The sequence below is a fragment of the Streptomyces sp. R302 genome (genome assembly GCF_012927245.1).
Classification (GTDB): Bacteria; Actinomycetota; Actinomycetes; order Streptomycetales; family Streptomycetaceae; genus Streptomyces.
The window spans coordinates 288358-344328 of sequence record NZ_JABBGE010000004.1 but is presented as its reverse complement, the minus strand read 5'-3'; the positions used below and the strand labels follow the sequence as shown (position 1 = coordinate 344328).

The 55971-nt window shown below is 74.0% G+C and carries 51 protein-coding genes and 1 pseudogene (2 of these 52 cut by a window edge); 24 read left to right on the top strand and 28 right to left on the bottom strand.

Annotation, left to right across the window (positions count from 1 at the left end; translation table 11 throughout):
* From HHL19_RS14510 to HHL19_RS14500, 3 genes are all read left to right on the top strand, one after another.
* Positions 1-732 carry the 3' portion of a hypothetical protein gene (locus HHL19_RS14510; protein ID WP_169089483.1) on the top strand. 189 nt of this gene lie to the left of the window's left edge, so only the last 732 of its 921 coding nucleotides appear in the window; its start codon lies off the left edge, out of view; the stop codon is at positions 730-732.
* Positions 733-825: 93 nt separating this feature from the next.
* On the top strand, positions 826-1596 hold the full coding sequence (locus HHL19_RS14505) for a TIGR04222 domain-containing membrane protein (protein WP_169089481.1): 771 nt from the start codon (positions 826-828) through the stop codon (positions 1594-1596).
* 19 nt (positions 1597-1615) lie between these two features.
* Positions 1616-2146 carry a GNAT family N-acetyltransferase gene (locus HHL19_RS14500; protein WP_169089479.1) on the top strand — a complete coding sequence of 177 codons (531 nt, stop codon included), beginning with the start codon at positions 1616-1618 and terminating at the stop codon, positions 2144-2146.
* Positions 2147-2173: 27 nt separating this feature from the next.
* Here HHL19_RS14500 and HHL19_RS14495 read toward each other — a convergent pair whose 3' ends face one another.
* The 4 genes and pseudogenes from HHL19_RS14495 to HHL19_RS14480 form a co-directional block, all read right to left on the bottom strand.
* A complete protein-coding gene (locus HHL19_RS14495) occupies positions 2174-3769 on the bottom strand; it encodes an AMP-binding protein (RefSeq protein WP_169089477.1) in 1596 nt (531 codons plus the stop codon).
* A gap of 192 nt (positions 3770-3961) precedes the next feature.
* Positions 3962-5503, bottom strand: a complete 1542-nt coding sequence (locus HHL19_RS14490; RefSeq protein WP_169089475.1) for an AMP-binding protein — start codon at positions 5501-5503, stop codon at positions 3962-3964.
* 73 nt (positions 5504-5576) lie between these two features.
* Positions 5577-6062: a hypothetical protein gene (locus tag HHL19_RS38500; protein WP_169089473.1), complete on the bottom strand. Its 486-nt coding sequence runs from the start codon at positions 6060-6062 to the stop codon at positions 5577-5579.
* 92 nt (positions 6063-6154) lie between these two features.
* Positions 6155-6361, bottom strand: a pseudogene (locus tag HHL19_RS14480) (AMP-dependent synthetase); the annotation flags it as partial.
* 96 nt (positions 6362-6457) lie between these two features.
* Between HHL19_RS14480 and HHL19_RS14475 the strand changes: the two are divergent.
* Positions 6458-7297, top strand: a complete 840-nt coding sequence (locus HHL19_RS14475) for a helix-turn-helix transcriptional regulator (protein WP_169089471.1) — start codon at positions 6458-6460, stop codon at positions 7295-7297.
* Positions 7298-8049: 752 nt separating this feature from the next.
* On the opposite strand, the gene HHL19_RS14470 is transcribed toward HHL19_RS14475, so the two are convergent.
* Entirely contained in the window at positions 8050-9153 is a 1104-nt protein-coding gene (locus HHL19_RS14470; RefSeq protein ID WP_169089469.1) for a winged helix DNA-binding domain-containing protein, read from the bottom strand.
* A 198-nt stretch (positions 9154-9351) separates the two neighbouring features.
* On the opposite strand from HHL19_RS14470, the gene HHL19_RS14465 reads away from it, so the two are divergent.
* The 4 genes from HHL19_RS14465 (at position 9352) to HHL19_RS14450 (ending at position 13046) form a co-directional block, all read left to right on the top strand.
* Positions 9352-10458, top strand: a complete 1107-nt coding sequence (locus tag HHL19_RS14465; protein WP_169090054.1) for a magnesium and cobalt transport protein CorA — start codon at positions 9352-9354, stop codon at positions 10456-10458.
* An 82-nt stretch (positions 10459-10540) separates the two neighbouring features.
* Complete coding sequence (locus HHL19_RS14460) at positions 10541-10729, top strand: hypothetical protein (RefSeq protein WP_169089467.1); 189 nt, start codon at positions 10541-10543, stop codon at positions 10727-10729.
* A 132-nt stretch (positions 10730-10861) separates the two neighbouring features.
* Entirely contained in the window at positions 10862-11686 is an 825-nt protein-coding gene (locus HHL19_RS14455; RefSeq protein WP_169089465.1) for a hypothetical protein, read from the top strand.
* A 100-nt stretch (positions 11687-11786) separates the two neighbouring features.
* Positions 11787-13046 carry an MFS transporter gene (locus tag HHL19_RS14450; protein ID WP_169089463.1) on the top strand — a complete coding sequence of 420 codons (1260 nt, stop codon included), beginning with the start codon at positions 11787-11789 and terminating at the stop codon, positions 13044-13046.
* 193 nt (positions 13047-13239) lie between these two features.
* On the opposite strand, the gene HHL19_RS14445 is transcribed toward HHL19_RS14450, so the two are convergent.
* Together HHL19_RS14445 and HHL19_RS38105 are read right to left on the bottom strand one after the other, a co-directional pair.
* Positions 13240-14610 (bottom strand): NAD(P)/FAD-dependent oxidoreductase, encoded by a 1371-nt coding sequence (locus HHL19_RS14445; protein WP_169089461.1) that lies wholly within the window; start codon positions 14608-14610, stop codon positions 13240-13242.
* Between the two features lie 119 nt (positions 14611-14729).
* Complete coding sequence (locus HHL19_RS38105) at positions 14730-16946, bottom strand: RICIN domain-containing protein (protein WP_346768341.1); 2217 nt, start codon at positions 16944-16946, stop codon at positions 14730-14732.
* Positions 16947-17196: 250 nt separating this feature from the next.
* On the opposite strand from HHL19_RS38105, the gene HHL19_RS14435 reads away from it, so the two are divergent.
* Positions 17197-18186 carry a LacI family DNA-binding transcriptional regulator gene (locus tag HHL19_RS14435; protein ID WP_169089456.1) on the top strand — a complete coding sequence of 330 codons (990 nt, stop codon included), beginning with the start codon at positions 17197-17199 and terminating at the stop codon, positions 18184-18186.
* Between the two features lie 12 nt (positions 18187-18198).
* Here HHL19_RS14435 and HHL19_RS14430 read toward each other — a convergent pair whose 3' ends face one another.
* From HHL19_RS14430 to HHL19_RS14420, 3 genes are all read right to left on the bottom strand, one after another.
* Complete coding sequence (locus tag HHL19_RS14430) at positions 18199-19050, bottom strand: YhjD/YihY/BrkB family envelope integrity protein (protein WP_169089454.1); 852 nt, start codon at positions 19048-19050, stop codon at positions 18199-18201.
* The gene (locus HHL19_RS14425; protein ID WP_169089452.1) at positions 19038-19598 is read right to left on the bottom strand and encodes a hypothetical protein; all 561 of its coding nucleotides are present in this window, start codon (positions 19596-19598) and stop codon (positions 19038-19040) included. The genes HHL19_RS14430 and HHL19_RS14425 overlap by 13 nt, the downstream gene beginning before the upstream one ends.
* Before the next feature lie 140 nt (positions 19599-19738).
* On the bottom strand, positions 19739-20611 hold the full coding sequence (locus HHL19_RS14420) for an alpha/beta hydrolase (RefSeq protein WP_169089451.1): 873 nt from the start codon (positions 20609-20611) through the stop codon (positions 19739-19741).
* 298 nt (positions 20612-20909) lie between these two features.
* Between HHL19_RS14420 and HHL19_RS14415 the strand changes: the two genes are divergently transcribed.
* Positions 20910-21365 (top strand): TerB family tellurite resistance protein, encoded by a 456-nt coding sequence (locus HHL19_RS14415; RefSeq protein ID WP_169089449.1) that lies wholly within the window; start codon positions 20910-20912, stop codon positions 21363-21365.
* A 61-nt stretch (positions 21366-21426) separates the two neighbouring features.
* On the opposite strand, the gene HHL19_RS14410 is transcribed toward HHL19_RS14415, so the two are convergent.
* The gene (locus tag HHL19_RS14410; protein WP_169089447.1) at positions 21427-22368 is read right to left on the bottom strand and encodes a M56 family metallopeptidase; all 942 of its coding nucleotides are present in this window, start codon (positions 22366-22368) and stop codon (positions 21427-21429) included.
* 4 nt (positions 22369-22372) lie between these two features.
* A complete protein-coding gene (locus tag HHL19_RS14405) occupies positions 22373-22834 on the bottom strand; it encodes a BlaI/MecI/CopY family transcriptional regulator (RefSeq protein ID WP_169089445.1) in 462 nt (153 codons plus the stop codon).
* Positions 22835-22985: 151 nt separating this feature from the next.
* On the opposite strand from HHL19_RS14405, the gene HHL19_RS14400 reads away from it, so the two are divergent.
* Entirely contained in the window at positions 22986-23195 is a 210-nt protein-coding gene (locus HHL19_RS14400) for a twin-arginine translocase TatA/TatE family subunit (protein ID WP_169089443.1), read from the top strand.
* 9 nt (positions 23196-23204) lie between these two features.
* On the opposite strand, the gene HHL19_RS14395 is transcribed toward HHL19_RS14400, so the two are convergent.
* Positions 23205-23810, bottom strand: coding sequence for a TetR/AcrR family transcriptional regulator (locus tag HHL19_RS14395; protein WP_169089441.1), 606 nt, complete (start codon positions 23808-23810; stop codon positions 23205-23207).
* A 91-nt stretch (positions 23811-23901) separates the two neighbouring features.
* The gene (locus HHL19_RS14390) at positions 23902-25146 is read right to left on the bottom strand and encodes an amino acid deaminase/aldolase (protein ID WP_169089439.1); all 1245 of its coding nucleotides are present in this window, start codon (positions 25144-25146) and stop codon (positions 23902-23904) included.
* Positions 25147-25524: 378 nt separating this feature from the next.
* On the opposite strand from HHL19_RS14390, the gene HHL19_RS14385 reads away from it, so the two are divergent.
* The 3 genes from HHL19_RS14385 to HHL19_RS14375 all read left to right on the top strand — a co-directional run bounded on the left by HHL19_RS14385 (position 25525) and on the right by HHL19_RS14375 (position 29444).
* The gene (locus HHL19_RS14385; protein WP_169089437.1) at positions 25525-26856 is read left to right on the top strand and encodes a D-arabinono-1,4-lactone oxidase; all 1332 of its coding nucleotides are present in this window, start codon (positions 25525-25527) and stop codon (positions 26854-26856) included.
* A gap of 52 nt (positions 26857-26908) precedes the next feature.
* Positions 26909-28000, top strand: coding sequence for a magnesium and cobalt transport protein CorA (locus tag HHL19_RS14380; RefSeq protein ID WP_346768340.1), 1092 nt, complete (start codon positions 26909-26911; stop codon positions 27998-28000).
* A 226-nt stretch (positions 28001-28226) separates the two neighbouring features.
* Positions 28227-29444, top strand: coding sequence for a sensor histidine kinase (locus HHL19_RS14375; protein WP_169089434.1), 1218 nt, complete (start codon positions 28227-28229; stop codon positions 29442-29444).
* A 9-nt stretch (positions 29445-29453) separates the two neighbouring features.
* Here the strand turns inward: HHL19_RS14375 and HHL19_RS14370 are convergent, their stop codons facing one another.
* Genes HHL19_RS14370 through HHL19_RS14360 form a run of 3 tightly spaced genes read right to left on the bottom strand, consistent with a single transcriptional unit; the run spans position 29454 to position 32075 of the window.
* On the bottom strand, positions 29454-30059 hold the full coding sequence (locus HHL19_RS14370; protein WP_169089432.1) for a TetR/AcrR family transcriptional regulator: 606 nt from the start codon (positions 30057-30059) through the stop codon (positions 29454-29456).
* A gap of 45 nt (positions 30060-30104) precedes the next feature.
* The gene (locus HHL19_RS14365; RefSeq protein ID WP_169089430.1) at positions 30105-31082 is read right to left on the bottom strand and encodes an NAD-dependent epimerase/dehydratase family protein; all 978 of its coding nucleotides are present in this window, start codon (positions 31080-31082) and stop codon (positions 30105-30107) included.
* Positions 31083-31121: 39 nt separating this feature from the next.
* Positions 31122-32075, bottom strand: a complete 954-nt coding sequence (locus tag HHL19_RS14360; RefSeq protein WP_169089428.1) for a ScbA/BarX family gamma-butyrolactone biosynthesis protein — start codon at positions 32073-32075, stop codon at positions 31122-31124.
* Between the two features lie 128 nt (positions 32076-32203).
* On the opposite strand from HHL19_RS14360, the gene HHL19_RS14355 reads away from it, so the two are divergent.
* The 4 genes from HHL19_RS14355 (at position 32204) to HHL19_RS14340 (ending at position 35984) form a co-directional block, all read left to right on the top strand.
* The gene (locus HHL19_RS14355; RefSeq protein ID WP_169089426.1) at positions 32204-32881 is read left to right on the top strand and encodes a ScbR family autoregulator-binding transcription factor; all 678 of its coding nucleotides are present in this window, start codon (positions 32204-32206) and stop codon (positions 32879-32881) included.
* A gap of 144 nt (positions 32882-33025) precedes the next feature.
* A complete protein-coding gene (locus HHL19_RS14350; RefSeq protein WP_169089424.1) occupies positions 33026-34177 on the top strand; it encodes an acyl-CoA dehydrogenase family protein in 1152 nt (383 codons plus the stop codon).
* 28 nt (positions 34178-34205) lie between these two features.
* Positions 34206-34994 (top strand): electron transfer flavoprotein subunit beta/FixA family protein, encoded by a 789-nt coding sequence (locus tag HHL19_RS14345; RefSeq protein WP_169089422.1) that lies wholly within the window; start codon positions 34206-34208, stop codon positions 34992-34994.
* Positions 34995-35027: 33 nt separating this feature from the next.
* On the top strand, positions 35028-35984 hold the full coding sequence (locus HHL19_RS14340) for an electron transfer flavoprotein subunit alpha/FixB family protein (RefSeq protein WP_169089421.1): 957 nt from the start codon (positions 35028-35030) through the stop codon (positions 35982-35984).
* Between the two features lie 65 nt (positions 35985-36049).
* On the opposite strand, the gene HHL19_RS14335 is transcribed toward HHL19_RS14340, so the two are convergent.
* The 3 genes from HHL19_RS14335 to HHL19_RS14325 form a co-directional block, all read right to left on the bottom strand.
* Entirely contained in the window at positions 36050-36433 is a 384-nt protein-coding gene (locus HHL19_RS14335) for a zinc ribbon domain-containing protein (RefSeq protein ID WP_169089419.1), read from the bottom strand.
* A gap of 131 nt (positions 36434-36564) precedes the next feature.
* A complete protein-coding gene (locus HHL19_RS14330) occupies positions 36565-37290 on the bottom strand; it encodes a TetR family transcriptional regulator (RefSeq protein ID WP_169089417.1) in 726 nt (241 codons plus the stop codon).
* Positions 37291-37419: 129 nt separating this feature from the next.
* Positions 37420-38181, bottom strand: a complete 762-nt coding sequence (locus HHL19_RS14325; protein ID WP_169089415.1) for an SDR family NAD(P)-dependent oxidoreductase — start codon at positions 38179-38181, stop codon at positions 37420-37422.
* 294 nt (positions 38182-38475) lie between these two features.
* On the opposite strand from HHL19_RS14325, the gene HHL19_RS14320 reads away from it, so the two are divergent.
* Together HHL19_RS14320 and HHL19_RS14315 are read left to right on the top strand one after the other, a co-directional pair.
* On the top strand, positions 38476-39030 hold the full coding sequence (locus HHL19_RS14320; protein WP_169089413.1) for a heme-binding protein: 555 nt from the start codon (positions 38476-38478) through the stop codon (positions 39028-39030).
* 174 nt (positions 39031-39204) lie between these two features.
* Positions 39205-39990 (top strand): hypothetical protein, encoded by a 786-nt coding sequence (locus HHL19_RS14315; RefSeq protein WP_169089411.1) that lies wholly within the window; start codon positions 39205-39207, stop codon positions 39988-39990.
* Here HHL19_RS14315 and HHL19_RS14310 read toward each other — a convergent pair.
* Entirely contained in the window at positions 39959-41113 is a 1155-nt protein-coding gene (locus HHL19_RS14310) for an acyl-CoA dehydrogenase family protein (protein WP_169089409.1), read from the bottom strand. The genes HHL19_RS14315 and HHL19_RS14310 overlap by 32 nt on opposite strands.
* A gap of 158 nt (positions 41114-41271) precedes the next feature.
* Between HHL19_RS14310 and HHL19_RS14305 the strand changes: the two genes are divergently transcribed.
* Together HHL19_RS14305 and HHL19_RS14300 are read left to right on the top strand one after the other, a co-directional pair.
* Positions 41272-41877 carry a TetR/AcrR family transcriptional regulator gene (locus HHL19_RS14305; RefSeq protein ID WP_169089407.1) on the top strand — a complete coding sequence of 202 codons (606 nt, stop codon included), beginning with the start codon at positions 41272-41274 and terminating at the stop codon, positions 41875-41877.
* Between the two features lie 142 nt (positions 41878-42019).
* Positions 42020-43324: an ROK family transcriptional regulator gene (locus HHL19_RS14300; protein WP_169089405.1), complete on the top strand. Its 1305-nt coding sequence runs from the start codon at positions 42020-42022 to the stop codon at positions 43322-43324.
* 241 nt (positions 43325-43565) lie between these two features.
* On the opposite strand, the gene HHL19_RS14295 is transcribed toward HHL19_RS14300, so the two are convergent.
* The 5 genes from HHL19_RS14295 to HHL19_RS14275 all read right to left on the bottom strand — a co-directional run bounded on the left by HHL19_RS14295 (position 43566) and on the right by HHL19_RS14275 (position 50353).
* A complete protein-coding gene (locus HHL19_RS14295) occupies positions 43566-44699 on the bottom strand; it encodes an XdhC/CoxI family protein (RefSeq protein ID WP_169089403.1) in 1134 nt (377 codons plus the stop codon).
* Positions 44700-44740: 41 nt separating this feature from the next.
* The gene (locus HHL19_RS14290; protein WP_169089401.1) at positions 44741-46213 is read right to left on the bottom strand and encodes an NCS2 family permease; all 1473 of its coding nucleotides are present in this window, start codon (positions 46211-46213) and stop codon (positions 44741-44743) included.
* A 242-nt stretch (positions 46214-46455) separates the two neighbouring features.
* Positions 46456-48855 (bottom strand): molybdopterin cofactor-binding domain-containing protein, encoded by a 2400-nt coding sequence (locus HHL19_RS14285; RefSeq protein WP_169089399.1) that lies wholly within the window; start codon positions 48853-48855, stop codon positions 46456-46458.
* A 2-nt stretch (positions 48856-48857) separates the two neighbouring features.
* Complete coding sequence (locus HHL19_RS14280; RefSeq protein WP_169089397.1) at positions 48858-49460, bottom strand: (2Fe-2S)-binding protein; 603 nt, start codon at positions 49458-49460, stop codon at positions 48858-48860.
* 2 nt (positions 49461-49462) lie between these two features.
* A complete protein-coding gene (locus tag HHL19_RS14275; protein ID WP_169089395.1) occupies positions 49463-50353 on the bottom strand; it encodes a xanthine dehydrogenase family protein subunit M in 891 nt (296 codons plus the stop codon).
* A gap of 313 nt (positions 50354-50666) precedes the next feature.
* On the opposite strand from HHL19_RS14275, the gene HHL19_RS14270 reads away from it, so the two are divergent.
* Both HHL19_RS14270 and HHL19_RS14265 read left to right on the top strand, forming a co-directional pair.
* Positions 50667-52361 (top strand): PucR family transcriptional regulator ligand-binding domain-containing protein, encoded by a 1695-nt coding sequence (locus tag HHL19_RS14270; protein ID WP_169089393.1) that lies wholly within the window; start codon positions 50667-50669, stop codon positions 52359-52361.
* Positions 52362-52672: 311 nt separating this feature from the next.
* The gene (locus HHL19_RS14265) at positions 52673-53461 is read left to right on the top strand and encodes a hypothetical protein (RefSeq protein WP_169089391.1); all 789 of its coding nucleotides are present in this window, start codon (positions 52673-52675) and stop codon (positions 53459-53461) included.
* A 46-nt stretch (positions 53462-53507) separates the two neighbouring features.
* Here HHL19_RS14265 and HHL19_RS14260 read toward each other — a convergent pair whose 3' ends face one another.
* Both HHL19_RS14260 and HHL19_RS14255 read right to left on the bottom strand, forming a co-directional pair.
* Positions 53508-55121 (bottom strand): WD40 repeat domain-containing protein, encoded by a 1614-nt coding sequence (locus HHL19_RS14260; RefSeq protein WP_169089389.1) that lies wholly within the window; start codon positions 55119-55121, stop codon positions 53508-53510.
* Positions 55122-55305: 184 nt separating this feature from the next.
* A protein-coding gene (locus tag HHL19_RS14255) for a GntR family transcriptional regulator (protein ID WP_346768339.1) crosses the window boundary here: on the bottom strand, positions 55306-55971 show its 3' portion. It continues 195 nt past the right edge of the window; the window shows 666 of its 861 coding nt (coding positions 196-861); the start codon falls outside the window, past its right edge — the gene reads right to left on this strand; its stop codon occupies positions 55306-55308.

Sequence of the window (55971 nt, the reverse complement as noted above, 5' to 3'; positions counted from 1 at the left end):
GAGGGCGAATGGCCCCACCCGGAGCTGGGCTGCGCCTGCGGGGCCGTGCTGAGGATCCCGGTGGCACCCGTCTCAGGGGAGGGCTCCGGCTCCGGCTCCGGGGAGGGATACGAGAAGGGGTACGACTCCGAGGGGCGCGGTCCCGGCCCGTACGCGCCGGACGACTCCGCGGGCCCCGGGCCCTCCGCCGACCGCCCCGGACTCTTCGCCGCCCCGGACGGCGAGGCCGGAGAGGACCCGGGCGCGGGGCCCGTCTCGGACTGGTTCGGGGCCCCGCCCCGGTCCTTCGCCGAGCGGTACCCGGCGCACATCCCGCCACCGCCGACCCTGCCCAGGCCCGCCCCGGGCCGTGGCGCGTACCGGCCGGTGACGATCCGGACGGCGCGGGACGCGGTCGCCGCGGCGGCCACGTATCTGCACTGGCTCGGCTTCCGGGAGATCGTGCAGCCGGAGGACCGCCGCTCCCCCGGTGTGGACCTGCGCGGGCCCGGGCTCGTCGCCCAGGTCGATCCCAGCACCCGGCCGGCCGGGCTGCGGGCCGTGGAGTGCCTGTGGCTCAACGGCCTCGGCGCCTCCGCCGTGAGCGTCTTCTTCTCGCTCGCCGGCTACACCCCCGAGGCCCGGTCCCGCGCCGCCGAGATACGGCTCCCGCTCTTCGTCCTCGACCTCACCGGCACGCCGCAGCCCGTCAACGACGCCGCCGACGAACTGACGTCCGGCGGCGCCGTGTGATCCCCCGCCGGGCCGATCGAGGATACGGATCCGGCCATCCACGCGTGATGATCACGCTCCCCCGGGCAGAACCCTTCTGGGGGGGTGGACGGCATGGGGACGGGGACGGGGTGGTTCGCGGCGGCGGCCTGCGCCGCCTGGGCCGAGGTACTGGTCGCGGCGGTGCTGCTGCGTGTCCGGGGCGGGAGCAGCGGCGCCGCGCCCGACGGCGCCCCGCCAGGCCCCGAGGCGCTGGCGCTGCTGCGCGGCGGACCGCGGGCCGCGGTGACCGTCGCGCTCGTCGCGCTGCACCAGCGCGGAGCGGTCGCGGCGGGACGTAAACACACGGTTCGGGCCAATGGCGGGCCCGGGCGCACCCGGGACCCGGTCCAGCTCGGCGTCCACCGCTCGCTGCGCAACGCCCTCCCGCCGCGCACGCTCGCCCTGCGCCCCGAGGCGCGCCGGGCGGTGGACGGGCTGCGGGCCGAAATGGGGCGGGCGGGGCTGCTGCGCCCGCCGGGACGGCGGCGCGCGGCCCGGCTGCTGCTCGCGGCCGCGCCGGCCACGCTCGCGGCCGGACTGCTGATCGCGCGCACCGGGGAGCGGGCCGGGCCGGGGCCCGTGCTCCTCCTGGCCGCCGGGGTGCCGGTGCTCCTGGCCGTGGTCGCGCTGCTCCGGCTGCCGCCGGCCACCCGGGCCGCCCGGCGGCACCTCGCCGAGCTGCGGGAGCGGCACCCGCTGCCGGCGCACCGCCGGGAGGTGACGGACGGGCGGCTCGTCCAGCTGTACGTGGCGCTGTACGGCGACCCGGCGCTCGCCATGTTCCTGCCGCGCTTCGCCCGGGACGGGGGGCTGCTCGGCCATCGGGCCCCCGACGGGCGGTGAGGCCGGGCCATACTGGCGTATGCGCATCCGAGCGGCCTCACCGGCCGAACTCCCGCTGCTCCAGTCCATCGAGCGCGCGGCGGGCGAACCCTTCCGCACCCTCGGTATGACGGCGATCGCCGACGACGAGCCCCTCCCCCTCGACGTCCTGGAGGGGTATCGCGCGGCGGGCCGGGCCTGGGTGGCGGTCGACGGGGCCGACCGTCCCGTCGGCTATCTGATCGCGGACACGGTCGACGGCGCCGCCCACATCGAACAGGTCTCCGTCCATCCGGAGGCGGCCCGCCGGGGCGTCGGCCGGGCCCTGATCGAGCACCTGGCGGAGGCCGCCCGGCAGGAGGGCCTGACGGCCCTCACCCTGACGACCTTCACCGAAGTGCCGTGGAACGCCCCGTACTACGCCCGTCTCGGCTTCCGCCCGCTCGCCGACACCGACCCGGCCCTGACGGAGGGCCTGCGGGAGATCAGCCGCTCCGAGGCCGCCCACGGCCTGGCGGCCTGGCCCCGCGTCTGCATGCGCCGCGAGCTGACGCCTCCCGCCGTTCGCTGATGCCTCCCGCCGAGCGCTGACGCTCCCTCAAGCCCCGTAGCGCTCGCGGAGTTCCACCTTGCGGACCTTGCCGCTGACCGTCATCGGGAACTCGCCGAGGATCTCGACGCGGCGCGGGACCTTGTAGTGGGCGAGGCGGTCGCGGCAGAAGGCGGCGAGTTCGTCGAGGGTGGGCGGGTCGGCCGGGTCGCGCGGGATCACACAGGCGAGGATCTCCTCGCCGTACCGCTCGTCGGGGACGCCGACCACCTGCACGTCGGCGATCTTGGGGTGGGCGTAGAGGAACTCCTCGATCTCGCGCGGGTAGATGTTCTCGCCCCCGCGGATGATCATGTCCTTGATGCGGCCGACGATCCGGACGTAGCCGTCCTCGCGCATCGTCGCGAGGTCGCCGGTGTGCATCCAGCGGCCCGCGTCGACGACCTCGGCGGTCTTCTCCGGCTCTTCCCAGTAGCCGAGCATCACGCTGTAGCCGCGGGTGCACAGTTCGCCCGCGGTGCCGCGCGGCACCGTGAGGCCGGTGGCGGGGTCGACGACCTTCACCTCGATGTGCGGCAGGACCCGGCCGACGGTGCCGGTGCGCCGCTCCAGGTCGTCGTCGCGGCGGGTCTGGGTGGAGACCGGCGAGGTCTCCGTCATCCCGTAGCAAATCGATACCTCTGCCATGTTCATCTCGCTGACCACCCGTTTCATCACCTCCACCGGACACGGCGAGCCCGCCATGATGCCGGTGCGCAGCGAGGACAGGTCGTACGCGGCGAAGTCCGGGAGGTTCAACTCGGCGATGAACATGGTCGGTACGCCGTAGAGGGAGGTGCAGCGCTCCTCCTGGACGGCGCGGAGCGTCGCCGCCGGGTCGAAGGACGGGGCGGGGATCACGACGCAGGCACCGTGCGAGGTGGCCGCGAGATTGCCCATCACCATGCCGAAGCAGTGGTAGAAGGGCACCGGCACGCAGATCCGGTCCTCCTCGGTGTAGGCGATCATCTCGCCGACGAAGTAACCGTTGTTGAGGATGTTGTGGTGGGAGAGCGTGGCCCCCTTCGGGAAGCCGGTGGTGCCCGAGGTGTACTGGATGTTGACGGGCTCGTCGGCGGAGAGCGGCTCGGGCACGAGCCCGCCGGCCGGGCGGGCCGCGAACTCGTCCCAGGTCGGGTCGCCGAAGTACACCGCCTCCCGCAGCCCCGGGCAGTCGCCGCGCACCTCCTCGACCATCGCCCGGTAGTCGCTGGTCTTGTGGGCGAGCGAGGCGAAGAGCAGCGAGATGCCCGACTGGCGCAGCACGAAGGCGAGTTCGTGGGCGCGGTAGGCCGGGTTGATGGTGACCATGACGGCGCCGACGCGGGCGGTGGCGTACTGGACGAGGACCCATTCGGCGCGGTTCACCGCCCAGATCCCCACCCGGTCGCCCTTGCGGACGCCGCTGCCGAGCAGGGCGCCGGCGATCCGGTCGACGTCGGCGCCGAACTCGGCGTAGGTCCAGCGCCGTCCGTCGGCGAGGTCGACCAGGGCCTCCCGGTCGGGCCAGGCGGCGACGGCCCGGTCGAGGTCGGCTCCGATGGTGTCGCCGAGCAGCGGGGTGTCCGCCACCCCGTGCGCGTACGAGAGCTCCGTGACGGTCATGCCGGGTCCCTTCGGTGGTGTGCGTCGAGTCGAGTGTCGGCGGGGGGCTTAGCGGGCGTGCGCGGGTACTCGGGTACTGGGGGTACTGGGGGTACTGGGGGACCCGGAGTACCCCCAGTCCCCCGAGTACCCGCGGGGCCGTACGTGGTCCGGGTCCGCGCGCCTCGCGGACCCGGACCGACCCGGACTCCGTCAGTTCACGCCGCGACCGAGGCCGTCCCAGTACGGCTCGCGGAGCTTGAACTTCTGGATCTTGCCGGTGGCGGTGCGCGGGATGTCCCGGCGGAACTCCACGCTCGTCGGCGCCTTGTAGCCCGCCATCCGCTCCTTGCAGTGCGCGATGATCTCCGTCTCCGAGACCGTCGCGTCGGGCGCGGTGACGACGAGCGCCTTGATCGTCTCGCCCCACTTCTCGTCCGGGACGCCGATCACGGCCACCTCGGCGACCGCCGGGTGACGGAAGATCACGTCCTCGACCTCGATCGACGAGACGTTCTCGCCGCCGGTGATGATGACGTCCTTCTTCCGGTCCGAGATCGTCAGGTGCCCGTCCTTCTCGTCGAAGGTGCCGCCGTCGCCGGTGTGGAACCAGCCGTCCTCCAGGGCGGCGGAGGTCTCCTCGGGCTTGTCCCAGTACCCGTCGAGGACCGTGTTGGACCGGGCCAGCACCTCTCCCGTACCGGAGAGTTCCATCTTCACGCCGAGCGCGGGCAGCCCGGCCCGGGACAGCTTCCGGGCCCGCTCCTCCGCCGGCAGGTGCGCGTCCTGGGGGCGGATGCGGTTGAAGGTCAGCAGCGGCGAGGTCTCCGTCAGACCGTAGATCTGGGTGAACTCCCAGCCCAGTTCCTCCTCGATCCGCTGGATCAGCCGGCTCGGCGGCGGCGCGCCCGCGCACACGATCCGCACCCGGTCGCGTCCCGGCACCGGGCCTTCCCAGTCGGCCGCCGCGTCCACGACCGCCTTCCACACGGCGGGCGCCCCGCACATCAGGGTGACGCCGTGCTCGTCGACCCGGCGCAGGATCTCCGCGCCGTCGACCTTCCGCAGCACCACCTGCTTCACGCCGAGCCCGGCCATCACGTACGGCATGCCCCAGCCGTTGCAGTGGAACATCGGCAGCGTGTGCAGGTAGACGTCCCGCTCCCACACGCGCGTGTGCAGGCCGAAGGTCAGGCCGTTGACCCAGATGTTGCGGTGCGTCAGCTGCACGCCCTTGGGGCGGGCCGTCGTGCCCGAGGTGTAGTTGATCGTCGCCGTCGCGTCCTCGTCGGGCGCCGACCACGGGCGCGGCTCGACCCCGAAGCGCATGAGGCCGGTGTCGGTCTCCTCCCCGAGCACGAAGCGGTGCCGCGTCCTGACGCCCGCCAGGGCGGCGTCGAGCTCCGGGTCGACGAGCAGCACGGACGCGCCGCTCTGCTCCACGACGTACGCGACCTCCTCCGGCTTCAGCCGGAAGTTGACCGGTACGCAGATCCTCCCGCTCATCGGCAGCGCGAACAACAGCTCAAGAAGGCGGGCCGAGTTGTGGCTCGCCACCGCCACCCGCTCGCCCTCCCGCACGCCCAGCGCGTCGAACCCCGCCTGCCAGGCCCGCACCCGCTCGGCGAAGGTCCCGTAGGTCGTGGTGGGAACGGCCCTCGCGGGCTGATCCGGCTCGTCCACCACCGCCACGCCGTCGCGGAAGCCGAGCTCCGCCCGCTCCAGGAAGTCGGTGATCGTCATCGGTACACGCATCGGTGTCGCCTCTTCGCAGATAGGGGCCGGTCCCCGGCGTCGCCGTGGGATGCCGACCGTTTGACCCGAACGGCTAACGCGCCATCCAAACAGAGGAATTGGCCCCCGTCAGGACGGTGCCGATTCGGCCGGTGTGGTGGAGATGGCCGTCCTCGTCGCGGACGGCGAGGTCGCCGGTCCGGTAGTGGCCGCCGGCCACGCCCCGGCCGTCCGCTCCGGGGCACCGTGGTAAGCGGTCATCAGCCCCCCCGGGTTGGCGGCCGGGTCGAGAAGGATCTCGCCCGGGGCCGTGGGCGAGCACGCCCCAGGCACGTCCGACGGCCTCCGTGACCTCGCGGTCCGGCAGGCCCCCGAGGGACCCGGCCACGCGGGGCGTGGTGGCGGGGCGGGAGGTTCCGGGAGTGCAACAAGGCATCAGGGTGTCGTGGGCGAGGGAGACCTCGTCGGGCTCGAAGTCCTCCGGCGCGAAGACCTCGGGCTTGAAGACCTCCGACGCGAAGACCGTCGGCTCGAAGGCCTCCGGCTCGCGGGCGGACAGCTCGCACCCCAGCCGGTTCACCCCGTGGCCGCCGATCGAGACGCGGGTGTGGTCGCCGGGTACGCCGGCGGGGTCGAGGTGCGGGGAGAGGGGGACGCCGACGATCCGGTCGCCCTCGTCTCCGTACCGTCCTCCCGGACGAGGCGGAGAGCGGTGCGGTCGTTGCCCTCGGCGATGACGTCGAACCAGTCCAGCGCCCGGTCGAACCGGTCGGGGCGGGGCGCCACGAAGCCGGCGCGGGCGGCCTCGTACTCCTCGCGGTACCGGATCAGGAAGTCCCGGGCGGTCCGGAACTCCTCGGTGGCGCCGGCAGCCGTCATGCGTCCTCCTCGTTGCGGGACGGGGTCCGCCCATCGTGTAATCGGTCCCCCGGGTCCCACTACCCCCGTTCGGGGGTGAAGGAGGGGTGTTCTTCCGTGTCCGAGCGGATCGAAGAGGTGGAGCTGCGCGCCGCGCTGGTACGGCTGCGGCGCGGCAGCGGCCTGCCCGTGGTCTTCGGCGGCCTCGTGCCGGACGGCGGCCGTCCGCTGCGGATCGCCGAACTGCACGGGGCGGTCACCCCTGCGCTCCAGGGCCTCGTGATCTCCCCCGGCAACGGCCTGGGCGGCAAGTGCCTGGCCCTCGCCCGCCCGTGCGCGGTCACCGACTATCCGGAGGCCCGGCACATCACCCACGAGTACGACCTGCCGGTGTCGGCGGAGGGCCTGCGCTCGGTGATCGCGGTGCCGGTCGTCGTCCGGCGCCAGGTCCGCGGAGTCCTGTACGGCGCGCTGCGCGACGCGCTGCCCCTCGGCGACCGCGTCTTCGACGCGGCGATGGCGGCGGCGCGTGACGTGGAGCAGGCGCTGGTCGTACGCGCCGAACTGAACCGCCACGCCGGAACGCCGGAGCCGCCCCGCCCCGGCCCCGCCCCCGGCCCTGCCTGGGAAGAGGTCCGCCACGCCTACGGCGAGCTACGCGCCCTCGCCCCCCAGATCACGGACGAGGAGCTACGAGCCCGACTCCTGGCCGTCTGCGGCCGCCTGGAGTCGGCGACCGGCACCCCGCCCCCGCCGCCGGAATTGGCCCTGACCCCCCGCGAGACGGACGTCCTGGCGGCGGTCGCCTCCGGCGCGACGAACGCGACGGCGGCCCGCCGCCTGGGCCTACGCCCCGAAACGGTCAAGGGCTACCTGCGCTCGGCCATGCGAAAACTGGGCGCCCACACCCGCCTGGAGGCGGTGGTGGCGGCCCGCCGGGCCGGCGCGCTGCCGTAGGGGGCGGGCAGGTTCGCGTGGGGGCGGACGGGGTGACGGCGAGGGCGGACGCGCTGCCGCCGGACACGGACGCGCTGCCGCCGAAGGCGGGCGCGTCGCCGAAGGCGGGCGGGCTTACGTCCTGGCGCGGGAGGGCTGCCGGCCACACACAGACGCGGCGCGGCCGAAGGCGGGCGCGTCGCCAAAGGCGGGCGGGCTTACGTCCTGGCGCGGAAGGGCTGCCGGCCACACACAGACGCGGTGCCGCCGAAGGCGGGCGCGTCGCCAAAGGCGGGCGGGCTTACGTCCTGGCGCGGGAGGACTGCCGGCCGCACACAGACGCGGCGCCCCCAGAGCCGTACGCGCTGCCGCCGGAGGCGGGCGGGCTTACGTCCTGGCGCGGGAGGACTGCCGGCCGCACACAGACGCGGCGCCCCCAGAGCCGTACGCGCTGCCATCGGAGGCGGGCGCGGTGCCGCCCGAGACTCACGGGCTGCCGCCGGAGGCGGGCGGCTGGCGGCTTCCGCCAGGCACGGACCTACAGGCAGGCCGCACACAGGACGGCGGCGCCGCCGAAGCGTACGCGCGGCCACCGGAAGCGGGCGCGTGCCGCCGGAAGGGGCACGGCACCACCGGAGGAGCCGCCCGGCACCGCCGAAGGAGGCACGCGGCACCACCGGAGGAGGCGCGCGGCACCACCGGAGGAGGCGCGCGGCACCGCCGAAGGAGGGCCTCTGCCGCGCACACCCACCCGCGCGCTGCCGCCGCGTCGCTCAGCCCGCGCGGAAGACGACGTCGTACGCGTCGTCCTCCGGTGCGGTGAGGCGGAGGGTCCTTTCGGCCTCCTCCGTGAGGGCGGTGCGGGCGGCGCGGGTGAGGCGCTCGAAGGGTTCGACGGTCAGGGTCGTACGGCCCTTGGTCTCCTCCAGGAACCAGAGGCCGGCGAGGGTGCCGTCGAGGAGGAGGACGCGGTGGGCCTGGTTGCCGGTCCAGGTGCGTCCCTTCAGTTCGGCGGGGACGATCCGGGTGCGGTCGGCGTGCGAGAGGAGCAGGTTGTCGTACTCGGGCAGGAGGCGCGGCGGGGCGGGGGTGTCCTCGTCGGGCCGGGGCGCGTCGGGCAGGTCGAAGAGCTCCGTGCCGTGCTCGTCGCGCAGGACGAGGAGCCGGGGCCGGAGCCGTTCGAAGGCGGGCCGCAGGCGGGTGAGCCCGCACCAGGTCTGCATGTCCTTGACGGACGCGGGCCCGAAGGCGCCGAGGTAACGCAGTACGGTCTCGTCGATCCCGGCCGCCTCCTCGTCGCCCCCGCCGAACCACGCCCGGGTGGTGGTCAGCGCGACCTGCCCGCTGCGCCGCCACAGCCCGCGCGGAGTGACCTGCACCATCGGCAGCAGGCAGCGCGCGGCGACCGTGAGCGCGAGCGGATCCGCGTCCGGCCATTCCCGCAGCAGCCGTTCCCGCAGCTCCTTCACCGACCGGGCCCGCTCCTCGACGTACGCGGTCGTGACGGCGGCGAGCCGGTCGAGGTCGACGCCGACGAGCCCCTTCCGGAACCCCCTCAGCTCCCGCTCGACCGCCCCCGCCTGGACGAGCCGCCGCAGGCCGACGGCGTCCCGCGCGGTGTGGGTGTGCACGGTCGACCGCAGGGAGACGATCCGTGCGACCGCCCGGGACTCCATCAGGCCGGAGAGCTCCTCGGGCCGGAACGCGTCGAGCCGCGCGGCGAGGGCGTAGTACGGGGGCTTGGTGTTCTGCGCCTGAAGGCCGACCAGATGCCGCACGGCCTCCTCGACCCCGAGCTCCGAGGGCCGGAGCAGCAGCTGACGGGCGAGGGTCGCACGCCCCAGAGCGCGGCGCGAGAGCACGGGAAGGGAGTCCATGCGGGGACGCTACAGGCCATCGAGGACAGTTTCTGTCCTCAATCGCCGGAGGGGAGAAGGTCGGACAGGGGAGGCGGGCGGGGCGAGGGGCGAACCCGGCAGCACCATTACCACCCATATATCCTGATGACCGTCTCCTCCCCCGCCAAGATCCGGAAGGGTTCGAGGGCCCAGCAGCAGTCGACGGAGGTACGCATCGTGTCCGACCGCCGCCCCCGCGCGGCCCGCCGCCGCCACCCGGAGCCCGCACCGGCCCCCGGGGCCCCGGACCCCTCCGCCGAGGGGCCGAGCGTGATCCAGGCGACCCTGTACCGGGAGGGCCGCAAGGTGTCGTCGCCGGCGACGCTGGCGGAGACGTACCGGCAGCTGCGGGAACACCCGGACGGCATGGCGTGGATCGGCCTGCACCGCCCGACCGAGGAGGAACTCCACTCCCTGGCCGCCGAGTTCGACCTCCACGAGCTCGCCGTCGAGGACGCCCTGGAGGCCCACCAGCGCCCGAAGCTGGAGCGGTACGGCGACACCCTCTTCGTCGTCCTGCGCGCGGCCCGCTACCTGGACGCGCAGGAGGAGGTCGACTTCGGCGAGCTGCACGTCTTCGTGGGCCCCGACTTCCTCATCTCCGTCCGGCACGGCGCGGCCCCGGACCTGTCGGCGGTCCGCCGCCGCATGGAGGAGAACCCCGACCTGCTCGCCCTCGGCCCGGAGGCCGTCCTCTACGCCATCCTGGACGCCGTCGTGGACGGCTACGCCCCGGTCGTCGCCGGCGTCCAGAACGACGTCGACGAGATCGAGACCGAGGTCTTCGGCGGCGACCCGGCCGTCTCCCGCCGCATCTACGAACTCTCCCGCGAGATGGTCGAGTTCCAGCGCGCCACCCGCCCCCTCGTCGGCATGCTCCACGGCCTGATGGCCGGCTTCGCGAAGTACGGCACCGACGAGGAGCTCCAGCGCTACCTCCGCGACGTCGCCGACCACGTCACCCACACCAGCGAACGCGTCGACGGCTTCCGCCAGGCCCTCACGGACATCCTCACCGTCAACGCCACCCTGGTCACCCAGCAACAGAACGCCGAAATGCGCGCCCTGGCGGAGGCCGGCTTCGAACAGAACGAGGAGATCAAGAAGATCTCCTCGTGGGCCGCCATCCTCTTCGCCCCGACGCTCGTCGGCACGATCTACGGCATGAACTTCGACAACATGCCGGAGCTGCACTGGGCGGGCGGGTATCCGTTCGCGGTGGTGCTGATGGCACTGGTGTGCACGAGCCTGTATCTGGTGTTCAAGAAGAAGGACTGGCTGTAGTCGTCCCGCCTGGTGCGATGAGTTCGGACCAGAGCGTCGGCCTGCCGAAGGCCCGTGGCACGAGCACGTGGGTAGCCCGTACGTGACCGTGGTCCTGACCGTCGTCATCATCGCGACGGCGCTCACCGTCAACCTGATCGCCAACCAGGTCCGGCGCCGGCGCCGCGCGCCCGGCGGAGGGGCGGCGAGGAGGCGTCCGGCGGCGACCTGGTCCGCCCGCGCCTCCGAGGCGAGCCCGGCCATCCCGACGGCGTCCTACCGGGTCACGTGACGAGCACCGCCCCCTCACCCATCACTCATCACCCCATCACCCTTCCGGAATACCCCAGGGGGGTATATGGTTGTGATCACCGTCCAGCGCGGACGGCACGCGCCACGGCGCATCGACCTGGGGAGACGCATCATGAACAACCACGACGGACACGGTGCACACGGCGGGCACGGCGGCGGGCAGGCCGGTGGGCTGGCGGTCTCGGTGGACGGGTACACCCTCGTCGTCGACGCGGCGATCCTCGCCGCCGGTGCGCGGCAGCACATCGGGTTCCGGGTGATCGGGCCCGACGGGGAGCCGGTGACCGAGTTCGTCGCCGAGCACGAGAAGGAGCTGCACTTCATCGCCGTCCGGCGGGACACGGCCGGGTTCCAGCACGTGCACCCGGTGCGGGACGAGAAGGGCGCCTGGAGCACCGAGCTGGACCTGGAGCCCGGGGACTGGCGGTTCTTCGCCGACATCCACCCGGCCGGGCACGACGGCTCCCTGACGCTGGGGATCGACGTCGCGGTCGCCGGGCCGTACGACCCGCGGCCGCTCCCCGAGGCCGCCCGTACGGCGCGGATCGGCGCGTACGCCGTCACCCTCGACGGGGCGCTGGTGCCCGGCCGGGCGAGCGAGCTGACCCTCACGGTCAGCCGGGACGACCGGCCCGTCACCGACCTGGAGCCTTACCTGGCGGCCTACGGCCACCTCGTGGCCCTGCGCGTCGGCGACCTGGGCTACCTGCACGTCCACCCGGAGGGCCACCCCGGCGACGGGGTCACCGCGCCCGGGCCCGAGATCAGCTTCGTGGCGGTCGTGCCCTCGGCCGGCGCCTACCGCCTGTTCCTGGACTTCCAGCACGAGGGCGTCGTCCGCACCGCCGAGTTCACGGTGCACACCGCCGAGGTCGCGCCCTCGCACGGCGACCACCACCACCACGGACACGGCGACGCTCACCACGCCCATCACTGACCCGTCCGACGGGAGCCCCTGCCTCCATGCCCTCCGACAACTCCCCCGCCTGTACCCGCGGGGCGCGGCCCCCGCCTCATGCACACGGAAGGAAACCGCCATGCGCCTGTTCGCCCTCCGCGACTACCGCCGTCTGTTCGGCGCCCAGGTCATCGCCCTGTTCGGCACCGGGCTGACCACGGTGGCCCTCGGGCTCCTCGCCTACGACCTCGCCGGTCCGGACGCCGGCGCGGTGCTCAGCACCGCCCTGACCGTCAAGATGGTCATGTACGTGGTCATCGCCCCGCTGGCCGCCGCGTACGTCGACCGGCTTCCCCGCAGGATCTTCCTCTTCGTCCTCGACGTGCTCCGCGGCGCGGTGGTCCTGGCCCTGCCGCTGGTCACCGAGGTCTGGCACGTCTACGTGCTGATCGGCCTGCTCCAGGCCGCGTCCGCGGCGTTCACCCCGACGTTCCAGGCCGTCATCCCCGACATCGTCACCGACGAGTCCGCCTACACGCGCGCCCTGTCCGCCTCCCAGGTGGCGTCCACCATGGAGAGCCTGCTGAGCCCCGTCCTCGCGGCGGTCGCCCTGACGTTCCTGAGCTTCGACCGCCTGTTCCTGGGCACCTCCGCCGGGTTCCTGCTCTCCGCCGCGCTCGTCCTGTCGACGCGTATCCCCGACGCCCGCCCCAGCGGCCGCACCAGGGCGTGGGACAAGGCGGCGTCCGGGATCAGGACCTTCCTCGGGACGCCACGGCTGCGCGGCGTCATGGCGCTCAACCTGGTGGTCGCTGCGGCCGGTTCGATCGTCGTCGTCAACACGGTCAACCACGTGCGTGACGTGCTCGGGGGCACCGGGTCGGACGTCGCCTGGATGCTCGCCGCCTCCGGCACCGGCACCCTCCTGGCCGCCCTCGTCCTGCCCCGCGTCCTCGACCGGGTCGCCGCCCGCACGGTCATGACGACCGGGGCCGGGGTCCTCGCCGGTGCCACGGCCGCCGCCGCCGCGCTCGCCGCGGCCGGTCTCCTCACCTGGACCGCCACGGCCACCGTCTGGAGCGTCATCGGCGTCGGCATGGCCCTGGTCATCACGCCGACCGGCAAGGTCCTGCGCGCCTCGGTGGCGCGGAACGCGATCCCCGAGGCGTTCGCGGCCCAGTTCTCCCTGTCGCACCTGGCCTGGCTGGTCACCTATCCCCTCGCGGGGTGGCTCGGCACCAGCGCCGGCTTCGCCGTCACCTGGTCCGTCCTCGCGGCCCTCGCCGGGGCGGGGGCGGTCGGCGCCCTCCTCCTGTGGCCGCGCCACGAAGGACCCGGAACCCCGGCCGGGCTCACCGCGCCCGTCCGGGACCGGTCCACCCTGGTCAAGGCCGCCTGAACGCCCACGGTCGGGGGCCGGACTCCACGAGTCCGGCCCCGGCCGTGCGTCTCAGGCGCGGGCGGGGGCCGCGGCACCGAAGGAGAGCTCGAAGCGGTCGCACCGGATGCTGACGCCCGGGCACGCCGGCCGGTCGACGCCGGCGGGCAGGGGGTGGTTCCGGTCGTCCTCGTTCCGCTTCAGCCCGGCTTCCTCATGACACCCGGCGCGCCCCGGCCGCGGGCGCGAACCGGTGGCGGAGGTTGACCGCCGCCGCCCTGGCCACGGAGGCCGGGTTGAGGAAGCCCAGCGGGCCGATCAGACGCGCGGAGAAGAAGTACATGTGCCGGGCGGCGCCCTCGTCCCGGGCGGCGGCCGAGAACATCAGGCGCTCCATCGGGTTGAAGGGGCGGGAGCGGGCGAAGTCGACGGCGATCTGCTGGTGGGGGCGGAGCCGGCGGCGGTGGGTGCGGGAGTAGGCCGCGAGGGAGCGGTCGAGGTCGCCGCGGCCGGTCGCGGCGGGGGCGACGGCCTCGGCCAACCAGTGCGCGGTCTGGAACGCCCAGCCGCAGCCGGTGCCCCACAGAGGGTCGCCGGTCAGGGCGGCGTCGCCGACGAGGGCGAGGCCGGGGGCGGTGGGCTCGCGGGTGACCAGCGGGTGGTCGACCATGCCGATGATCTTCGAGACGCGTTCGGCGGAGTCCAGGGGCGGCGCCTCGGGCAGGGCCCGGACGAAGGCCTCGAAGGCGCCCTCCAGGTCCTCGCGGAAGGCGGGGAGGTGCTTCTTGTCGGGGACGACGGCGAGGACCGTGACGCCGTCGTCGTTGGGGAACGAGTACGCCATGTCGGGTTCGAGGAACCAGGTCTGGCCGATGCCGCCGGGCAGCGGGAGGTTCCGGTAGTGGGCGAGGTAGCCGAAGCGCCTGTTCTCGTGCCGCCGGGTGGGGATCCCGGCGAGCCGGGCGACGGCCGAGTCCTTGCCGTCGGCGCCGACCACGAGCCGGGCCCGCAGCTCCCGCTCGCCGCCGCCCTGTGCGGTGGCCCGCACGCCGGCGGTCCGGCCGCCTTCCTGGAGCAGCCCGGTCACCTTGTGGCCGAGGAGCAGGTCGACGCCGGGGGTCGCCGCCGCGCGGGACCTGAGGAGCGGGTCGAGGGTGGAGCGGCGGACGTTGTACGCGTACGGGAGCTCGGGTCCGCCGGGCGCCGCCTTCGGCACGATCCACCCCCAACGGGTGTACCAGCGGGCTTCGTTGCGTACGGCTCCGGCCTTCTCCAGGTCCGGGACGAGGCCCAGCTCGTCGAGGACCGGGTAGGCGCAGGCCGTGATGGCGTGGGTGCAGAGCACCTTGTACGCCTCCGGGTCCGAGTGGCGCTCCAGGAGCGCGACCCGGGCCCCGCGTCGTGCGAGCAGGATCGCCGCGGTGCAGCCGGCGAGGCTGGCGCCCACGACGACGACGTCGTAGCCGCCCTCGCCCGTGGGCCGTTCCGATGCCCATGCCGACGCCGACGCCGTGGTGTCGGTCTCCGGCTCGTTCTCCGGCTCGTTCTCGGGCTCGTTCTCGGGCTCGTTCTCGGGCTCGTCCATGCGCTGATCGCCCCCCCTGGGTCGGTGGAAGTCCACTCCTGTCAGGGGCATGACCTCACTGTCAAGGGGGCGGCCCGCGTGTGTACGAGCCCTGTCGCCCGGCACCGGGGCGGCCCGGCTCAGTCGATCGTCCAGCGCTGGCGGGCGCTGCCGGTGTCCGGTTGCTGGGTGACCTGGGCTCCGTTGCCCGAGGAGGCGGTGGTCAGGAGGAGGCCGCTGCGGACGGAGGCGACGGTGGTGGTGCCGTCGGGGAGCGTGGTGAGGGTCCAGCGCTGGTTGGCGCCGCCGTGGCAGGTCCACTGGATGACCCGGGCGCCGGCGGCGGTGGAGCCGCCCTCGACGTCCGCGCACTTGCCGGAGGAGACGTTGCGCAGCTCGTGGCCTCCGTCGGCGTGCGGGGTGAGGGTCCACTTCTGGTTGGCGCCGCCGTTCGGGGTCCAGGTGACGAGCCCGGTGCCGTTCGCGGTGCTGCTGTCCGGGTTGTCGAGGGCCTTGCCGCCGGTGGTGAGGGTGGCCGTCCGGGGGGCGGCGCCGACCGGGGTGAGGGTGAGGGTCTGCTCGGCCGCCGTCCGGCCGGCGCCGACCGGGCTGCCGCTGGTGTCGGTCCAGCTGCGGGCCGGGGTGGTCTCGGCGGTGCGGGCGGCGGTGGCGGAGAGGCCGAGGACGAGCCCGCTGTGGCGGTTGACCAGCTTGTACGTGCCGGTGGGGGTGTTGTCGGCGGCGGAGGCGCCGGGGAGGACGAACCAGTCCTGGCCCGCGCCGGAGGCCGCCGCCGTGACCGTGGGTTTCGTGCCCCACGCGCGCGTGGCGGCGCCGTTCGCGGCGACTCCGAGCAGACCGCCGGTGGCGGCGTTGGCGATGCGGTAGGAGCCGTCGCCCTTGGCGGTGAAGGTCCAGTGCTCCAGGGCCGATCCGGTGGCGGCCGCCGTGGACGTGGTGGCGGAGCCGCCGGACACCTGGGCGAGGACCCGGCCGCCGCCGGCGGCGATCCGGTAGGCGCGGCCGGTGTCGACGGGCGCCGCGGGCTCGTTCGTGCCGATGCTCAGGTTCACGTACTCCCCGCTGGCGCCGCCGGAGCAGCCGAAGGAGCAGTAGGCGCGGAAGTCCCTGCCGACGATGCCGGAGGAGGTGAGGTTGCCGGCGTCGAGGAACCAGCGGTACCAGGACGCGGTCCGGTAGGCGCCGGTGTCGCCGAGCCGGAACCACTTCTGGGTCGTCAGGTCGGCGGTGGCGTACAGCTCCTGCGGGGCGTTGCCGCTCTGGTCGACGGCCTGCGGTTCGCCGATGTAGAGGCCGAGGTGGGCGTTGTAGGTGATGTCCATGACGAAGAGCGGGGAGGTCGCGGGCGTCAGGCCCGCGGCGACCTGCTGGGCGACGGTGCCGGCGTTGGCGGGGTCGTACTCCTTCGCGGTGGGCACGTAGCCGGTGGTTCCGGTCGCGCCGACCGGGACCATGGTGGACTCCCGGCCGCCGACACCGGGCTGGGTCCAGGCGCCGTCGTACCACTTGCGCCAGGAGCCGGGCGCCATCTTCCCGGAGATCGGGGCGCGGGCGACGTGCCCGTAGAACGCGGCCCAGCCGCCGCCCTTGTTGACGATCCGGGAGCCGTAGAAGGCGTAGAAGTAGCCGGAGGCGGTGTCGACGAAGAGCCGGGGGTCGCCGGTGCCGTAGTGGTACGTCTGCTGCGGGAAGGCGGCGGTGTCGCCGCGGTCCGTGCTGTACGGCGAGGTGATGACGTGGTCCTTGATGCTCCACGTCCGGCCCTGGTCCCTGGAGACGGCGTAGTCGATGCCGTCGTAGTGGATGCCGTCGGCGAAGGGCTGAGGGGTGAACTCGTTGTGGACGAGGCCGTACCAGTCGCCGGTGTCCGGGTCGACCCACATGCCGGTCAGGTCGCAGTAGTTGCGGTGGGCGTAGCCGCTGCCGGTGGGGGCGGGGGTGGACTCGACGCCGGTGACGCTGTTGTTGCAGCGCCAGGTGGTGTCGTTGTTGCGGTCGGCGGAGTTCGCCGGGTTCACCGCGTCGCTGATCGCGGCGGAGCGGTTGGCGGAGTCGAAGTCGGTGCCGGTGTAGAAGGTCCACTTGCGGGGGTCGTTCGTCCCGTAGAGGGCGTGCGCCTGCTGGTAGTAGAAGGTGCCGTCCTTGTCGACGTAGGGACTGGCGGGGGTGTCGTCGGGCCGGTTCCAGGTGCCCTTGGCGCCGACGGTGACGGTGTAGGTGGCGGAGGCGGAGGCAGGTGTGGGGGCGGAGGCAGGTGTGGGGGCGGAGATGGGGGCGGGGGCGGCGAGCGCCGCGCCGCCGGAGACGGCGAGGGCCGCCGCGACGAGCGTGCTCACGAATCTGGTGCGCGGAAGGTGCACGAGTACTCCCTGGGTGGAGGAGTCGGGCCGCTGACGGCTCGGACCCTAGGGCTCATTTGACCGGTAAAACAAGAGCCCTGCGTCCAGCGACTCGCTTTCTCTACAAGGGAGTTGACTGACCGAGGACCGCGCGGGAAGCGGCGCCGACGCCTTGACCGCAGGTGAGGCCCCGGTTACGTTGCGAGCCGGGCGGGAGCGACGGGCGGGGCGGGGGCGACGGGGCGTCATGGTCACCATGCAGGACGTGGCGGAGCGGGCCGGCGTCACCAAGCAGACCGTCTCCAACGTCGTCACCGGGCGGGTGGCGGTGCGCCCGGCCACGGAGGCGCGGGTCCGTGCCGCGATCGCCGAGCTCGGCTACGTACCGAATCTGGTGGCCCGTTCGCTCGCCACCGGCAGCAGCCGCACCGTCGGGCTCTTCGTGCCGACCGTCTCCGTGCCGTTCTACGCGGACGTGGTCGAGGAGGTCGAGGACGCCCTGGAGGAGCGGGGGTACCGGCTGCTCCTGTGCACCACCCGCCTCGACGGTGAGCGGGCCCGGCGCCATCTGGCCGCGCTCGCCAGCCGCTCCGTCGACGCCCTCCTGATCGCCGGCGACCAGGACCTCACCGGCCATCTGCCGCTCCTCGCGGACGCCCGCTTCCCGGTGGTGCTCTGCGCCTGGGAGGCGGCGCTGCCGGACGGCTTCCCGGTCGTCACGGTCGACTACGAGCACGGCGGCCACCTCGCGGGCCGGCATCTGCGGGCGCTCGGGCACGAGCGGGCGCTCGTACTCGCCAGCCCCGCGCACACCGTCCGCGCCGCCGGATTCCGGCGGGCCTTCCGCGAGGACGGCGTCGAGCTGCCCGACGACGCGGTCCGGACGGCGGCGGAGCCCACCTTCCGGGGCGGGTTCGCCGTCGCGCTCGACGCCCTGCGGGACCGCCCGGAGACCACGGCCGTCTTCGCCACCCACGACGTCCTCGCGGTCGCCGCCGTGGAGGCCGCCCGCTCGCTCGGCCGCGCCGTCCCCGACGACCTGTCCGTGGTCGCCCACGACGACACCCCCGCCGGGCTGCTCTCCGGCACGGCCCTGACCAGCGTCACCCTCCCCAAGCGGGCCATGGCCCGGCAGGCCGTCGACCTCGCCCTCGCCCCCGCCGCCCCCGGCACCGCCGTCTCCCGCCTCCTCCTGCCCACCCTCACCCCGGGCGACAGCACCGCGCCGGCGCGGTGACGGGGGCCGGGGTCACGCGCCTCGCGGCTCCTGGATCCGGTCGGTGCCGAGCCGGCGGGCGAGGGTCGGTTCCCGGGCGAGTACGGCTCCGATGGTGAAGGCGAAGGTCAGCGCGGCGCAGACGACGATCAGCCAGGACAGCAGGGTGAGGACCAGGCCGAGGGAGCCGTACTCGGCGAGGGCCCGGTTGAGCGCGCCCGGCATGTAGAGGCCGGCGGTGACGCCGAGCGCGGTGGAGGAGACGGCGCCGAGCAGTGCCCCGGGCAGCAGCGGCAGCCAGGGGACGCGGTTGGCGAGCAGGAGGTGCTGGGTCCAGAGCCAGACACCGGTGGCGACGACGAAGAAGAGCGGGACGCCGAGCCAGGCGCCTGCGCCGAAGCCGTCCCGGATCGGCGCCTGCAGGAACACGACGACGACCAGGGCGAGCAGCCAGACCGCCCACCGCCAGGCGGCGATCCGGGTCCCGGCCTTGGGCAGGCCCCAGGCGCGCTCGCAGACGCGGGCCATGGCGCGGCTGAAACTGGTGGCGGAGACCAGGGCGACGAGGGCGCCGACGGCGCCGGTGGTCTCCCGCACCGTGTCGTCGGCAGTGCGGTCGAAGACCTGCTGGAGCTCCTGGTCGGCGGCGCCGGTGAGGCCGAACATGGCGCGCAGCGACTCGCGGAGCTGGTCGCGCACCGGGGCGGGGGCGAAGGCGGCGAGGGCGAAGAGGAGCGGGATCGCGGCCAGGAAGGCCTGGGCGGCGAGGCGGGTGCCGGCGTCGAGGAGGCTGCCGCCGACGAGCCGTTCGGCGACCTCGGCCAGGACCGGGAAGCGCCGCTCGGCACCGGCGCGCAGGCTCCGCAGCCGGTTCACCCACGACATAGCGCCGCCTCCCGCCCCGCCTCGCCGGTCCTCCGGCCATGAGACGCCGCCGCCGCTCCCTCGGCCATCCGGCGGCGGCCGAACGGGCGGCTCACGGCTCCCGGCAGCGGGACAGCGAGCCCGCCTTGTACGGACAAGGAAAAGGACGAGCAGCAGGCTGAAGCCGATCGGCGCGGCGGGACGAGGACGAGCGCGCCGCCGGAGGCGAGGACCTGGAGCGGCGGCGGCAGTTCCCGCTCGGCCATGGTGATCCGGGCTCGGCGCTGGGCGGCGACGTCGTCGAGATGGGCGACGGCCTCCTCGTGGAACACCTCCTCGCGGGCGCCCTCCGGCCCGTACGCCCGGAGCACCTCGAAGGCCTCGACGAGGCTGCGCTCGGTGGCGCCGTAGTGCGGCACGCCCGCGCGCGTCAGCGGCCACTGCTCGTCGACGACGGCGTGGACGTACTCGCTCGGCGCGGCGTCGAGCCCGGCGCGGACGGGCGGAGGGAGCGGGCGCGCGGCCCCCGGACCACTCCCGAGGCGTACGCCCCCGGCGCAGGGGGACACCGCACACCATCGGGTGACGCGGCCGGACGGCCCGGTGGCCACCGCGGGAGTACGGCGGTCACCGGGCCGGGCGGGACGGAGCGGGACGGACGAGGCGGGGCGGGACGGGGCGGGACGGAGCGGAACCCGACGGGGTCGGGTCAGGCGAGCCGGGCGAGGAGGTCGGCGAAGAGTGCGGGCCGGTTCCAGTACCCGACGTGCGAGGTGGGCAGGGTGTGCACGTCGAAGGGGTGCTCGGGGGTGAGTTCGTCCGCCTTGCGGATCATGTGGTCCTGGACGGCCGGGGTGAGGCCGCGGTCGGCGGAGAGGCGGACGTAGGTGTGGGGGACGGTGCGCCAGACCTCGGGCCGGATCAGCGCGGCCGGTTCCAGGACGGCGTGGTTCTCGTCCGCGTCGAGGGTGTCGAGGAAGTGGCGGAAGAGGGGGTCGGGGGCGTCGGCCATGATGGCGGCCTTCAGCGCGGCGAAGGTGTCCGGGTCGGCGTGGGCGCGGCGCCAGTCGAGGCGGACGACTCCGGGGTCGCCGTCCGGGACCTCGCGGGGGACGGCGATGCGGGCCGCGGCCGCGTCGAGGAGGTTGTCGTCGACGACGTCCCACGGCCCGGTGAGCATGGCGGGGTCCGCGAGGCAGAGCGCCGAGAGGTAGACGACCCGGTCGACGAGCTCGGGGGCGGCGTTGACGACGGCGGTGAGGGTGAGCCCGCCGAGGCTGTTGCCGGCGAGGACGACGGGGCCGTGGGCGGCGAGCCTCCGCAGGACGCCGACGACGTGCCGGACGTTGTCGGCGAGGGTGACGCCGCTCATCGGGGAGGGCTCGCGGGTGAGGCCGGTGCGGTCCGCGCCGGGCCGGTGGTAGGCGGCGGGGCCGGTGGCCGTGTCCCCGTGACCGGGCAGGTCTACGGCGTACGAGCGGTGCCCGCGCAGGGCCAGTTCGTTGCGGAGCGGGGTCCAGGCACGGGCGTTGCTGGAGCCGCCGTGCACGAACACGAAGGTGGGGCGCCGGTCTGAGCGCATGGGAGGAATCCTCGTCATCCTGAGGCGAAACGGTGGACGCGTGGACCTCGGGGACCGGCGGGCGCACCGGCGCGCGGGAACGCACGGCGTCGCGCCCGTGCGGGCGCGCCGGTGTGCGGGCGCGGGCCCGGCCGGGACCGTGGTCAGCGCGCGGAACGGAGCCGGATCGCGCGGAAGTTCCGGACGACGGAGCACATGGGCGCGACCGTAGCAGCCCTCCCCCGGCCCGCCCACGGGTTTTCGGGCTGATAACTTCTACAGCACTGTAGAAGTTCGACCGAGGGAGTGAGAGCCGACGATGGCGCTGTGGGACCGGATCAAGGAGTCCGCCTCGACCATGCAGACCCGGCTGACCGCGCGGAAGAACGAACTGACCAGCGGCGCCTTCCGGGACGCGAGCATGGCGATGTGCGCGCTGGTCGCCGCGGCCGACGGGCGCGTGGACCCGGCCGAGCGGCAGCGGGTGGCCCAGCTGATCGCCGCCAACGAGGTGCTGCGGAACTTCGACGCGGTCGACCTCCAGCGGCGCTTCGACGCCCAGCTCGACCGGCTCGCCGCCGACGTCGACTTCGGGAAGGTCGCCGTCCTCCAGGAGGTCGCCAAGGCGGCGAAGAAGCCGGCCGAGGCGCGGGCCGTCGTCCAGATCGGCATCGTCATAGGCGGCGCGGACGGCCACTTCGACCCCACCGAGCGGGCCGTCGTCCGGGAGGCCTGCTTCGCCCTCGGCCTGCCCCCGCACGAGTTCGACCTCTGAACCGCGGGGCCCGCCCCGCACGAGTGCGACCGCTGAGCGGCGGGCGCTCCCCGGACGGTGCTCAGAGCGGGGTCGCCGCCTTGAGGACCGCGTAGAGCGTCAGCGCCGAGTTGGCCGAGGAGAGGGCCGAGACGGTGACGCCGACGACCGCGCCCCACAGGGCGACGCCGACGGCGGTGCCGGCCGGCGGCCAGGCGCGCGGGGCGGGCGGCGGCGCGAGGAGCGCGGCGACCCGGCGCGGCACGGGCCCGGCGACGGCGAAGCCCGGCAGGGCCGCGGGCCGCGGGCCCCCGGGGGCCAGGGCCGCCCGCCCGATCGCCCGCGCCACCACGCGCCGGCTGCCGACCCGTACGGCCGCCTCCTCGTCCGCCCACCGCTCGGCCGAGTACGTGACGGCCGTACGCAGCGGGCGCAGGAACGGATTGGCCGCCGCGGCCAGGTGCGCCACGAGCAGCAGCCGGTCGTGGCGCCCCGTCAGATGCGCCCGCTCGTGGGCGAAGAGGGCCCGCCGCTCGGCCGGGCCGAGCAGGGCGAGCATGCCCCGGCTGACCACGATCCGCCCCCGGGAGCGGCGCGCCGCCGCCGGCAGGGCGTACGCGTACGGCTCCGGGTCCGGCAGGACCGCGACCGGCGTGTCCCGCAGCCCGGCGAGCGCGCGGGCGGCCCGCCGGCGGACGCTCCGGTGGCGCAGCAGCACCCGGCCGCAGACGGCGACCAGCGCGAGGAGCGCCGGGATCGCCGCCCGGCCCGCGATCTCGTCGTGGGGCAGGGCGGCCCGCACCTCCGGGTCCGACCAGGCGTCGGGCAGCGGGTTGCCGGGCAGTTGGGCGGTGCCCACGACCATGAGGAGGGCGAGGCAGAGCGTGCTGCACACGGCGAGCACGGCGGCGACGGCGGTGAGCAGCCGGGTCGCGGCGCGCGGGTGGAGGTGGTGCTCGGCGAGGCGCGCGATCGGCCACGCGGTCAGCGGCAGCACGAGCGGCAGGAAGACGAAGACGCCCACGGTGTCACTCCCCTCCCGCCCCGTCGCCTTCCCCTTCCGCTTCCGCTTCCCCCACCGCTTCCGCTTCCCCTTCCGCTCGGGCCAGCAGCTCCCTCAGGAGCTGTTCGTCGGAGGCGGGGAGGGTGGTGACGAAGCGGGCGAGGACGGCCTGCCGGTCGCCCTCGCCGTCGAGCAGCCGGCGCATGCGGAGCGCGGCGAGCCCGGCCTCGTCGGCGACGGCGGTCCACTCGAAGGAGCGGCCGACGCGTTCGCGGGCGACGGCGCCCTTGGCGTGGAGGCGGGTGAGGATGGTGATGACGGTGGTGTACGCGAGCCCCCCGCCGAGCCGTTCCCGCACCCGGCCCGCGGTGACCGGCCCCCCGGCGGCCCGCACCGCCGCGAGGACCTGGGCCTCCAGCTCGCCCTGGCCGCGCCGGCGCGCGGTACCGCCGGCGGGTCCCGCGCCTTCGGCGTCCCGCTTCTTCATCCCTCGTCCGCCTTCCCGTTCCCGGCCGCTCGTCCGGGCCACCCGGGTGCCGTTCATCGTTCGGGGGGCGACCCTACCCGGTCCTTCTACGCCCCTGTAGATTGACGCGGGTCAGGACCCCCGTCCCGTCCACCGCCAGGAGTGTCGTCCCATGTTCGGTCTGAGCGAGATCGCGATCCTGCTCGTCGTCGTCGCCCTGATCGTCGGCGCGAAGAAGCTGCCGGAGCTGGCCCGCAACGCCGGCAAGGCCGCCCGGATCCTCAAGGCGGAGGCGCGGGAGATGAAGGCCGACGGCACCCGGCAGGAGCCGGCGGCCACGTACACCGTCAAGGAGACCCCGGCCGCCGCCGAGAAGCGCTGACCGGAGACGTCAGACGGCGGGGAGCGGCTCGGCGACGGACGCCAGGTAGCGGGCGTACTCGTCGAGCGCGGCCAGCGCCTGCTCGTCGTCGCGGTCGATCAGCCAGGTGAGGGTGAGGCCGTCGAGGACACCGAGGCCGTGCCGGGCGAGGACCTCCAGGTCGACGGTCCAGGCGAGTCCGGCCGCCCGCGCCATCGACTCCAGGTGGGCGCGGTTGACGTCCAGGTAGTGCCGGTACTGACGGCGGGCCAGATCGGCGAGGCCGGGGCGGCGCAGCGCGTACTGGGTGAGCTCGTACGTGACCAGGTGCTCGTCCGGGCGGGCCAGGACCTGCTCCCAGTAGGCGTGGAGGACGGCGCGGACCTTCTCGAAGGGCGTGGCGCCCTCGGGGTGCGCGAGGCCGGCCGGCGGGAGGTTCCGCTCCATGATCCGCTCGATGACGGTCTGGAACAGCTCTTCCTTGGAGCGGAAGCAGTAGTGGAAGGCGCCGAGCGGCACCCCGGCCTCCGTGACCACGGCCCGGGTGGTGGCCTTGCCGACCCCGTCGCGGATCATGACCCGGATCGCCGCCTCCGCCAGCTGCTCGCGGCGCTCGGCGGCGGAGAGTCGGGGCATGGCGCGGGCTCCTCGGGGAGGGAAGGGTCGTCGGGCCGGGTCAACGTACCGCAGGGGAACGCGTCGTCCCCCTGCGGGAACGTCTCGACGTCTAGAGGAACGCCATCCCCTCACCCCGGTAGGTGGGGACGGCGTCGACGATCCGGTCGTGCTCCACGAGGTGCAGGGTGTCGACGCGCTCGCACAGCTCGCCCGCCTTGGCGTGCCGGAACCAGACGCGGTCGCCGACCCGGAGGGTGTCGGCCGCCGGTCCGGTCAGCGGGGTCTGCACCTCGCCCGCGCCCTCGGCGCCGAGCATCCGCAGCCCGGCCGGGTGGACGGGGACGGGGAGCCGGTCGGGGCCGGGCGCGCCGGAGGCCGTCCACCCGCCGCCGAGGACGGTGACGTGGCCGGGGCCGGGGCGGCGGACCACGGCGAGCGCGAAGAAGGCGGCGGGCAGCGGGCTGAAGCCCCGGTAGTGGTCGAAGAGGGCGGGGGCGTAGAGCCCGGAGCCGGCGCCGAGTTCGGTGACGGCGGGCTCGGCGGAGGTGGACTCCAGGCTGCCGGTGCCGCCGCCGTTCACGAACTCCAGCGGGGCCACCTCCCGCACCGCGCGGACGGCGGTTGCCCGGCGGGCGCGCAGCTCGCGGGCGGAGAGCTGCTGGACCACGCGGACGGCGGCGCGCATCGGCCGGGCCTGGGTCGGCTGGTCGTCGCCGACGCCCGCGATCTGGCCCTCGTACGCCATGACGCCGACGAGCCGCAGCCGCGGCCGGGCGACGACGGCGCGGGCCAGCGCCGCCGCCTGCGCGGGGGCGTGCAGCGGGGAGCGGCGCATGCCGAGGTGGACGCGGCCGCCGAGCAGCCGGAGGGAGGCGTCGAGGTCGAGGCAGACGCGCACGGGCGGCCCCGAGGGGCCGATCGCCGTGGTCAGGAGGTCGAGCTGTTCGGGCGAGTCGACCATGACGGCGACCCGGGCGGCGGCGTCCTCGTCGGCGGCGAGGCGGCGGAGCGCGTCGGTGTCGGCGGTGGGGTAGCCGACGAGGACGTCGACGGCGGGGTCCCGGGCGGCGAGCCAGAGGGCCTCGGGGAGGGTGAAGGCGAGGACGCCGGAGAAGCCGGGGCGGGCCAGGACCTCGTCCATGAGGGCGCGGCAGCGGAGCGACTTGCTGGCGAGGCGGATCGGTTTGCCGCCGGCGCGGCGGGCCATCTGGGCGGCGTTGGCGCGCAGGGCGCCCAGGTCGACGACGGCGAAGGGCGGCTGGAGGCCGGCGGTCGCCTTCTCCAGGTCGGCGAAGCCGGCGGGGCGCGGGGCGGACACGGCGGCGGCTGCGTTGTCGGGGCGGGCGCTTGCCATGGTGGCGGCCTTTCGTGGACCTGTTCGGGGACCTGCGGACCGGTCCGTGGACTTGCTCGGGGGCCTTCGGACCTGTCCGTGGACCTGCTCGGGAACCTGCGGACCGATCCGTGGACCTGCTACGGGGACGTACGCGGTCTCCGCGGGGCCGGGGCCGGGGCCGGGGCCGGCGGCGACGCCGTCACGGTCTCTTGGTCGTCCGTCCAAGTCAAGACTCCGCGGCCCTTGACTTGGACGCTTGTCCAAGTCCACCCTTCCGGACAACGAGAACCGGCGGTAACCCGCCACCGGCCGGGGTGGACCGCCCGCCCGGCAGCCCCGCCCGCCCCGGCAGCCCGCCCGACCACCCGACCGCCCGCCCCGAAGGGACCGCCCGGCATGAGCAGCAGCGAGAACGGCGCCGTCTGGCGCAACTGGGCCGGGAACGAGGAGGCCCGCCCCCGGCGGGTGCTGCACCCGGCGAGTACCGAGGACGTCGCGGCGGCCGTGAAGGACGCGGTGCGGGACGGGCTGCGGGTCAAGGCGATCGGCTCGGGCCACTCCTTCAGCGGCGTCGCCGTCGCCCCCGGCGTCCAGCTCCGCCTCGACCGCCTCGACCAGGCCGTCTCCGTGGACGCGGAGACCGGGCTCGTCACCGTCGGCGCCGGCATGCCGCTGTGGAAGCTGAACCCGCTGCTCGCCTCGCACGGCCTCGCCCTGGAGAACATGGGCGACATCGACCGGCAGACGGTCTCGGGCGCGATCTCCACCGGCACCCACGGCTCCGGCGTCCGCTTCGGCGGCATCGCCACCCAGGTGCGGGCGCTCGAACTCGTCCTCGCCGACGGGTCGGTGACGGTCTGTTCGGAGACGGAGCGGCCGGAGCTCTTCGCGGCGGCCCGGGTCGGCCTCGGGGCGCTCGGCATCCTCACCAAGGTCACCCTCCAGACCGTCCCGCTGTACGCCCTGCACGCCCGCGACGCCTCGATGCCGGTGGCGGAGACCCTCGGCCGGCTCGACGAACTCGTCGCGGACAACGACCACTTCGAGTTCTTCTGGTTCCCGCACAGCGAGACCACGCTCACCCGCCGCTTCCGCCGACTGCCCGGCGACACCCCCCTCTCCCCCCTCGGCGACCTCTCCCGGCGCCTGGACGAGGCCGTGAGCGGTCCCGCCTTCGAGGCGCTGAACCGGCTCGGCACCCTGGTGCCCCGCCTGGTGCCGCCGATCACCCGCTTCGCCGCGCGCGCGATGTCCTCCCGGACCTGGACGGACCACGCGTACCGGATCTTCGCCTCGGTCCGCGACGTCCGCTTCCACGAGGGCGAGTTCGCGATCCCCCGCGCCCACGCGGCGGAGGCGCTGCGCGAGCTGCGGAAGTGGATCGACGCCCACGGGGAGCCGGTGTCGTTCCCGCTGGAGGTCCGCTTCACCGCCGCCGACGACATCTGGCTCTCCACCGCACAGGGCCGGGAGAGCTGCTACATCGCCTTCCACCAGTACCACCGGATGCCGTACCGCCGGTACTTCGACGCCTGCCAGCGGATCCTGGGCTCCTACGGCGGCCGCCCGCACTGGGGCAAGATGCACGACCTCGGCGCGGCGGAACTGCACCCCCGCTACGAGCACTTCGACGACTTCGTGGCCCTCCGGAACTCCCTCGACCCCTCCGGCGTCCTCTCCAATCCGTACCTCGACCGCGTCCTCGGGGCGCCTCCGGCGGCAGGCTGACCTCGGCGCCGGGCGGTGGCACACTGGCCCGGTCTGCCGAAGGAGTACCACCGTGTCCGTGATCCAGCGCCTGCGCACCGCCGTCCGCCGGACCTATCGCCGCACCGTGGACCTGAGCCACCCGGCGCGCTCGCCGCTCGGCAGCGCGGTCGTCAACTGCGTGGTGTACGCCGACGGCGTGCGCCGCACCGTCCGGGGCGGCGGCGCGGACGAGGCGCTGCGGCATGTGCGGCGCACCGGCGACGGCTTCGTGTGGATCGGCCTGCACGAGCCGGCGGAGAAGGAGTTGACCGTCCTCGCCGAGCTCTTCGGACTGCACCCGCTGGCCGTCGAGGACGCCGTCCACGCCCATCAGCGCCCCAAGATCGAGGAGTACGACGGCGTGCTCTTCGCCGTCCTGAAGACGGTCCGGTACGTCGAGCACGAGGAACTCACCGCGACCAGCGAGGTGGTGGACACCGGCGAGCTGATGGCCTTCGTCGGACCCGACTTCGTCATCACCGTCCGGCACGGCGGGCACGGCTCCCTCGGCCCCCTGCGCGAGGCCCTGGAGGAGCTGCCCGAGCAGCTGGTCAAGGGCCCGTCGGCGGTGCTGCACGCCGTCGTCGACCACGTGGTGGACGACTACCTCGCCGTCACGGACGCGGTGCAGACCGACCTCGACGCGATCGAGAACGCGGTCTTCTCCGCGCAGGCCGACCGCCGCGACGCGGGCCGGATCTACCAGCTCAAACGGGAGCTGCTCGAACTGCGCCGGGCCGTCGCACCGCTCGCCCGCCCGCTGACGGCGCTCGCGACCCGGCCGATGCCGCTGGTGGACCCGGAGATCCGGGCGTACTTCCGGGACGTCACCGACCACCTCTCCCGCGTGACCGAGCAGATCGCCTCGTACGACACCCTGCTCGACTCCGTGCTGCAGGCGCACCTGGCGCAGGTGACCGTGGCGCAGAACGAGGACATGCGGAAGATCACCGCGTGGGCGGCGATCGTCGCCGTGCCGACCATGGTCTGCGGGGTCTACGGCATGAACTTCGACCACATGCCGGAGCTGGGCTGGACCTACGGCTACCCGGTGGTCCTCGGGGTGATCGCGGTGGCCTGTTACGTCATCCACCGCGGCTTCCGGCGCAACGGCTGGCTGTAGCCGTACCGGTGCGAGACGGCCGACGGCCGACGGCCGCCCGTGGGATCTTGACGGTTCCCAGACGCGCCGGCGCGGATGCGGGAGGGCCTGTCCGACACGGGCAGGGGCAGACCCTCGCGGCCGACCGCTCTCCCCCGCCGCCACGACCGTGCTCGTCCTGCGCGGCGGATATGAGAGGTTTGCTCCGTTCATCCGATCGGCGGGCGGCGGAGAGGTACGGCACGGCATGGCACGGTGGGACGGGACGGGGACGGCGACGGGCCCCGGAGGGGACGCGCGGTCGGCGGACGACGAGGCCCGCTGGTTCCGGGTCCTGCTCCACACGGGCTTCTTCCTGCTGCTCGGCTCCTCGCTGACCCGCTTCCTGATGCGGCACACCGGCGAGGGGATCGCCCCCTGGGTGGTCGCCCTCGCCGCCGGACTCGCGGTGCTGTACGTGGCCGAGCCCGCGCTCGCCGCCGACCGGAGCCGGCGCCACCTGTGGCTCGGTGCCTGCACGGCGACGTGGATCGCGCTGGTCTTCCTCGCCCCGAGCTTCGCCTGGTGCTCGATCCCGCTCTTCTACCTCGGCCTGCGCAATCTGCGTCCGCCGGTCGCGGCCTGTTTCATCGGGCTGCTCACGGTCGTCTCGGTCACCGCGCAGCTGCGCCTCGCCGGCCGCTTCGAGTTCGACATCCTGCTCGGTCCGCCGGCGGTCGCGGCGATCTGCGTCGCCGTCTTCGTCCGCATGGACGAGCAGACCCGGCGGCAGCGCGAGCTCATCACGGACCTCGTCCGCACCCGCAGGGAGCTCGCCGCCACCGAGCGGCGCGAGGGCACCCTCGCCGAGCGGCAGCGGCTCTCCATGGAGATCCACGACACCCTCGCCCAGGGCCTGTCCAGCCAGCAGATGCTGCTCCAGGCCGCCGACCGCACCTGGCGGTCGGACCCCGACACGGCCCACCGGCACGTGCGCGCGGCCACCGCGATCGCCGAGCACAACCTCACCGAGGCCCGTCGCTTCGTCCACGACCTGGCCCCCGCCGACCTCGCCGGGGGCGGCGGCCTGGACGAGGCCCTGCGCACCCTGGCCCGCCGCGAGTCCACGGACGGCCTCGCCGTCCGCTGCCACGTCGAGGGCGGCCAGGGCCGCCGGCTCCCGGACCGGGTGCAGTCGGCGCTGCTCCGGATCGCGCAGGGCGCGCTCGCCAACGTACGGGAGCACGCGGAGGCCCGTACCGCCGCGCTCACCCTCACGTACCTCGACGACCAGGTCGTCCTGGACATCGCCGACGACGGCCGGGGCTTCGACCCGTCGGCCGCCCGCGACGGGGACGGCGTCCGGGGCCACGGCCTTCCGGCGATCCGCACCCGGGCCCGCCAGCTGGGCGGCACCCTCACGGTCGAGTCGGCCCCGGGCGAGGGCACGGTCCTGTCGGCGGCGGTCCCCCTGACCGGGGACTGACCGGCCCGGTCAGTCCTCCGGCACCCCGCCCGGGTAGGCGACCCGCGCGGTGACGCGGGCGATCCGCCGCGCGGACTCCTCGGGCGGCGCGACGGGCTGGACGATGTGGCTGACGGTGAGCCGCACGATGGTCTCGACGGCGAGCCCCCGCGACTCCTCGTCCACGTCGGGCCAGGCCTCGATCGCGTACGCGTCGAGCAGGGTCATCGCGGTCCCGAAGACGGGCTCGGTGCGCGTGGTCAGATAGGCGAGCAGATCGGCGTCGGCCCCGCCCCGGGCGGCCAGCAGCACGCTCTTGATCAGCGGATTGTCGACGGCCTGCTGGAGCGTGTACTCCACCCCGGCCCGCGCGGCCCGCTCAAGGCGTCCCCGGTGCGCGTCCAGCTCGCGCTGGATCCCCACCAGGAACCGCTCCAGCTCGCGCCGCACGAGCGCCCCGCCGATCGCCTCCTTCGACCCGAACTCGTTGTAGAGCGTCTGCCGGCTGATCCCCGCGGCCCGCGCGATGGCGGTCATCCGCAGCACGCCCCATCCGTCGGCCGCCACGAGCCCATAGGCGGCATCGAGCACCTGCTCCCGGAGCAGGGTCCGAACACTCTCACGGAAACTGGTCATCGTGCCCCCACCTTAGACGCGCGGTGCGGTCGCCGAGGTGACGGACTATGCCCGTTCCGCGCGGTCGGCGAGAAGTCGCCGGTACCAGCTCAGGTGGCGGGGGAAGACGGCGGTGAAACCGGGGCCGGGGCCGCGGCCGAAGTCGGTCCAGGGGCGCTCGTCGGCGAACCAGTGGTCGAGGCCGAACATCTCCAGGTGGTGGGCGGCGAGCGGGTTCCCGACCAGCAGCTTCCGGGCCTCGGCGAACTCCACGGCGGGCCCCCGGGCGGCCCTCGCCGACTCCGGGAGCAGGGGCTCGACGGCGGCGAGCAGCTCGTCGTCGGAGACCGGGTCCGGATGGGCGAGGTAGTACGCGCCCGGCCCGGTCGCCGGGGAGAGGGCGGCGCCCAGGAGGGCGCCCGCCAGGCTCTCCACCTCGATGAGCGAGTGGAGCGAGCCGCTGCCGGCCAGCGGCCCGGGCAGCGCGGCGAGCAGCGTCAGGATCCCGGGCACGACCTGCCGGTCCCCCGTCCCGTAGACCAGGTGCGGGCGCAGCACGGTGCCGCCGGCGTCCAGGACGTACCGCTCCCCGGCGGCGCGGGTACGGCTGGTCGCCGACACCGGGGCGAGCGGGAGGGTGCCGGGCGCGGCGGCCCGGAAGGGGCCGCGGCCGTGGACGGAGGCGGTGCTGAGGGCGACGATCCGGCCGGCTCCGGCCCGGCGGGCGGCGTCGACGAGGTCGCGGGTGCCGTGCTCGTTGACGGCCCGCAGGAGCTCCTCCTCGCCGCCGATCGCGGAGGCGCAGTGGATGACGGCGTCGACCCCTTCGCAGGCGCGGCGCAGGCTCGCGGGGTCGCGGACGTCGCCCTGGACGGTCTCGACGACGGGCCCGCCGGCGGGGGCGTCCTGGTGCGCGGCGGGGGCCGCGTCCGGGTTCCTGACGAGCAGGCGCACCCGGTCGAGATCGGGGTGCGCGGCGGCCGCGGCGGCGACCCGGCCGCCGATGAAGCCGGTGGCGCCGGTGACGAGGAGGCGGGTTCCCATGACGTTCTTCCGGTGAGAGGGGCGGGCGCGGCCGGGCGGTCAGCTCGCGAGGCGGTGGTCGACCTCGACGGGGGCGAGGGCGCCGGTCGGCGAGGTGAAGGTGCAGGTGAAGACGGACTGGCCGTCCTGGCGTCCGGAGATCCGCACGGCGTACGTCTCGGGGTCCAGGGCGGGGACGACCTCGGCGGTGATCCAGCAGGGGGTGTCGAGCTCGGCGTACCGGTGGAAGGAGACGTTCATCACCGAGGGGAAGAACTTCTCGGACCCGAACGTGGCGTGCGCCGCCTGGCGGGCCGCCTCCAGGAGCAGCATGCCGGGGACGTGGTCGTTGGGGCGGCGGAAGAGCGTGGGGTGGCCGGTGTCGATCCGCAGCTGCCACTGGCCGGGCAGGGCGCCCGCCCCGAGGACCACGTCCTCGGGCCGCTCCCGGCCCACCGAGTGGGGGGCGACGCCGGTTATGAGCGGCACCGGCCGGCCGAGGAGGGCCAGCTGGGGGCCGCGGATCCGGCGGTACGCGGCGGCGGAGGTGCAGCTCGCCACGCCGCGGCCGGTCGCCACGAGGCGTCCGTCCCGGGTGAGGACCGTGGTGGTGCGCAGCGCCCGCAGCCCCCGGCCCCGGCCTCGTACGTCGGACAGGATCACGTCGACGGTGAGGTCCGCGCCGTCGTCGTCGACCAGGAGGGCGTCGGGCTCGGCGTCGTAGGAGAGGTCCCAGAGGACGAACTGCGACTCGACGGGGACGTCGTACTCGGCGTGGGCGATGAGCATCGTCGCCTGGCGTATGGTCTCGGCGACCAGAATCGGATCGTGCCGGTCGCCATCGACCGGGGAGAAGAAGGGATGCCCGGTGGACCAGGCGGCGGACACGGAGAAGCGGTTCTCCGCGAGCCGCGTCCAGCCGGTGGGGATGATGTCCAGGGGGTCGTGCCGGTGGACGAACTCTCCGGGGACGCTCGTCCCTTTCGTTTCCCCCTGTGGTTCGTGCCGGTCCATGTCTTCCCCCTGTGGCCTTCCCCCCGAGCCTCATGCCCGGCCCGGCGTAGGGTACGTACGTTCCGGTTTCTTTTTCAATGCTTCACGTCACACGGCGAAAGCACACAGTGAGACAGCGGGAGGGCCCTGTGGCACAACAAGCGCGTGCCATCCGAACACGACGGACGATCCTCGAAGCAGCCGCCACCGTCTTCGCGGAGCGCGGATACGAGCGGGCCACCGTCGGGGAGATCCTCGCGCGCGCCGGAGTGACCAAGGGTGCGCTGTATTTCCACTTTGCATCCAAGGAAGAGGTCGCCATGGGCGTCCTCGACGCCCAGCTGCTCGACGAGCCGCTCACCCCGCAGGAGGTCAAGCTCCAGGAGCTCATAGACCAGGGCTTCCTGCTCGCCCACCGCCTCCAGCACGACCCGCTGGTGCAGGCGAGCGTCGCGCTCGCCCTCGACAGCGGGGCGGTGAGCGTCAACCGTGCCATCCCGTTCCAGGCCTGGGTCGACCAGGTCTCGGACATCCTCACCGTGGCGAGGGCGCGCGGCGAGCTGCTCCGCCATGTGAACGTGACGGACACGGCCGAGCTGTTCTCCGGCGCGTTCACCGGAATCCAGACGATGTCCGCGGTGCTGTGCGATCGCAATGATCTCCCGCATCGGACGACGGTGCTGATGAAGCATCTGATCCCGTCGATATGCACGCCGTCGATCCTGCTCGAACTGGACATGAGCGCCGAGCGGGGGCGCGCGCTCGCGGCCGAGTACGAGGCCGGGCGCCAGCATCGGGACGACGTCTCTTCCGACGTCCACGCGTAACCGGAGCGTCCCAACAAAAACATACCGACCGGTCTTTTATGCGCCCCGACGGCACTCCGCCGTCGGGGCGCTCTGGCATCATGGCACTGAGTGTGTTTTGCTGAGGGTACTCAGTGCCACAAGCATTCCAGGGAGCTCAAGAGCATGGGCAAGGACTTCGACCTGTACCGGACGTCGGAGGAGCACGAGATGCTCCGGGAGTCGGTGCGTGCGCTGGCGGAGGCGAAGATCGCTCCGTTCGCGGCGGCGGTGGACGAGGAGGGGCGTTTCCCGCAGGAGGCCCTGGACGCGCTGGTCGCGAACGACCTGCACGCGGTCCACGTGCCGGAGTCGTACGGGGGTGCGGGCGCGGACGCGCTGGCGACGGTGATCGTGATCGAGGAGGTCGCGCGCGTCTGCGGTTCGTCGTCGCTGATCCCGGCGGTGAACAAGCTGGGCTCGCTGCCGGTGGTCCTGTCGGGCTCGGAGGAGCTGAAGGCCAAGTACCTCGCCCCGCTCGCCGCGGGTGAGGCGATGTTCTCCTACGCGCTGTCGGAGCCGGACGCGGGTTCGGACGCGGCGGGGATGAAGACCCGCGCGGTGCGCGACGGCGACTTCTGGGTGCTGAACGGCGTGAAGCGCTGGATCACCAACGCCGGCGTCTCGGAGTACTACACGGTGATGGCCGTCACCGACCCTTCGATGCGCTCGAAGGGCATCTCCGCGTTCGTCGTGGAGAAGTCCGACGAGGGCGTGTCGTTCGGCGCGCCGGAGAAGAAGCTCGGCATCAAGGGCTCCCCGACCCGCGAGGTCTACTTCGACAACGTCCGCATCCCCGCCGACCGGATGATCGGCGCCGAGGGCACCGGTTTCGCGACCGCGATGAAGACGCTGGACCACACCCGTATCACCATCGCCGCGCAGGCGCTGGGCATCGCGCAGGGCGCCCTCGACTACGCCAAGGGCTACGTCAAGGAGCGCAAGCAGTTCGGCAAGCCGATCGCCGACTTCCAGGGCGTGCAGTTCATGCTCGCCGACATGGCCATGAAGCTGGAGGCGGCCCGCCAGCTCACCTACGCCGCCGCGGCGAAGTCCGAGCGCGTCGACGGCGACCTGACCTTCTTCGGCGCCGCGGCCAAGTGCTTCGCCTCCGACGTCGCCATGGAGGTCACCACCGACGCCGTCCAGCTCCTCGGCGGCTACGGCTACACCCGCGACTACCCCGTCGAGCGCATGATGCGCGACGCCAAGATCACCCAGATCTACGAAGGCACCAACCAGGTCCAGCGCATCGTCATGGCCCGCAACCTCCCGTAACCATCCGCTCGTTGAAAGGAGCCAGGCCGTGACCCTGAGGATCGCTGTCTGTGTGAAGTACGTTCCCGACGCCACCGGTGACCGCGGATTCGCGGACGACCTGACCGTCGACCGCGACGAGGTCGACGGCCTCCTCTCGGAGCTCGACGAGTACGCGGTCGAGCAGGCCCTGCGGATCTCCGAGGAGGCCGACGAGGCCGAGGTCACCGTCGTCACGGTCGGCCCGGACGACGCCAAGGACGCCCTGCGCAAGGCGCTGTCGATGGGCGCCGACAAGGCCGTCCACGTCAACGACGAGGCCATCCACGGCTCCGACGTCATCGCCACCTCCGCGATCCTCGCCAAGGCGCTGGAGAAGACCGGTTTCGACCTGGTCGTCTGCGGCATGGCCTCGACCGACGGCACCATGGGCGTGCTCCCCGCACTGCTCGCCGAGCGGCTGAGCCTGCCGGCGGCGACGCTGCTCTCCGAGGTGTCGGTGGAGGACGGCGTGGTCAAGGGCCGTCGCGACGGCGACGCCGCCACCGAGCTCCTGGAGGCCCCGCTGCCGGCCGTCGTCTCGGTCACCGACCAGTCCGGCGAGGCCCGTTACCCCTCCTTCAAGGGGATCATGGCCGCGAAGAAGAAGCCGGTCGAGGAGCTGGAGCTCGACGACCTGGACATCGACGAGGACGAGGTCGGCCTGGCCGGCTCCTGGACCCTGGTCGAGTCGGCGGACGCCCGCCCGGCCCGCACCCAGGGCACGATCGTCACGAACGAGGACGGTGACGGCGGCAAGCAGCTGGCCGCCTTCCTCGCCTCCCAGAAGTTCATCTGACCGTCCGTCACCCCACCTCAGGAGCAAGGAATCATGGCTGAGATCCTGGTTCTCGTGGACCACGCCGACGGTGCGGTCCGCAAGCCGGCCCTCGAACTGCTCACCCTGGCCCGCCGCCTGGGCGAGCCGTCCGCGGTCGTCCTCGGCGCCGGCGAGGCCACCGCCTCCGTCGCCGCCACCGCCGCCGAGTACGGCGCGGCCACCGTCTACGTGGCGGACGGCGCCGAGTTCGCCGAGCAGCTCGTCGTCCCCAAGGTCGACGCGCTCACCCAGATCGCGAAGGAGAAGGAGGTGGCCGCCGTCCTGGTGACCTCCTCCGGCGAGGGCAAGGAGATCGCGGCCCGCGTCGCGCTCCGCCTCGGCTCCGGCCTCATCACCGACGCGGTCGACCTGGAGGCCGGTGCCGAGGGCCCGGTCGCCACGCAGTCGGTCTTCGCCGCCTCGTACACGACCAAGTCCCGTGTCTCGCACGGCGTTCCGGTCATCACCGTCAAGCCGAACTCCACCGCCCCGGAGGCCGCCCCGGCCGCCGGCAAGGTCGAGGACGTCACCGTCGCCTTCACCGGCAACGCGGCGAAGGTCGTCTCCCGCACCGCGCGCGTCTCCACCGGCCGCCCGGAGCTGACCGAGTCCGCCATCGTGGTCTCCGGCGGCCGCGGCGTCGGCGCCGCCGAGGGCTTCGAGGTCGTCGAGAAGCTGGCCGACTCGCTCGGCGCGGCCGTCGGCGCCTCCCGCGCCGCCGTCGACGCCGGCTGGTACCCGCACTCCAACCAGGTCGGCCAGACCGGCAAGCAGGTCTCGCCGCAGCTGTACGTCGCCGCGGGCATCTCCGGCGCCATCCAGCACCGGGCCGGCATGCAGACGTCGAAGACGATCGTCGCGGTCAACAAGGACCCCGAGGCCCCGATCTTCGACCTGGTCGACTACGGCGTGGTCGGCGACCTCTTCGAGGTGCTGCCGCAGCTGACCGAGGAGATCGGCTCGCGCTGACGCCGTCGGACACGACGAAGGGGGTGGCACTCTGTGCCACCCCCTTTTCGCATGCCCTCCCGGGTTCAGATCCAGCCGTCCAGCGGGACCTCCTCGCAGAGCCGGACGACCGGCCGGCGGCCGGTGGCGGCGGCGCTCGCGAGCTTGACCCGGACACCGGGGCGCACGGCGTGCGGCGGCCCGTCGACCCGGCAGCGGACCACGAAACCCTCGGCCATGTGCACCGGCCAGAGGTCGGCCTCGGCGGCGGTGTAGGCCCTGCGGACGGTGATCACGCCCTCCCCCTCGCTGAGTTGGGGGGACAGGTCGGTCGACCCGCAGGTCGGGCAGAGCAGGCGCTGGAAGGTGGTGGTCTGGCACCAGGCGCAGCGCTGGAAGTAGATTTCGGTGCCTTCGGCCGATTCCTCGGTCCGGACGGCGCCGGGGTTCCTCAGTCCTGTGTGGAACACGATGCCTTCTCCTCGCACTCGGCGGCTCGACCGTGCATGGAGCCCAAGATATGGCACTCAGTGCCAGCAAAGAAAGACCTCAGTTCCCTCAATCTGAGATACTGCGGCCCCTAGGCGTTCGTGTGTACCCCTCAGCCCTCGCCGAGGCTCGACTCGACCTCGCGCACCACGCGCCACATCGGGGTGGACCGCTTGGTGATGACGACCACCACGTCCTCGTCCCCCTCGGCCGCGGAGTCGCCGGCGGCGCCGGGCGCGTCCGGGCTCCAGGTGGCGCGGACGAACTCCAGGGCCCGGTCGACCTCTTCGAGGGGCTCGCCCTCGCCGCCCGAGCGGAGCCAGTGCCGCAGGGCGTGGTTGTGGGCGGCGACGACGGCCGCGGCGGCCACGTTGGCGCGCAGGGTGCCGTCCCTGCGGTCGGCCCAGCGGGCGCGCAGGTAGTCGCCGAGGGTCTTCTCGTACCGCCAGACGACGGAGAGCTCGTACGCGCGCAGCCCGGCGACCTCCCGGGTGAGCCGGTAGCGCTGGACGGAGAAGGTGGGGTTCTCGGCGTACATCCGCATGACCAGGCGGGCGGCGCCGCAGACCCGGACCATCGGGTCGTCGCTGTCGGCGCTGGCGGCGAGGAAGCGGGTCATGTCGTCGAGGCACTGGTCGTGGTCGGGGAAGACCACGTCCTCCTTCGACGGGAAGTAGCGGAAGAAGGAGCGGCGGCCGACGCCGGCGAGCGTGACGATGTCGTCGACGGTGGTCTGCTCGTAGCCCCGCTCCAGGAAGAGCTGGAAGGCCGCGGCGATGAGGGAGTCCCGCATCGCGGGCTTCGGGGAGGTCCGGGGGTTCGTCGCCGCTGCTGCCATGGCACGAACCTAACACCCGGACGACCTCCACGCGGCACTCGGTGCCGGATTGTTCCGGCACCGAGTGCTGCCAGAGGGAGCGGTACGGGCTGAGCAGTGCGGCTCAGCGGTACGGCTCGCCGGTACGTCTCAGCGCGCCGACATCCGCAGGGCGCCGTCCATCCGGATCGTCTCGCCGTTGAGGTAGTCGTGCTCGGCGATCATGGTGATCAGCCGGGCGTACTCCGCCGGCTGCGCGAGGCGCTGCGGGAAGGTGACGCTGGCGGCGAGCCCGGCACGGATCTCCTCGCTGAAGCCGGCCATCATCGGGGTGTCGACGATGCCGGGGGCGACGGTGACGACCCGGATGCCGTACTGGGCGAGGTCGCGGGCGGCGGTGATGGTCATCCCGGCGACACCGGCCTTGGAGGCTGCGTACGCGATCTGCCCGACCTGGCCCTCGAAGGCGGCGATGGAGGCGGTGTTGACGACGAGCCCGCGCTGGCCGTGCTCGTCGGCCTCGTGGCGGGCGATGGACTCGGCGGCGAGCCGCATCACGTTGAACGTGCCGACCAGGTTGACGTTCACGACCGTACGGAAGAGGTCGAGGTCGTGCGGGCCCTTGCGGCCCAGGAGGCGGGCCGAGGGCGCGATCCCCGCGCAGTTGACGGCGAGCCGCAGCTCGGCCCCGTCGGCGTCGATCCCGGCGAGCGCGGCGCGGACCTGGTCCTCGTCGGTGACGTCGGCGGCGACAAGGCGGACGCCCTCGGGCAGCGCCCCGGCGGCGGCGACGGCCTTGTCGAGGTCGAGGCCGTAGACCGTGGCGCCGCGGGCGGCGAGCGCGGCGGCGGTGGCGGCGCCGAGGCCGGAGGCGGCACCGGTGACGAGAGCGGCGGAGCCGGCGATGTCCATGGAACTCCTCGTGCGTGTCGTGCGGGTGGCCCTGCCGGCGGGTTGGCCGCCGGCCGGGGACGCTTCCCCGCGGGGGACCGCGCGGTCCGCGCGGTCTGCGCCGCTCACCATAGAACCCGCGGGCCGCCCCGTGACGGCGGGGTCACGGGGCGGGGGTCATCCGATCGGCGGACCCCCGGGTCCACCGATCCGCCCGCGCCCCGCAGCCGGTGCGCCGACCACGGGAGGCCGGGCACGGCCCGAGGATGAAGCGTCAGTCGATCTTCGACGCATCCCCACCCCTGGAGCACCCCCATGAAGCACGTGAAGAAGGCCCACCGGACCCGTCTGATCACCGCCGGCGCGATCGTCGCCCTCGGCCTGGCCGGGGCCGGCGCCTACTCCGCGAGCGCCGGCGGCGAGGACGCGGCGCCCGCCGCCACCGAGGCGACGACCGCGCACACGACGACGCGCACCCACCTGACCGTCGCCGCGGCGACGAAGGCGGCGAAGGCGGTCCTCGACGCGGCGGAGGCGGAGAACCAGCGGGTGACCGTCGCGGTCGTGGACCGCGACGGCAACACGATCGTCACCCTGCGCGGCGACGGCGCGGGTCCCCAGTCCTACGAGTCGGCGGAGCGCAAGGCGTACACGGCCGTCTCCTGGAACGCCCCGACCTCGGTCCTCGCCGGCCGCCTGGCCCAGGCCCCGAACCTGAAGGACATCCCCGGCACCCTCTTCCTCGGCGGCGGCGCCCCGGTCACCGCACAGGGCGCCCCGGTCGCGGGCATCGGCGTGGCGGGCGCGCCCTCGGGCGACCTGGACGAGAAGTTCGCCCGCGCGGGCGTCGCGGCCCTGGCCGCCCAGTAACACACGGGGACACACGGGGCAGAAAAAAGCCGACCCCGGTGCGCCTGAAACGGGGGAACACAGGCGAACCGGGGTGGCTCTTCAGAGCATACGCCCGAAGTGGTTCAACACGAAATCACCACCGTCCCCGCCCTGCTCTAACGCGTCGTCCGCGACGAGCCGGACCTGGACGACGTGCCCCCGGGCCTGTACCCGCTCGTCGCCGAGAGCCTGGAGAAGGCGCCGGAGCGGCGCCCGTCGCCCTCCCGGGTCCTGGACCTGCTGGGCGCCGAGCCCCCGGCGGCGCCCCGGCCGCCCGCGACGCGGGTGCCGGCACAGACGCAGGCGCAGGCGCAGGCGGGGCCGCGGGCTCGGGCGGAGCCTCGGACGGAGGCGGTGGAGGTCACGGCGGGCCTGCTGGAGAAGCCGACCCGGCGCACGGAGAACGGCGGTTGTCTCGCGATCCTCGGGATCCCGTCCCCGGCCATCGGCGCCCCGGTCGGGATCGTCCTGTCGCTCCCGGTGGTCACCGCCGCCACCTCGCTGTTCGGCCCGGTCGCCCTGGTGACCGGCGTCGTCGTCTCCGGCGGCCGGCCGCTGGTCCGGCACACCGTCCAGCTGACCGCCGGCCACCTCCACTGCCGGGTGCGCGACCGGCGCTGGTCCTCGCCGTGGACGGACATCTCCCGCGTCGCCGTCCGGTCCACGAGGCCGGGCGCGCGGGGCGAGCGCCGGTGGCAACTGACGGCGGTCCTCCGCGAGGGCGCGCCCGTGCCGAAGGACTTCTCCGGCAAGGGCGGGAAGGAGGCCGTCCCGGCGCTCCACTTCGACGCCTCGGAGGACCCCCGGCCGGCGCTCCGCCGCCTCGACGCCGGGCTGCGTACGTACGCGGGAGACCGCTACGCCCCGGACGCCGCCCTCACCGCGTACCTGGACCTGCCCCCGGCCGTCACTTCTCCGGGCGGGCCAGTCCCCGGCTGATGACGAGCCGCTGGATCTGGTTCGTCCCCTCGAAGATCTGCATGATCTTCGCCTCGCGCATGTAGCGCTCGACGGGGAAGTCGCGGGTGTAGCCGTAGCCGCCGAGGACCTGGACGGCGTCCGTGGTGACCTTCATCGCCGTGTCCGTGGCGATGAGCTTCGCGGCGCTGGCCTGGCGGCTGAAGGGGCGGCCGAGGTCGCGGCGGCGGGCGGCGTCGAGGTAGGTGGCGCGGGCCGCGTCGACGGCGGCGGCCATGTCGGCGAGGAGGAAGCCGAGGCCCTGGTGGTCGATGATCCGGCGGCCGAAGGTGGCGCGCTCGTTGGCGTAGTCGACGGCCGCGTCCAGGGCGGCCTGGGCGAGGCCGGTGGCGCAGGCGGCGATGCCGAGGCGGCCGTTGTCGAGGGCGCTGAAGGCGATCTGGAGGCCCTGGCCCTCGGTGCCGACGAGCCGGTCCTCCTCGATGAGGGCGCCGTCCCAGTAGGCGGAGGTGGTGGGGACCGCCTGGAGGCCCATCTTGCGCTCGGGGGCTCCGAAGGAGAGGCCCTCGGTCTCGCCGGGGGCGAGGAAGCAGGAGACGCCGCGGCTGCCGGGGGCGGTGCGGGCGAAGAGGGAGTAGAAGCCGGCCCTGCCTCCGTGGGTGATCCACGCCTTGGTGCCGGTGATCCGGTAGCCGCTGCCGTCCTCCTGGCGCTCCGCCTTGCAGGCGAGGGCGGCCGCGTCCGAGCCGGCCTGCGGTTCGGAGAGGCTGTAGCCGCCGACGAGCCGGCCCTCCAGCATCGCGGGGAGCCAGCGCTCCTTCTGCGCCTCGGTGCCGAAGGCGTACAGCGGGTGGCAGGCGAGGGTGTGCACGCTGGTGGCGACGGCGACGGCCGCCCAGCGGGCGGCGAGCTCCTCCAGGACCTGCAGGTAGACCTCGTACGGCTGGCCGCCGCCGCCGTACTCCTCGGGGTAGGCGAGGCCGAGCAGCCCGGCCCGGCCCAGCGTGGCGAAGAGACCCTCGGGATAGGTCTCCGCGGCCTCGTGCTCGTCCACCCGCGGCGAGAGCTCGTTGTCGGCGATCTCGCGGGTGAGGGCGATGAGGTCCGCCGCTTCGGGGGTGGGAAGCAGGCGGTCGACATCCATGGCGACTCCATCGGCGCGCGGTGGTGCGGGGCAGGGGTACGGGGATACGGGGGTACTCGGCGAAGCGGTACTAGGACGGGTACTCCAGTACCGTTAAAAATAGCGCATGAGGCTCCGGACGTAACCCCTCCCCGCGGGCGGCCCGGCATACTGTTCGGGTGATCGAGACCTCCGCCGCCGGCGCCCCCAAGCTCACGGGCCGCGGAGCGGCACGCCGCTCCGCGCTCTTCGAGGAACTGGTCGCCCTGCTCGTCGGCGAGGGCTTCGCCCGGCTGACCCTCGACGACCTGGCCGCCCGCCTGCACTGCTCCAAGCGGACCCTGTACGGCCTGGCCGGCAGCAAGGAGCAGCTGGTCAGAGCAGCGGTCGTGCACTTCTTCCGGCGCGCCACGGCCCGCGTCGAGGCCGTCCTGGCCGCCGCGAGCGGCCCCGCGGAGCGGCTCTCCGCCTATCTGCGGGCCGTCTCCGCCGAGCTGGCGCCGGTCTCCCCGCAGTTCTTCGACGACGTGGCCGCCTTCGAGCCGGCCGCGGAGGTGTACGAGCGGAACACCCGCGCGGCCGCCGGCCGGGTGCAGCAGCTCATCGAGGAGGGCGTCAGGGCGGGCGTCTTCCGGGAGGTCCACGTGGCCTTCGCCGCCGACGTCATCGCCTCCGTGATGGTGCGCATCCAGCGCCGCCAGGTGGCCGCGTCCACCGGCCTCGCGGACGCCGAGGCGTACGACCAGCTGGCCGAGCTGCTGCTCAGCGGCCTGCGCAGGGCCTGAGCGACGGCCCCCGCATGACCCGCCCGCACCCGACCCGACGCCCGGCCCCGACCCGACGTCCGACCCCGAACCGACGTCCGCACCCCACTCGGCGCCCGACCCCGTCCCACCGCCCGATGGACCACGACCGCGAGAGGCCCCAGTGACCAGATCGAACGGCAGGACCGTGCGGGACCTGCGGCGCGAGAACCGCACCGCGGTCCTCCGGCGGCTCTACTTCGACGGCCCCATGAGCCGCTTCGCGCTCGGCCCCGCCACCGGGCTCAGCTCCGGCTCGATCAGCAACGTGGTGGCGGAACTCGTCGCCGAGGGGCTCGTCGAGGAGGCCGGGAGCGTCGACTCGGCCGGCGGCCGGCCCCGGATCCTGCTGCGGGTCGCCCCCGCCAGCGGGCGGATGATCGGCGTGGACGTCGGCGAGACCCGGGTCAGGGTCGAGCTGTTCGACCTCACCCTCACCGAACTCGCCCGCGCCGAACGCCCCTTGTCCCCCTCGGCCGAGGGGGGCGAGCGGTACGACGTCGGGGTCGTCGTCGACCACATCCGCGAGGGCGTCGCCGAGGTGCTCCGCGCGGCGGAGGTCCCCGCGGAGCGGCTGCTCGGCGTCGGCATCGGCGTCCCCGGCATCGTCGAACACACCGACGCGGACGGCGCGGTCGTGCACGGCCAGACCATCGGCTGGGACGCCGTCCCCCTCGAACGCCTCCTGCGCGAGGCGGTCGACCTGCCGCCGGAGGTCCCGTACCGCATCGACAACGGCGCGAAGACCCTCGGCCAGGCCGAGATGTGGTTCGGCGCGGGCCGGGGAGCGACCAGCGCGGTCGTCGTCCTCTTCGGCTCGGGCGTCGGCGCCTGCGTGACGACCGACCCGCTCGGTCCCGGACGCGCCCTGGAATGGGGCCACTTGAAGGTACGGGTACGGGGCCGGCGGTGCCGTTGCGGGGCGCAGGGCTGCCTGGAGGCGTACGCGGGCGCGGAAGCCCTCCTCGAACGCTGGCGCGAGGCGGGCGGGCGGCCACCGGCGGGCGCGGACGAGGAGACCGCGCTCGCGGCGCTCGTCGCGGCGGCGCATCCCGAGGACGGCTCCGCCCCCGACCCGGCGGCGGCCGCCGTCCTGGCGGAGACGGCCGAGTACCTGGGCGCCGGTTTCGCCGACCTGATCAACCTCTTCCAGCCGGAGCGGATCCTCGTCGGCGGCTGGGCCGGGCTGCTGCTCGGCACGCGTTTCCTGGCGGCCGTCGAGGAGCACGCGCGCGCGTACGCGCTCGCGTACCCGGCGGCCCGGGTCACCCTCGGCATGGGCACGCTCGGGCCGGACGCGGTCACCGTCGGCGCGGCGATCCTCCCGCTCGCGGACTTCTTCGCCCGCGGCGGCCGCCCCGAGGAGACCGGCCCCGCCGAGGAGGCCCCCGCCTGGGCGGAGACCGTACGGGAACGCACCGCGCGCTGACCGGAGCGGTACCGGGTGCCGTACCGGGTGCGCGGCCCGGTCCGGCGGCTGGGTCCTGCACGGCGGGCGTCCCGAGGGCGAGCGCCCGGCCTGCCTCGGCCGGCACGCCCTGGCGGTCACCGTCGGCCCCGACGGCGCGCTGCCCGCCGGGGCGCGGCTCTTCCCCGGCATCCGGCACGGCGACAGCCCCCCTCGGCCTGCCGACGAAGGAGGAGGACGGGGCGCGGTGGCCAGGCCGTGGCTAGGCCACCGAGCCTATGTGGCCGGTGACGGGGGTGTCGTCGTGGTGGATGGGGGTGTGGGCGCCCGTCAGGGAGACGCCGGTGCCGCCGCGGCGGTTGGCGACGATCTCCGCGCCGATCGAGAGGGCCGTCTCCTCGGGGGTGCGGGCGCCGAGGTCGAGGCCGATCGGGGAGCGGAGGCGGGCCAGTTCGAGTTCCGTGACGCCGACCGCGCGAAGGCGCGCGTTGCGGTCCTCGTGGGTGCGGCGGGAGCCCATCGCGCCGACGTAGGCGACGGGAAGCTTGAGGGCGGCCTGGAGGAGCGGGACGTCGAACTTGGCGTCGTGCGTGAGGACGCAGAGCACGGTCCGGCCGTCGACCTCGGTCGACTCCAGGTAGCGGTGGGGCCACTCGACGACGATCTCGTCGGCGTCGGGGAAGCGGAGCCGGGTCGCGAAGACGGGACGCGCGTCGCACACGGTCACGTGGTAGCCGAGGAACTTGCCGACCCGGACGAGCGCCGACGCGAAGTCGATGGCGCCGAAGACGATCATGCGGGGGGCCGGGACGGAGGACTCCACGAGCAGCGTCAGCGGCTGCCCGCAGCGGCTGCCGTCCTCGCCGATCTCGACCGTGCCGGTGCGGCCGGCGTCCAGCAGCGCCCGGGCCTCGGCCGCGGCGGTGCGGTCCAGCTCGGGGTGGCCGCCGAGCTTCCCCTCGTACGAGCCGTCCGGGTGGACGAGGAGCGCCTGGCCGAGGAGGTCCTCGGGGCCGGAGACGATCCGGGCGAGGGCCGCCGCCTCACCTGAGACGGCGGCCGCCAGTGCGGCGGGGAAGACCCCGCCGCGGACCGGGGTGACGAGGATGTCGATGACGCCGCCGCAGGTCAGGCCGACCGCGAAGGCGTCCTCGTCGCTGTAGCCGAAGCGCTCGACGACGACCTTGCCGTCGTCGAGGGCCGTCTGGCACAGCTCGTACACCGCGCCCTCCACGCACCCGCCGGAGACCGAGCCGATCGCCGTGCCCTCGCTGTCGACGGCGAGGGCGGCGCCGGGCTGCCGGGGCGCGCTGCCGCCGACGGCCACCACGGTGGCCACGGCGAAGTCGCGTCCCTGCTCGACCCACCGGTGCAGCTCTTCGGCGATGTCCAGCATGTCGGTCTCCTTGGCGGTGTGGGGAGGGCGGCGGTCGGGCGTCAGCTGACGCCCAGCCATCCCTCGATCGGGTGAAGGGCGAAGAACACGATGAATATCGCGGTCAGGCACCACATGAACGCACCGACCTCGCGCGCCTTGCCCTGCGCCACCTTGATGACGGTGTAGGCGATGACGCCGGCCGCGACGCCCGGGGTGATGCTGTAGGTGAACGGCATCAGCACGACGGTCAGGAAGACCGGGATGGCGACGGAGCTGTCGCCCCAGTTCACGTGCTTGGCGTTCATCATCATCATCGCGCCGATGACGACCAGGGCGGCCGAGCCGACCTCGCGGGGCACGATCTGGGTGATCGGGGTGAAGAAGAGGCAGGCCGCGAAGAAGAGGCCGGTGATCACCGAGGAGAAGCCGGTGCGGGCGCCTTCGCCGACGCCGGTGGCGGACTCCACGAAGACGGTCTGGCCGGAGGCGCCGGAGACGCCGCCGATCGCGCCGCCCGCGCCGTCGATGAACAGCGCCTTGGAGAGGCCCGGCATGCGGCCCTTGTCGTCGGCGAGGTTGGCCTCGGTGCCGACGCCGATGATGGTGGCCATGGCGTCGAAGAAGCCGGCGAGGACCAGGGTGAAGACGATCACGCCGACGGTGATGTAGCCGACGTCGCCCCAGCCGCCGAAGGAGATGTCGCCGAAGAGCGAGAAGTCCGGGGCCGAGACCGCGCTGCCCTTGAGCTCCGGGGAGCCGTTGGCCCAGGAGCCGGGGCCCTTGGCCGGGATGTCGGCGACGGCGTTGACGATCAGCGAGACGATCGTGCCGCCGACGATGCCGATGAGGATGGCGCCGGGGACCTTGCGGGCCTGGAGGGCGAAGATCGCGAGGAGGGTGATCGCGAAGATCAGGACGGGCCAGCCGACGAGTTCGCCGCCGGAGCCCATGGTGACGGGCGGGCCGAACTGCGGGCCGGCGCCGACGAAGCCGGCCTTGTTGAAGCCGATCAGCGCGATGAAGAGGCCGATGCCGATGGTGATGCCGTGCTTGAGCGGCAGCGGGATCGCGTTCATGATCATCTCGCGGAGACCGGTGACCACCAGGAGGCAGATCACCAGACCGTAGACGATGCACATGCCCATGGCCTGCGGCCAGGTCATCTGCGGTACCACCTGGGTGGCGAGCACCCCGGAGACGCTGAGGCCGGCCGCGAGGACGAGCGGGACCTTGCCGACGAAGCCCATGAGCAGGGTCGTCACCGCCGCCGCGAGGGCGGTCGCCGTGATGACGGCGGAGGAGGCGAGGACGTTCTTGTCGACGTCCGGGCCTCCGAGGAGGATCGGGTTGAGCAGGAGGATGTACGCCATCGCCATGAAGGTGGTGACGCCACCGCGGATCTCCGTGCCGACGGAGGATCCTCTCTCCGAGATGTGAAAGTACCGGTCGAGCCAAGACCTTCCGGCGGGGTTGCGCGAGCCGGAGCCCGCGTCCTCCGCGGCGGTCTTGGGCTCCACAGACGACTGGGTCATGGGGCCTACTCCCAAGGTTCAAAGGGGCACCCGCACGAGGGGGGACTCGTTTGCGGCGGGATTTGGGAACTGCTGTTGGCTGCACGACCCGGGGGACGGCCCGAGACGAACGGGGTACTGCGGGTACTTCGGGTACTGCGGGTACTTCAGGTACCGCTGGTGGTGCGGGTACTGCGCTCCGGGCGGTGCGGGCGGGGAGGGAAGTGTGACGTTCCTGGGAGGCACGCACCGCCCGGAGGGGCCTACAGGGTGCCGGTGAGCGCCTCGGGGCGGACCGGCGTCTTGTTCAGCTCCAGGCCGGTCGCCGCCCGGATCGCCGCGAGGACGGCCGGGGTGGACGACAGGGTCGGGGCCTCGCCGATGCCCCGGACGCCGTACGGCGCGTTGGGGTCGGCCAGTTCGAGGTAGTCGACCGGGATGGTCGGCGTGTCGAGGATCGTCGGGATCAGGTAGTCCGTGAAGGAGGGGTTGCGCACCTTCGCGGTCTTCGGGTCGACGATGATCTCCTCCATCACCGCGACGCCCAGGCCCTGGGTGGTGCCACCCTGGATCTGGCCGATCACGGAGAGCGGGTTGACCGCCTTGCCGACGTCCTGCGCGCAGGCCAGCTCGATGACCTTGACGAGGCCGAGCTCGGTGTCCACCTCGACCACCGCGCGGTGCGCGGCGAAGGCGTACTGGACGTGGCCGTCGCCCTGGCCGGTGACGCGGTCGAAGGCCTGGGTCGGACGGTGCCGCCACTCCTCCTCGATCTCGACGACCTGGTCCTCCAGGACGTCCGCGATGGTGGCGAGGGCCTCGCCGCCGTCGGTGACGACCTTGCCGCCCTCCAGGAGGAGTTCGGCGTTGGCCCACGCCGGGTGGTACGAGCCGAACTTGCGCCGGCCGATCTCCAGGACCTTCTCGCGGACGAGCTCGCAGGAGTTCTTGATGGCGCCGCCGGTCATGTACGTCTGGCGGCCCGCGGAGGTCGAACCGGCCGAGCCCACCTGGGTGTCGGCGGGGTGGATGGTGACCTGCTGGACGCCGAGCTCGGTGCGGGCGATCTGCGCGTGGATCGTGACGCCGCCCTGGCCGACCTCGGCCGCCGCGGTGTGGACCGTGGCGACGGCCTCGCCGTTGATGACCTCGATGCGGATCTTCGCGGTCGAGTAGTCGTCGAAGCCCTCGGAGAAGCCGACGTTCTTGATGCCGACCGCGTAGCCGACGCCGCGGACGACGCCCTCGCCGTGCGAGGTGTTGGAGAGGCCGCCCGGCAGCGCGCGGACGTCCGCGCTCTCGCCGGCGGTCTCCCACTGGCGCTCGGGCGGCATCGGACGGGCCTTGACCCGGCGCAGCAGCTCGGCGACCGGGGCCGGGGAGTCCACGACCTGGCCGGTCGGCATGATCGTGCCCTGCTCCATGGCGTTGAGCTGGCGCAGCTCCACCGGGTCCATGCCCAGCTCGGCCGCGAGCTTGTCCATCTGGGCCTCGTAGGCGAAGCAGGCCTGGACCGCGCCGAAGCCGCGCATGGCGCCGCAGGGCGGGTTGTTGGTGTAGAGGCCGATCGCCTCGATCTCGACGTCGTCGATGACGTACGGGCCGACCGAGAGGGAGGAGGCGTTGCCGACGACGGAGACCGTGGAGGAGGCGTAGGCGCCGCCGTCCAGGACGATCTTGCACTTCATGTGCGTGATCTTGCCGTCCTTGGTGGCGCCGTGCTCGTAGTAGAGCTTCGCCGGGTGCCGGTGGACGTGCCCGAAGAAGGACTCGTACCGGTTGTAGACCATCTTGACGGGCTTGCCGGTGCGCAGCGCGAGCAGCGAGGCGAGGATCTGCATGGAGATGTCCTCGCGGCCGCCGAAGGCGCCGCCGATGCCGGCCATGGTCATCCGGACCTTGTCCTGGGGCAGGCCGAGGCAGGGGGCGATCTGCTCGCGGTCCGCGTGCAGCCACTGGGTGGCGACGTACAGGTCGACGCCGCCGTCCTCGGCCGGTACGGCGAGGCCGGACTCCGGGCCGAGGAAGGCCTGGTCCTGCATGCCGAAGGTGTACTCGCCCCTGACGATGACGTCGGCGCGCTTGGCGGCCTCGTCGGCGTTGCCGCGGATGATCGGCTGGCGGTGCACGATGTTGGGGTGCGGGACGTGGCCGGCGTGGTGGTCGTCGCGGTTCTCGTGGACCAGGATCGCGTCGGGGGCGGTGGCCGAGGCCTCGTCCGTGATCACCGGGAGTTCCCGGTACTCGACCTTGATCTTGGCGGCGGCGCGGCGCGCGGTCTCCGGGTGGTCGGCGGCCACGAGGGCCACCGGCTCGCCGTGGTGCCGGACCTTGCCGTAGGCGAGGACCGGGGTGTCGCGGAACTCCAGGCCGTAGTTCTTGGCGGCCGGCAGGTCCTCGTGGGTCAGGACGGCGTAGACGCCGTCCGTGGTGAGGGCCTCGGAGGTGTCGATGGACACGATCTCGGCGTGCGCGACGGTGGAGCGCAGGACCTGGCCCCACAGCATGTCCTCGTGCCACATGTCCGAGGAGTAGGCGAACTCGCCGGTCACCTTGAGGGTGCCGTCGGGGCGGAGCGTGGACGCGCCGACGCCGCCCTGGGTGTGGTTCTGGGTGACGTCGGTGGGGGTGCCCACCGGTGCCGTACGGGTGTTCCGAGCCATCGTCAGACCGCCTCTCCCTGGCGCTCCTGGCGCGCGGCCGCGAGGCGGACGGCGTCGAGGATCTTCTCGTAACCGGTGCAGCGGCAGAGGTTGCCGGAGAGCGCCTCGCGGATGTCCGCGTCCGTCGGGGACGGGTTGCGCTCCAGCATCTCGTCGGCCGCGACGAGCAGACCGGGGGTGCAGAAGCCGCACTGGACCGCGCCGGCGTCGATGAACGCCTGCTGGATGGGGCTCAGTTCGACGCCCTCACCGGTCTGCGAGTCCTGCGGCTTGGCCTCCCACTTCTTGGCCGCGTCCAGGCTGGTGCCGCAACCGCCGGTGCCGCAGGCGCCGCCCGGGTGGGCGTCCTCGCGGTGCTGGGCGTAGTCCGCCAGGCCCTCGACGGTGACGACCTCGCGGCCCTCGACCTGGCCGGCGGCGACCAGACAGGAGCAGACCGGCACGCCGTCGAGGCGGACCGTGCAGGAGCCGCACTCGCCCTGCTCGCAGGCGTTCTTGGAGCCGGGCAGCCCCAGGCGCTCACGCAGAACGTAGAGGAGGGACTCGCCCTCCCAGACGTCGTCGGCTTCCTGCGGACGACCGTTGACCGTGAAATTCACGCGCATGGTTATGCAGCTCCCTCAAGCGTGCGGCCGGCGCCGCGGTACTGCTCCCAGGTCCAGCCGAGCTGGCGGCGAGCCATGATGCCGACGGCGTGGCGCCGGTACTTGGCGGTGCCTCGGACGTCGTCGATCGGGTTGGCGGCGGCCGAGCAGAGGTCGGCGAACTGCTTCGCGATCGCGGGGGTGATGATCTTCCCGTTGTCCCAGAAGCCGCCCTCCTCCAGGGCCGCGTTCAGGAAGGCCTCGGCCTCCTTGGCGCGGATCGGGGTCGGCGCGGCCGAACCGATGCCGGTGCGGACGGTCCGGGTCTCCGGGTGCAGGGCCAGGCCGAAGGCGCAGACGGCGATGACCATCGCGTTGCGGGTGCCGACCTTGGAGTACTGCTGGGGGCCGTCCGCCTTCTTGATGTGGACGGTCTTGATGAGCTCGTCCGGCTGGAGCGCGTTGCGCTTCACGCCGGTGTAGAACTCGTCGATCGGGATGAAGCGGCTGCCGCGGACCGACTCGACCTCGACCTCGGCGCCGGCGGCGAGGAGCGCGGGGTGGGCGTCACCGGCCGGGGAGGCGGTGCCGAGGTTGCCGCCGACGCCGCCGCGGTTGCGGATCTGCGGGGAGGCGACCGTGTGGGAGGCGAGCGCCAGGCCGGGCAGCTCGGCCCGCAGGTTCTCCATGATCTGCGTGTACGGAACGGAAGCGCCGAGCCGGACGTTCTCCTCGCCGACCTCCCACTCGCGCAGCAGCTCGATGCGGTTCAGGTCAAGCAGGTACTCGGGGCGCCGGTGGTCGAAGTTGATCTCGACCATGACGTCGGTGCCGCCCGAGAGGGGCACGGCTGTGGGGTGCTCGGCCTTGGCGGCGAGCGCCTCCTCCCAGCTGGCGGGGCGAAGGAAGTCCATGGTGGCTCTCTTCTAGCGATTCTGGTGGGGGTCGGACGTCTGGGCCCTGGGTGTCGTCCGGCCCTCGACTTCGGTGTTCATGTCCTGTTCACGCGGTGTGTGGCCTAGTACACAAGCCACGATGGCCGGGGTGCAGTCACCGAAAACATGAAGGAGTTGGCCGGTGCCCCCGCACGTCTTGTAGATTCGAACGAAAGACGGTGAACGGAAACCTCGCCGTTTCCCCCTGGAAACGGCGGCACCACCCTCACCGGCCCCACCGTCGAATACCCGACAACCTCATCACCCACTCGAAGGAACGGCGGCGACACGAATGCGGCTGCGCGCACTGCTGGAGAACGACGCGCTCGGGCTGCGCCTGCTGGGCGGCGAGGAGGAGCTGGACCGCTCCGTCCGTGGCGTCATGACCACGGACCTCAAGGATCCCAGCCGGTACCTCTCCGGCGGCGAGCTGGTCCTCACCGGCCTGGCGTGGCTGCGGGAGCCGGCCGACGCCGAGCCCTTCGTCCGGATCCTCAGCCAGGCCGGGGTCTCCGCGCTCGCGGCCGGCGAGGCCGAGCTGGGCGACATCCCCGACGATCTCGTGGAGGCGTGTTCACGCCACCGGCTGCCGCTCTTCGCGGTCAACGAAACCGTTGCGTTCGCGACGATCACCGAGCATGTCGTTCGACAGGTCTCCGGTGAGCGGGCCGGCGACCTGGCGGCCGTCGTGGACCGGCACCGGCGCCTCATGACCTCCGGTCCGGCCGGCGGCGGCCCCGAGGCCGTCCTCGACCTCCTCGGCTCCGACCTGGACCTGCGCGCCTGGGTCCTCTCCCCCACCGGACGGCAGATCGCCGGCGCCGGGGAGCCCCTGGACCCGGCGCTCGCCGCGGCCCTCGCGGGCGAGCACCTGGCGGCCACCCGCACCGGCCGGCGCGGCCCGCACCGGCTGACCCTCCAGGGCACCCCGTACTCGCTCTTCCCGGTCAGGAACGCCGGCCGGGCCGCCGGGCCCGGTGCCCGGGACGTCCGCGAGACGGTGCTGTCCGACTGGCTGCTCGCCGTGGAGGCCGATGCCGGGGAGTGGCCGGCCGCCCGGCTCGACCTGCTCCAGGGCGTCACGCAGCTGATCTCCGTCGAGCGCGACCGGCGCGACGCGGCCCGCACGGTGCGCCGCCGGCTCGCCCAGGAGGTCCTGGAGCTGGTGCAGACGGGCGCCGCGCCCGCCGAGATCGCCGCCCGGCTCCGGGTCGCCGCCCCGGTGCTGCTGCCCGGCCTCGGCGCGGCCCCGCACTGGCAGGTCGTCGTGGCCCGCGTCGAGTGGGACCAGGAGGGCGGCCAGGCCCCGGTGGAGCCGGGTCCGGTCACCCAGGCGCTCCTGGAGGAGATCCTGGTCGACCCGGCGACCGTGGGCCCCGAGTCCGCCGACCGGATCGCCGTCGCCCACACCGGCGACGAGGCCATCGCGCTGGTGCCGCTGGCCACGGGCCCGCTGCCGGAGAGCGAGGACGACGGCCCGTCGCCCGCCCTGGGCCTGCACGCGGACGCCCTCCTGGCGGCGGTACGGGCTCCGCTCTCGTCCGGCCTCGCCGACGACGGGCGGCTCACCCTGGGCGTCAGCGCCGCCGTGCACTCGGCGGAGGGGCTGCGGGGCGCCCTGGAGGAGGCCCGGCACGCCCGCCGGGTGGCCGCCGCCCGCCCCGGCCGGGTCTGCGCGGCCGGCCACCACGAGCTGGCCTCGCACGTGCTGCTGCTGCCCTTCGTCCCGGACGACGTGCGGCGTGCCTTCACGGCCCGGCTCCTCGACCCGCTGCGCGACTACGACCGGCGCCACCGGGCGGAGCTCATCCCGACCCTGGAGGCCTTCCTGGACTGCGACGGCTCCTGGACCCGCTGCGCGACCCGGCTGCACCTCCACGTGAACACGCTGCGTTACCGGGTCGGCCGCATCGAGCAGCTGACCGGCCGGGACCTGTCCCGTCTGGAGGACAAGCTCGACTTCTTCCTGGCCCTGCGGATGAGTTGACGGAGTCTGCCCCGCGCGGATCCGGGTTTCACTCCTTCGGTTGAGTCCGGAGGAGTGAGGGCGGACCCTCCGGCCCACCCCCTCGGCCGGACGCCTCGCACCGCCGCTCTCCCTGATCACCGCGGTGATCAGGGGTCGCGCGCCCCCGACGCCCCGCCGGGCCCTGCCCCGGCGGGGCGTCACGGCAACCCCCCACCTTTGTGAAATTTTTCACCCGACCCCTTGGCCGGGTACGGCCGTTCGTGCTGAGATGCCGTCCTACTCAACAGCTCGATGGCGCGCTCGGGGAGGGCAATGTGGCGGACACCGCCATGTCTGGTTCCGAATCAGGGGGCGGCGGAAACCCGTCCCTCGCCTACGGCAAGGAGACTCCCGTGGAGACCGCCATATGGCGGCTCCGCTCCCGCGGCTGCTGGACCGACGCGGCGGCGCTGCTCGCACCCCGCGCCCACGAACCGGCCGCCGCGCTCGAACGGGCCGCGCTGCTGATCGAGCGCTGCCTCTACACCGAACAGGGCTGGGCCGAGGCGGAGGAGGCCCTGCGCGCCGCCGAGGCGGTCGCGAGCAGCGACGAGGAGCGCGGCGCCGCGGCCTGCGAGCGCGGCTACCTCGCCTACGCGTCCACCCTGTTGGGCGTCCGGGACCGGGCCGACGAGGCCCGGATGGCGCTCGGCCGGGCGGCGGCCCTGATCGCCCCCTCCGAGCCGGGCCGGCCGCTCCTGGACTACCGGCGCGGGCTGATCGCCCAGAACCTCGGCGACTCCCCGCAGGCGGCCCGGGCCGCGTACCGCCGCGCGCACGCCGGCGCCACCGCGCAGGGCGACTCGCTGCTGCTCTCCTCCACCTGGCGCCACCTCGCCGGACTGGCGTTAAGGGAGGGCGAGTTGGCGGAGGCCCGGCACGGCTTCGCCGAATCGCTGCGGATCCGGGAGGAGTTGGGCTACCTGGTGGGTACGGCTCCGGCGCTGACCGCCCTCGCCGACGCCGAGACGGAACCGGAGGCCGGACGGCTGCGCGCCGAGGCCCGCCGCCTCTTCCGCCTCCTCGGGGGCGTACCGACCTGGCTGGCGTCGCAGCTCACGCCGCGTACCGCCACATGAACCACCGTCACCCCTCCTGAGCCCCGTCACCCCTCCTGAATACCCGTCACCCCTCCTGAGGCTCCAGGCAGATGAGGCTCTCCTCGGTGCCGACCACGAGCGCCCCGGTCGCGGTCACGGCGACGGCGCGGACGGCGGGTCCCGGCCGGAAGGCCCGGCTCCGGCCGCCCTCCGGCGCGATCAGCTCGACCCGGCCGTCGGCCCAGGCGGCCGCGACGAGCGGCCCGTCGGGGGCGGGGGCGGCGTGCAGGGCGACCACCGGCGCCCGGCGCTCCGCCAGCGGCTCGGGCACCGGGGCTCGGCCCGGCGTCCAGAGCCGTACGGTGCCGTCGGCGCCGCCGGAGCAGACGAACGGGGTCGCGGACTCCACGGCGGTCACGGCGGTGACCCGGCCGCTGTGCGGGGCGGCCTGGTGGAGGCCGTTGACACCGAAGGCGTGCACCGAGCCGAGCCGGTCCCCCACCACCACCGAGCCCGCGATCGCGGCCAGCGCCGTACCGGGGTGCCGGGACAGGGTGGTGGAGACGGCCTCGGTGAGCCGCTCCAGATAGGGCGGGCGGGGCGCGGTGCCCCGGACGGTGTGCAGCCGGCCGCGCTCGTCGAGCAGCAGCACCGTCCCGTCGGCGGTGGGCGCGAGGGCGGCGATCCGGCCCTGGACCCGGTGGGCGAGCCGCCCCGCGCGGGAGGCGTCGGCCTCCCGCAGCAGCCGGACCGTGCCGGTGTGGTCGCCCACCAGGAGCAGCTCGGCCGAGGGTCCGCCGGCGGTCGCGCCGAGCACCGCGACGGGCCCCGGCCACGGCGGGGAGACGTCGCCGCGGTGCCGGGCCCAGCGCACCCGCCAGGGCGCCGGGGCCGCCTGGGCGGCGAGCGCGGGCCGCAGCCGGGGGTCGGCGCCGTCGCCGAGCGCGGTGAGCAGCACCAGGGCGCGGCCGGCCGGTCCGTCCGCCGCGCAGAGCGCCTGTCCGGCCCGCAGCCAGGCGTCGCGCAGCCCGCCGTGGTCGTCGGGGGAGGCGGTCGCGTATCCGGTGGTGACGAGGAGCGGGTCGGCGGCGCAGACGGCGACCGGGTCGGAGAGGTCGGGGAGCTCGGGGAGCGGCGCCGGGGCCGGCGGCCCGGGGGGCTCGTCGCCGTCGAGGTCGACGACGGTGGTGCGGGCGGCCCGGGGGAGGCGGGTGCCGGTGCGGGCCTCCACGACGAGCCGGATCCGCCCGACCTCGGCGAGGCCGCCGAGCAGCTCGGCGAGGGCGTCCGGTTCGGCCGCGGCGTGCAGGTCGGTGAGGAGCAGCACGGTCCTGCCGGTGCGGCGGGCCTCGCTGGTGGCGAGGGCGTGCACGAGGTCGGCGGGGGTGCGGGCCACCACGCCGAGCCGGTCGGCGAGGGTCCAGGCCACGCCCAGGGCGCTCTGCCCGGCGAGCGGCACGAGCACCCGCTCGTTCCTGGCCCGGCCGCGCCGGGCCCGTGTCCCGTGGGCGGCCAGCCGGCCGAGGAGGGCGGTCTTCCCGCTGCCCGGGGCGCCGGTGACCAGGCAGAGCCGCGGCGCCTCGGGGTCGGTGAGCCAGCCGAGGAGGGCGGCGGCCTCGGGCCCCGTACCGCTGAGCGACCCCGAGGTCTTGGGGGAGGGCCGGCGTCCGTCCGCGGGGGACGGTGTCGCGGACGGCATGGAACACCTCACGGGCACGCGGTACGAACGGCTGTCGCCCCCGACCTTAGTGGGCGCGGGGCCCGGGGAAACCGTCCCGTCGGGGACCGGCCTCCTTGGGGTGGTCCGGCGCCGGGGGCCGCCGCCCGCCGCGCCGGTCCCGGCGGGTCGGCCCGGCCCGTCCCGCCGTACCCCGGGCGGGAGTTCAGCCGTTCGCGCCCGCGAAGTGCTCGCGGACCAGGGCCTCCACGACCGGGAGGTCCTGGGCGGTGAGGGCGTCCAGGAGGGCGGAGTGTTCGGCGGCGTCGGCGACCAGGTCCGCGTGGCGGAGGACGGGGGCGCTGAGCAGGGGCCACTGGGAGCGGCGGTGCAGGTCGTCGGCGATGACGAGGAGCTGTTCGTTGCCGGCGAGGGCGAGGACCGCGCGGTGGAAGGCGCGGTCGGTCTCCGCGTAGTACGCGCGGTCGCCGCGGGCGGCGGCGGCGCCGGTCGCCTCCGCGAACGGCCGGAGCGCGGCCCAGCGGGCGGCCGGGACGGTGCGGGCGAGCCGCAGCATGACCGGGACCTCGATCAGGGCGCGCACCTCGGCCAGCTCGGCCAGTTCGCGGGCGGTGCGGACGACGACGCGGAAGCCGCGGTTGGGCACGACCTCGACGGCGCCCTCGACGGCGAGCCGCTGCATCGCCTCGCGGACGGGGGTCGCGGAGACGCCGAAGCGCTCGCCGAGGGCGGGGGCGGAGTACACCTCGCCGGGCCGCAGCTCACCGGCGACGAGGGCGGTGCGCAGGGCGTCGAGGATCTGCCCCCGGACCGAGTGCCGACGGACAGTGCGCGGGCCGCCCCCGGAAGGGCCGTCCCCGCAGAGGTCGTC

What these genes read in the sequence shown, in the direction of transcription:
- HHL19_RS14400 (WP_169089443.1), top strand. Translation starts at nt 22,986, where the DNA reads ATGTTCGGTCTGAGCGAGATCGCGATCCTGCTCGTCGTCGTCGCCCTG.
- HHL19_RS14470 (WP_169089469.1), bottom strand. Translation starts at nt 9,153, where the DNA reads ATGGACTCCCTTCCCGTGCTCTCGCGCCGCGCTCTGGGGCGTGCGACC.
- HHL19_RS14310 (WP_169089409.1), bottom strand. Translation starts at nt 41,113, where the DNA reads ATGGATGTCGACCGCCTGCTTCCCACCCCCGAAGCGGCGGACCTCATC.
- HHL19_RS14415 (WP_169089449.1), top strand. Translation starts at nt 20,910, where the DNA reads ATGGCGCTGTGGGACCGGATCAAGGAGTCCGCCTCGACCATGCAGACC.
- HHL19_RS14325 (WP_169089415.1), bottom strand. Translation starts at nt 38,181, where the DNA reads ATGGACATCGCCGGCTCCGCCGCTCTCGTCACCGGTGCCGCCTCCGGC.
- HHL19_RS14295 (WP_169089403.1), bottom strand. Translation starts at nt 44,699, where the DNA reads ATGCTGGACATCGCCGAAGAGCTGCACCGGTGGGTCGAGCAGGGACGC.
- HHL19_RS14365 (WP_169089430.1), bottom strand. Translation starts at nt 31,082, where the DNA reads ATGGGAACCCGCCTCCTCGTCACCGGCGCCACCGGCTTCATCGGCGGC.
- HHL19_RS14330 (WP_169089417.1), bottom strand. Translation starts at nt 37,290, where the DNA reads ATGGCAGCAGCGGCGACGAACCCCCGGACCTCCCCGAAGCCCGCGATG.
- HHL19_RS14490 (WP_169089475.1), bottom strand. Translation starts at nt 5,503, where the DNA reads ATGCGTGTACCGATGACGATCACCGACTTCCTGGAGCGGGCGGAGCTC.
- HHL19_RS14385 (WP_169089437.1), top strand. Translation starts at nt 25,525, where the DNA reads ATGAGCAGCAGCGAGAACGGCGCCGTCTGGCGCAACTGGGCCGGGAAC.
- HHL19_RS14375 (WP_169089434.1), top strand. Translation starts at nt 28,227, where the DNA reads ATGGCACGGTGGGACGGGACGGGGACGGCGACGGGCCCCGGAGGGGAC.
- HHL19_RS14265 (WP_169089391.1), top strand. Translation starts at nt 52,673, where the DNA reads ATGTCTGGTTCCGAATCAGGGGGCGGCGGAAACCCGTCCCTCGCCTAC.
- HHL19_RS14275 (WP_169089395.1), bottom strand. Translation starts at nt 50,353, where the DNA reads ATGGACTTCCTTCGCCCCGCCAGCTGGGAGGAGGCGCTCGCCGCCAAG.
- HHL19_RS14450 (WP_169089463.1), top strand. Translation starts at nt 11,787, where the DNA reads ATGCGCCTGTTCGCCCTCCGCGACTACCGCCGTCTGTTCGGCGCCCAG.
- HHL19_RS14430 (WP_169089454.1), bottom strand. Translation starts at nt 19,050, where the DNA reads ATGTCGTGGGTGAACCGGCTGCGGAGCCTGCGCGCCGGTGCCGAGCGG.
- HHL19_RS14395 (WP_169089441.1), bottom strand. Translation starts at nt 23,810, where the DNA reads ATGCCCCGACTCTCCGCCGCCGAGCGCCGCGAGCAGCTGGCGGAGGCG.
- HHL19_RS14405 (WP_169089445.1), bottom strand. Translation starts at nt 22,834, where the DNA reads ATGAAGAAGCGGGACGCCGAAGGCGCGGGACCCGCCGGCGGTACCGCG.
- HHL19_RS14500 (WP_169089479.1), top strand. Translation starts at nt 1,616, where the DNA reads ATGCGCATCCGAGCGGCCTCACCGGCCGAACTCCCGCTGCTCCAGTCC.
- HHL19_RS14495 (WP_169089477.1), bottom strand. Translation starts at nt 3,769, where the DNA reads ATGACCGTCACGGAGCTCTCGTACGCGCACGGGGTGGCGGACACCCCG.
- HHL19_RS14390 (WP_169089439.1), bottom strand. Translation starts at nt 25,146, where the DNA reads ATGGCAAGCGCCCGCCCCGACAACGCAGCCGCCGCCGTGTCCGCCCCG.
- HHL19_RS14280 (WP_169089397.1), bottom strand. Translation starts at nt 49,460, where the DNA reads ATGCGCGTGAATTTCACGGTCAACGGTCGTCCGCAGGAAGCCGACGAC.
- HHL19_RS14370 (WP_169089432.1), bottom strand. Translation starts at nt 30,059, where the DNA reads ATGACCAGTTTCCGTGAGAGTGTTCGGACCCTGCTCCGGGAGCAGGTG.
- HHL19_RS14340 (WP_169089421.1), top strand. Translation starts at nt 35,028, where the DNA reads ATGGCTGAGATCCTGGTTCTCGTGGACCACGCCGACGGTGCGGTCCGC.
- HHL19_RS14350 (WP_169089424.1), top strand. Translation starts at nt 33,026, where the DNA reads ATGGGCAAGGACTTCGACCTGTACCGGACGTCGGAGGAGCACGAGATG.
- HHL19_RS14260 (WP_169089389.1), bottom strand. Translation starts at nt 55,121, where the DNA reads ATGCCGTCCGCGACACCGTCCCCCGCGGACGGACGCCGGCCCTCCCCC.
- HHL19_RS14505 (WP_169089481.1), top strand. Translation starts at nt 826, where the DNA reads ATGGGGACGGGGACGGGGTGGTTCGCGGCGGCGGCCTGCGCCGCCTGG.
- HHL19_RS14445 (WP_169089461.1), bottom strand. Translation starts at nt 14,610, where the DNA reads ATGGACGAGCCCGAGAACGAGCCCGAGAACGAGCCCGAGAACGAGCCG.
- HHL19_RS14360 (WP_169089428.1), bottom strand. Translation starts at nt 32,075, where the DNA reads ATGGACCGGCACGAACCACAGGGGGAAACGAAAGGGACGAGCGTCCCC.
- HHL19_RS14320 (WP_169089413.1), top strand. Translation starts at nt 38,476, where the DNA reads ATGAAGCACGTGAAGAAGGCCCACCGGACCCGTCTGATCACCGCCGGC.
- HHL19_RS14455 (WP_169089465.1), top strand. Translation starts at nt 10,862, where the DNA reads ATGAACAACCACGACGGACACGGTGCACACGGCGGGCACGGCGGCGGG.
- HHL19_RS14270 (WP_169089393.1), top strand. Translation starts at nt 50,667, where the DNA reads ATGCGGCTGCGCGCACTGCTGGAGAACGACGCGCTCGGGCTGCGCCTG.
- HHL19_RS14285 (WP_169089399.1), bottom strand. Translation starts at nt 48,855, where the DNA reads ATGGCTCGGAACACCCGTACGGCACCGGTGGGCACCCCCACCGACGTC.
- HHL19_RS14420 (WP_169089451.1), bottom strand. Translation starts at nt 20,611, where the DNA reads ATGCGCTCAGACCGGCGCCCCACCTTCGTGTTCGTGCACGGCGGCTCC.
- HHL19_RS14290 (WP_169089401.1), bottom strand. Translation starts at nt 46,213, where the DNA reads ATGACCCAGTCGTCTGTGGAGCCCAAGACCGCCGCGGAGGACGCGGGC.
- HHL19_RS14435 (WP_169089456.1), top strand. Translation starts at nt 17,197, where the DNA reads ATGGTCACCATGCAGGACGTGGCGGAGCGGGCCGGCGTCACCAAGCAG.